Below are 57,671 nucleotides of genomic sequence, written 5' to 3' on the forward strand. Positions count from 1 at the left end.
ATGGCAAAAGAAAAGTTTGAACGCGTAAAACCGCACGTAAACGTTGGTACAATCGGCCACGTTGACCACGGTAAAACTACACTAACTGCAGCAATCACTAACGTACTTGCAAAAGTATACGGCGGTGTTGCTAAAGATTTCGCATCAATCGATAACGCTCCAGAAGAGCGCGAACGTGGTATCACTATTTCAACGTCTCACGTTGAATACGATACACCTACACGTCACTACGCACACGTAGATTGTCCTGGTCACGCCGATTATGTTAAAAACATGATCACTGGTGCTGCTCAAATGGACGGCGCGATCTTAGTAGTTGCTGCGACAGATGGCCCTATGCCACAAACGCGTGAGCACATCCTTCTTTCTCGTCAAGTTGGCGTTCCTTACATCATCGTGTTCATGAACAAATGTGACATGGTAGATGACGAAGAACTACTTGAACTAGTAGAAATGGAAGTTCGTGAACTTCTTTCAGAATACGATTTCCCAGGTGATGACTTACCTCTAATCGCTGGTTCTGCGCTTAAAGCGTTAGAAGGCGAGAAAGAGTGGGAAGATAAGATTGTTGAGCTTGCAAACGCACTTGATTCTTACATCCCAGAGCCAGAGCGTGACATCGATAAGCCATTCATCATGCCTATCGAAGACGTTTTCTCAATCCAGGGTCGTGGTACAGTTGTAACTGGTCGTGTTGAAGCTGGTATCATCCGCATCAATGACGAAGTAGAAATTGTTGGTATCAATGATACAACTCGTTCTACTTGTACTGGTGTTGAAATGTTCCGTAAGCTTCTAGACGAAGGTCGTGCTGGCGAAAACATCGGCGCACTTCTACGTGGTACTAAACGTGAAGACGTTGAACGTGGTCAAGTACTAGCTAAGCCTGGTTCAATCAACCCACATACTACATTCACTTCAGAAGTATACGTACTTTCGAAAGATGAAGGTGGTCGTCATACTCCATTCTTCAAAGGTTACCGTCCACAGTTCTACTTCCGTACAACTGACGTAACGGGTGACGTACAGTTACCAGAAGGCGTAGAAATGGTAATGCCTGGTGATAACATCAAGATGACAGTAACTCTAATCGCACCAATCGCGATGGATGAAGGTCTTCGTTTTGCTATCCGTGAAGGTGGCCGTACTGTAGGTGCTGGTGTTGTAGCAACTATCGTAGCGTAATAATTAACGTTAAAGTTAATTGTTAGAAAAAGGTCACTTAGGTGGCCTTTTTTAATGCCTATAGAAAAGTGATTAGCTTTGAGTTATAACTTTCTTGTCGTAGCTTGGGTTGAGTTTTACGAAACCCGAGGGAAAATTCTTTGTGGTATTATTTGCCAAATAAGGTGGCTTTCGACATCCTAAATAAGCTTTTAGAGTAAAGCTGTGGCAATAAAATGAAAAGGAATTAATTTGGACCCTTTTTTTAACTACCTTGAAAAAATAGATAAGAGATATCCTGGCTGGGACTTATCACTGTTTTTTATATTAATTTATTTACCAATATTACAGAGGGTTTATATGGAATTAAGTATTGCTGATCTTCTTACATTAATTATAGCTGGAATTACTGCTGTTATTGCTTTTGTAACGTATAAAGTCGCAGTTAAGTCACATGAAGCATCTAAACAGGCTGTTAAGCTTTCTAAGTTGCAGCTAACTACTGAGCTTTGCTTAAAGCTTTATGAATTGAAGGATTACATAGACATTAAAACAAATAATTCTGGACTCCTCCTTTTAGATTTCTATAGTCCAATAATCGACTGTAGTGAATATAAACAGAAGTATAGCTGCCTCCTATCATCAATAAAAGATAAAGCAAGAGTATCAATATTAAATGAAAGACTATCTGAAGAACTAGTTAATGTATGTGGCTTTATTTCGAAAGACTCAGATTCAAAACTAGAACTAACAATTAATGAAAAAGTTGAGGGCTTTTCACCTCAAGCATTATTTAGGGTTAACACAGATAGTGATAACCCTGATATTTACTTTCAAGCTTTGCATAAAAATATTAACGAAACAGTTTTAAAAGCCATAAAAGAACTTAAGCACTAAAGGAAATTCAATAAGCACTAAAAGATTTGCTATTTAACTTTCACGATTAATGCTTTTTAGCATATTCTTCAGCTTGTTTTAAAACTCTTAATAAATTACCGCTAAGAATTTTTTTAATATCAGCATCGCTGTAATCTCTGTCCATTAAACCTTGAACAAGATTCGGGTAGCTAGATACATCTTTTAAGCCGATAGGTAATGAATCGCCCACACCATCATAATCAGAGCCAATACCTACATAATCAATACCAATTAGCTCAACTACGTGATCAATATGATCAAGCACCTGCTCAAGGCTTGCAAATGGATAAGGATTTTTAGCACGGTACGCAGCATCAAAATCGTTGCTTAACTTAGTGCCGTCTTTTTTAGCAGACTCTTTTGTGCTTTTTAATTGCTTGCCCCAACTGCCTGCTTTAGCAGTAACAAAGCTTGAGCCAAAGTTGATTTGAATAACGCCGCCATTTTCTTTAAGTGCCAATAGCATATCGTCATTCATATTACGCTCAAAGCCTGGCGTGTATTTACGAAGTGATGAATGTGAAGCTATTACTGGTGTTTTAGATAGATCCATAACCTGATAAAACGCATCATCAGAGATGTGTGATACATCGATTAACATACCAATATTATTCATTTCAGTGACAAGCTTTTTACCAAATGGGCTTAAGCCTTTCCATTTACGGCGTATATCGTAAGACGAGTCCGAAATATGGTTGCTTTGCGAGTGCGCTAGCGTGATGTAGCGAATGCCACGCTCGTAAAAATGCTGAAGATTCTTCATATCCCCTTCGATTGGAGAGCCATTTTCCATACCCATTGCGATAGAGAGCTTACCTTGTTTAAATTGCTCCTCTATACCACTGCTTGAGCTAGCAATAGCAAACTTATCGGGCGCGCGCTGGGCTATGGCTTCCATACTATCAATCATTTGATTGGCTAGCTGATAGCTTTTACCTTTACCTTCAAACTCCAAATGCGCAGGAATATAAATCGACATAAACGGTGCGTTTAAACCGCCTTTTACAGCGCGAGGGTAGTCAAAGTCGCCATCAGTTGTCGCTTTAGTTACATCAACCCAGTTTTTATGAATTCGGTAAGGTACGTCGATATGGGTATCAATTAAAATAGTGTCTTTAGCGAGCTTAATTGCCTTTTCAGATGCTGTTATTGTTTGTTCTGCTTGGGCTTGGCTAGTTAATGCTAGTGATATGGCTACCACTAGAGTGCTGAGTTTTATCATGTTTTGGCTCTTTGGGTAAAAAGCCATTGTGTACGCTCAACTCAAAAGTTACAAGTACTACGCCTTAATCAAACGACTGTGCTTGATGCTCTTCACTTTGCAGCGCTTTAAATTCGCCCTTCGAAATAATAGTTACAGACTCATGAAGTTCTGAAAAAAACACCATGGCTTCGCCATTTTTAAGCTGTAGCTTAACTTGGTTAACTTTAGATTCAATGCTTGCTTCTACTTCGCCATAATCGGTGCCTTCACGTAAAACATAGCTTTCTATTAGGTTGTAAAGGGTGTCTTTATCGAGTTGTTCAAAAGGAATAATCATAATTGCTCTTTGTTTGCATTGCCTAAAACATGTTGCCCAAAATAGCATGGCACGGCTTTCTCTAACCAAAATATAGGCTTAAACGGATTTTTACCGCTAATAAAACCAACGTGTCCGCCCTTGTCAGAGATGCGCAGCGTAACATGCTCACTTACATCTTGCCTACTCGGTACGGCCTTAATTGAGAGCATCGGGTCGTCTTTGGCATGAATAATAAGTGTGGGTATAGCGATATCTTTTAAGTACGGCATAGCACTGGCTTTACGATAGTAATCGTGGGCATTTTCAAAGCCATGTAACGGCGCTGTAAGTTGGTTATCGAACTCTAATAAATCATCAATATTCATTAATTGATCGGTAGTTATAGGAATTTGCTGCTTAATTTGCGGTAATTTACGTTGCATCGACTTTTTCATGCGATCGAGCAAATACTTTTGATAAATTTTACCTAAGCTTTTACGAATAACATCACTTGATGATGACAAGTCATAAGGCGCCGATACCACTGCAGCTGCATTGAGTGGGCAGTTTGTATTCTCTTCGCCTAAGTACTTAGCAAGCACATTACCACCAAGCGAAAAGCCCACGGCAACCATCGCTCTATCTGGGTATTGTTGCTTAAGATGATTTATAAAAAAGGCTAAATCGGCGGTGTCACCGCTGTGATAAGCACGTGGAAGGCGGTTTACTTCAGTTGAGCAGTTTCTAAAGTGCATAAGCACAACTGCATAACCTTGTTTTTTTAAAGCCTTCATCATGCCTTTGGCATAAAAGCTATTTATATTGCCTTCAAGGCCATGCAAAACAACGGCAAGTGGTGCGGTTTCATTATGTGGAAGTGACCATGCGAGCTCAATAAAGTCACCATCGGGCGTATCAAGTTGCTCAAGTTCGTAGCGAGTGTGGTGAAATGGGCGGAAAAAACGCGGCATTATGGTTTGAACGTGACGATTGGTCATCCACCATGCTGGTTTGAACTGAGAGATCATGTTTGTACTACGCACTTTGTATTAAACGAAAAGCTAGTGTACCAAATTTTTCGCTTCAGAAAATAAAAAGCGCCTAACTAGTAAACTAATAAGGCGCTTTAGTGCGTCGTGCTTAATTTTGTTCGGGAATTTCTGCATCATGTATTTTTTTCAAAAAGAAAAAAGCAAAAAAGATACACAAAGAAACAACGATGGTTAAAAACCCAAAAGACATAAATAAAACTGGATCTGTAAAAAAGTCTCTAAAAAATACGTTCATGAGTTGTTCCCCTCGTTGTTGATGGGTTAATCATAGGCGGTGTTTGCTGGTTGCAACGTGATCGAGATCAAGTTATTTACATAAGCAGATGTAGGAGCGAAGCTAAGTTGATTTAGATCATGCTTTAAGGGTTACTAAGTTATTACCACAGAGAGCTAAGAGAGTTTTTTGCTTGAAATAGTGAGCTGATCTTAATTCATGCTTTTCCACTTCCCCTAAAGCGCAGCGCTTTTGACTTTTTTGAGCAAACCACTTAAAGATTTTTTGCACAAAGAGAAAAGAATGAGAAGTAAATGAGGGTAGAGCAACAAACTGCTCAATATTTATATCTAAGTAATTTAGTTTGTTTTCCTCTAAAAGCGAAGCGCCTCTTAACCTCTTTGTGAGTAAATTACTTAAAGGTCTTTGCGCAAAAAAAAGAAAAAGAGAAGAAGATTAGGACAGGGTAATAAACTCCTCAGCTAAACAACCGCTCAATATTTATATCTAAGTAATTTAGTTTATTTTCCTCTAAAAGCGAAGCGCATCTTAAGCTCTTTGTGAATAAATCACTTAAAGGTTTTTTGCACAAAGAAAAGAGAATGAGCAGTGGAAGAGGGCACAAAAAGTAGCAGCCTAAGTGGCTTTCACATATAGCTCAATATTGTTTGGCTCTGTATGTTTGACTAATTCAAACTCATTTACTGCTTCAATCAACATATGTTGCTGTTGTTTTTCAAGCTTCAGCTCAGCGCTTAGCAACTCTTCGCGTATTGTGGCGTAATCACTTAACGTATTCTGATTAGCTTTTAAATAGCTGCGTGCGGCGCGCAGAGGCTGTAATGCGTGAGTATCAAACTCACTAGTTACATTTATTAACTCATTTAACTGTTGGGCATTAACACTTAAATTTAATGAATCTAAATAAAGCAGTAATAAGCATAAATTAACATTTTTTCCTTGCTGGTTTTGTAGTGCCAGCAAGGTTTTTTGTTGCTCAGGCTTTGCGTACAAGGTGCACGCAAACTGCCAAAAATGGTCGCTATTGAGCAAGTTCATCGGCGAATGCCTGCTCTTTTTCTTCCATTTCTTCAAGTGCCATAAGTAGCTCTTCTTCAATGTCGTTAAGTTTAGGTGTAAGCGTTGCTTGCTTAGCTAATAACTCTTTAAGCTTGGCTTTGTTATCATCGTTGTAGAGTTCGTTGTCGCCAAGGGCTACTTCAACTTCGCTAAGCTCTGCAGTAAATTTATCGAGTTGCTTTTCCAGCTTTTCAATTTGCTTTTTAAGTGGCTGAGTGGCTTTTCTAAATTCAGCTTCTAAGCGCTTTTGCTCTTTACGGTTAACACCTGGGTTTGCTTTAGGCTCGTCGTTTTGCTGCGCTTTAACCGCTTCTTTATTGGCATTCAGTAACCACTGATAATACGCATCTAAGTCGTAACCAAACTGGGTTACTTTGCCGTCATCTACTAAGTAAAACTCGTCGGCGGTGTTTTTAAGCATATGGCGATCATGCGATACGGTAACCATAGCGCCTTCAAAGCCTTGTAGTGCCATAACAAGTGCATGGCGCATTTCTAAATCAAGGTGGTTAGTTGGCTCATCGAGTAGTAATAAGTTTGGTTTTTGATATACCAACATAGCAAGTACTAAACGTGCTTTTTCGCCGCCCGAAAATGGGGCTACAGGCTCAAGGGCTTTATCGCCAATAAAGGCAAAACCACCTAAAAAGTCACGTAGTGATTGCTCAGTAGCTTTAGGATCGAGTCGTTGTATATGCGTTATTGCACTGGCTTTTAAATCAAGAGATTCAAGCTGATGCTGCGCAAAGTAACCAATATTTAAACCGTGATGCTGAATAACTTCGCCAGCTTGCGGCTCTAAATCACCAGAAAGGAGTTTAATTAGCGTTGATTTACCCGCACCATTTCTACCAAGTAAAGCAATTCGGCTACCTGGTACAAGGTTTAGCTCTATATTATTTAAAATAGTGACGTCACCATAACCCGCTTTGGCTTTATCTATTGTCATTAGTGGGTTTGGTAATGCTTTTGGCTCTGCAAACTCAAAGTTAAATGGCGAGTCGGCATGTGCCGGCGCTAGTTTTTCCATGCGTTCAAGTGCTTTTACACGGCTTTGTGCTTGTTTAGCTTTACTGGCTTTTGCTTTAAAACGCGTTATAAACTGCTCAAGGTGCGCAATTTGATCTTGTTGCTTATCAAACATTGCTTGTTGTTGTAGTAAGCGCTCAGCTTTTTGGCGTTCAAACTGCGAGTAGTTACCTTTGTACACGTTGATAAGTTGCTTATCTACATGCCAAATTTGATCAACCACCGCATCTAAAAACTCACGGTCATGCGATATAAGTACAAGGGTGCCAGTGTAAGCACGTAAAAAACGCTCAAGCCAATAAACAGCATCTAAATCAAGGTGGTTTGTTGGCTCATCGAGTAATAGTAAATCGGCGTCGCGTATTAATGCTTGGGCAAGGTTTAAACGCATGCGCCAACCACCCGAAAACGAGCTAACAGGGTTTTCTATAAGGTTATTGGCAAAGCCTAAGCCGTGTAATAGCTCACCGGCGGTTGATTCAATGCTGTAGCCTTTAATGTTTTCAAGCTGAATATGTACTTTGGCTTGTGTGTCGCCATCGTTGTTTTTCTCGGCCTCACGCAGTGCTATACGCATTGCGTAGTATTCTGGGTGGCCTTGAAGTACATAATCAATTGCGCTTATTTCAAGGGCGGGGGTTTCTTGTTTTACTGAGGCAATAGACCAATCTTTGGGAATACTGCAATTACCTGCATCGAGTTGCAATTCAGATTTTAGTAAACCAAATAACGTTGATTTTCCACAGCCATTAGCGCCAACAAGGCCTACTTTATGTTCTGGGAATAACGTAGCTGATGCATTTTTTAATAAGGCTTTACCGCCACGAAGTAGTTCTATTTCTGAGATTTGGATCATGAATGCGTTACTTTGCTGTGCCCTTGTTAAGTTGGCGCTATCATAACATAGAACTTAATGCTCTTATCAAGCGTATCAACAAGTGAAGTTATACGATAAAATAGCAGTAGTTCAAACCACAGGAAAAATGTTGTGAGACAAAAGAAGCGATTTATTGCTGGTGCATCGTGCCCTGACTGCAAAGCCATGGATACAATGATGCTATACAGAGAACATGATGTTGAAAAAGTAGAGTGTGTTGAGTGTGGTCATAAAATGGCGCAACCCGATAACGCTGTTCAGGCGTCTACTCGCCAATTTGAACAAGTAATTGGTGTATTTAAACCGGGCGACTAACCCGGTTTTTTATTGCCTAATTTTTACCGGTCTTAGTAATGCGGTGGAGGCGGCTCAGGTGCTTCAGACATCATAGACGATGATGACTGCGATTCTTTAATTTTTTCTGCTAGCAGCTCAGTTTGGCGTTTCATTTTTGCTAACAGTTGCTGGTGCACTTTTATTTCATCATTTAAGACTTCAATTGTTTCGTCTTGAAAAGCCACTTTGGCTTCAAGTTCCATTAAGCGATGTTCAATTGTGTTCATTATTCTCTCGTATAATAAATCGCTCTGCGATACCGCTGGAGCTTTCGGTTAACAACGACTTACCGTTATCTGTAAATGTCACATCTAGCACCACCGCCGATTTAGGCTTGCTGCCTTCGCGCGGGGTAACCTGCCAAGTTTGAATTTTTTCACCGCTTGGTATTTGCCATAAATCTACGCGCTTATTTGGCGAGCCAGTTGCAAGCAAAGTGCCTTGTTCGTTAAAACGCACAGCAGTAAAAATTTTCTGACGCGCAATATACTTCAGTTTACTCACAAGATCACCTGTAGTCAGCTTCCATACATTTGCTTGTGCCATACTATCGGCCGTAAACGCATAGCGACCTTGTGGATCGAGCGTTACTTGGGTAACACGCGTTGGGTGATTAAAACGATGAATTACTTGCCCTGTACGTGTATCCCAAAAGTAAGCAACATAATCGTTAGAGCCACTCAAAGCAAAGCGTCCGTTAGGTGACAGGTCAACAGTGTTAACTTTATCTTGATGACCTAAAAACTCAATACGACGTCCGGTTTCTAGGTTTACAAATACGACAACGCCGTCGCTACGGCCGTATAAAACACTACGGCCTTGATTGCTAATGGCAATATCGCGAATACTGGCTTTTTGTATTTTGTAATAACCTCTATTTTTGCCTGTGGCTATATCCCACACAGCAAACGTGGTTTTTTCGGCGGTAACAGCCACGCTGTTATCAAAAGCAATAGCAACGGCGTATACCAAACTGTCTTGATCTTGCTGCTGAAACCATTGGTATTTTAGTACCTGCTGTTGATTATCCCACAGGGCGACCCCATGGTTGATAGAGGAGATCAAACTGTATTTACCATCGTTTGACAGTGTTGATGAAAACGCACCTTGTGCAGCATGTTCGTAACTTGCTACAGCGTGTTGTTTTTTATCGGTACAGGCGATGGCTAAAAAACAGCTAAATACGATTAAAAAAGTACGAAATATCGACATATTACAGGTATTTCCCCTTAACTCTTAGTGACTGAGAGGTTAGACTAGGACGCGTTAAATGCCTAGGTTGTTTGTCTAATCACTGGATATGTTTTTAGTTTAGCTAACAATGTGGAATTTAGTCATTAAACAAGCAGCCTATCATGTGGGCCGTTAATCTTTAACTAGTAATAATACATTAAAATGACAACTGCAAAGTGTGTCGGAGATTTAAAATGAAAAAGACGATTAGATTGTCATTGATTGCAGCGTCAGTTTTAGCGCTTACAGCTTGTAATCAAGAAGCAAAAAAAGAACAAGCTGAAGTTAAATTAGACACTGTTGAACAGCAACAAGCATACGGTATTGGTGCATCTGTAGGTAACTTTTTAAATAAAGACCTAGCAGACAAAACAGAAATTGGTATTGAACTAGACCAAGCACTTTTAATCCGTGGTTTTGAAGATGCACTTGCTGGCAATGCAAAGCTTGACGAAGAAAAAATTCGTGAAGTATTAACTGAATTAGATACATCAGTACGTACTAAGCAAGAAGAAAAAGCAAAAGTAGAGTCTGAAAAAAGCAAAGAAGCGGGTGTTAAATACCTAGCTGACAACGCTAAAAAAGAAGGCGTTACAGTAACTGAGTCTGGCCTACAGTACGAAGTACTTAGCGAAGGCGATGGCGAAAAGCCAGTAGCAACTGATGTAGTTAAAGTACACTACAAAGGTACTTTATTAGACGGTACTGAGTTTGATAGCTCATATGCACGTAACGAACCTACAACTTTCCCTCTTAACCGCGTAATTGCGGGTTGGACTGAAGGTTTACAACTTATGTCAGTGGGTTCTAAGTACAAGTTCACTATTCCTTCAGAACTTGCTTACGGCGACCGTGACTTAGGTAAGATTCCAGCTAATTCAACACTTGTATTTGAAGTTGAATTACTTGAAATTCAAAATGAAGAAGCACCAGCACAATAATAAGCTTATTGTGTAAATGCAAAAAGGGACCTTAGGTCCCTTTTTTAATGTGCGTAAATAACATATTAGTTTGCGTGATTAGAAAACAAGTTATCAATAAGCTCATCTTCAAGTGCAAAGCGTGCTTCTAATGCTTCGCCAATAACAGATAAGTCATCATCAAAGCCCTTTAACAAGTCTTCTTTGTCTACTTCAGCGTACTTATCATTAAAATCAAGCGCTATGTCGGTTGTACTAGAAATACGCGGGTAAATAGAGTTTGCTAATTCTTGGCTTTGTAAGCCCTTTTTTTCACATGCTTTTGCTATATCGTCATACACTTCAAAATGGCCTGCAGATAGGTAATCCATTAAAAGTTGGCAAAATGATTCAATTAGCTTTGGCTCTGGTAATGCCTGATCTTGTTTTTCGTACGGCGTAAAGCCTGCAATTTTGCAATAAAGTACAATAAGGTCTTGGCGTTCGTTTAGCCATTTGTCAATTACTGTGTGGCTACCACCCCATTTCTGTTGAGCTTTTTCTACACGCGTCAGCATAATTATTCTCCTAGGCTGGGTTGGTTTTTAATTAAAAATATAATAACTCACTGTACATCAAGATATATTTAATTTGAGCGTATATCAACAAGTAAAGTAACCCAGTTGTGAGTTGTATCTTTTTATATTAATTAAGATGGGGGAGTTTTATTGCAGGCAAGAAAAAACCACCAGTTACGGTGGTCTAATTTCTTTCAGTGACTTGTTATAACAAGTTTTCTTATTTTTATGAGATGATTTTTATTGTTATTATTTTAAAACTTTTATTTTTATTGTTTTAAGATTTTTATTGTTGTTTTTGTTAACGCGGGACAAACAATAACAAGGTTTTTAGTATGTTGCAAACATATTAATAAAAAGTTTTAAATGTTATTCTTTTTTGCTTGTTTTATAGTCAAAATGGATTAAAACACTCCATTATATTGATCTGCCTCTAGCTAAAGCTGTTTTCGTCCCTAAGCAATAGAGGGTCGGGGAATATGGTGGTACAATCTTGCACAATTTATACAAGTCTTAGGATCATTTACGCCATGAGCGAATTAAAAAACGACCGTTATTTACGTGCACTTGCAAAACAACCTGTTGATGTAACTCCGGTATGGATGATGCGCCAAGCAGGACGCTATTTACCAGAGTACCGTGCAACACGTGCACAAGCGGGCGATTTTATGAGCCTGTGCCGTAATGCAGAACTTGCATGTGAAGTAACACTGCAACCATTACGTCGCTACCCGTTAGATGCTGCTATATTATTTAGTGATATTTTAACGATTCCAGATGCGATGGGTTTAGGTCTCTACTTTGAAACTGGTGAAGGCCCTAAGTTTGAACGTCCTATTTCATCACTTGCTGATGTTAAAAAAATTCCAAAGTTAGACCCTACAGACGAGCTTGGCTACGTTATGAACGCAGTAAGCACTATTCGTCGTGAACTTAAGGGTGAAGTACCACTTATTGGTTTTTCTGGTTCACCTTGGACACTAGCAACTTATATGGTTGAAGGCGGTAGCAGCAAAGTATTTGGTAAAATAAAAAAAATGGCGTTTGCAGAGCCGCAAACACTTCATTTATTACTAGATAAGTTAGCAGATTCAGTTATCGATTACTTAAATGCTCAAATTAAAGCTGGCGCGCAATCGCTAATGGTATTTGACTCATGGGGTGGTGTATTAAGCCCGCGCGATTACAACGAATTTTCACTGCAATACATGCATAAAATTGTTGATGGCTTAATTCGTGAATACGATGGTCGTAAAGTACCGGTTACTTTGTTCACTAAAAATGGTGGTCAATGGATTGAAGCTATTGCAGCAACAGGTTGTGATGCAATAGGCCTTGATTGGACTATTAATATTAGCGACGCTAAGCGCCGTGTTGGTGATAAAGTTGCTCTACAAGGTAATATGGACCCATCTATGTTACACGGTACACCAGAGCGTATTCGTCAAGAAGTAGGCACTATTTTAGAAGATTTTGGTACGGGCAATGGCCACGTGTTTAACTTAGGCCACGGTATTACACCAGATGTAGACCCTGAAAATGCCGGTGTATTTATTAATGCGGTACATGAGCTAAGTGCTAAGTACCATAAGTAATAATGGTTTAAAAACTGTTTAAAAGTAAAAAGCCCGCTAATTAGCGGGCTTTTTGTTATCTATTTATAAAGGGCTTTAAAAAAACCTTACTTAATAACCTACTTAAATAAGCGATTTAAACCATTTAATGCCGCAACACGGTAGGCTTCAGCCATGGTTGGGTAGTTAAATGTGGTATTTACAAAGTAGTCGATATTATTGCCACCATTTTTTTGTTCCATAATGGCTTGGCCAATGTGAACAATTTCAGATGCACGCTCGCCAAAACAATGTACGCCAAGTACTTCTTTGGTTTCAGTGTGGAATAATATTTTTAAACTACCTACTTCAGTACCAGCAATTTGCGCGCGAGCCAAATGCTTAAACTGAGCACGGCCAACTTCATACGGTACTTTAGCGGCTGTAAGTTCTTGCTCTGTTTTACCTACTGAGCTCATTTCTGGAATGGTATAAATACCGGCCGGAATATCAACAATCAGGCGGTCGTCACAGTTACCACATGCAATTGCATCAGCAGCTATACGACCTTGGTCAAACGCAGCACTAGCAAGGCTTGGGTAGCCAATTACATCACCTACAGCGTAAACGTTATCAACTTCTGTTTGATATGTTTCGTTAACTTTTAATTGGCCACGGCTATCGGCTTTTAAACCAATGGCTTCAAGGTTTAATGTATCTGTATTACCAGTACGGCCATTAGCAAATAAAATACAGTCAGCTTTTACGCGTTTGCCTGATTTTAAATGCATAATAACGCAGTCGTCACGGGTCTCTATTCGGTCAAACTCTTCGTTATGACGAATAACAATACCGCTGTTCCAAAAGTGATAGCTAAGCGCGTCAGATATTTCAGCATCCATAAAAGCAAGTAGTCGGTCGCGTGTATTAACTAAATCAACTTTAGCGCCTAAACCTTTAAATATAGAAGCATACTCACAACCAATTACACCAGCGCCGTATATAAGTACGCGGTGAGGGTCGTGTTTAAGGCCAAGTATTGTATCACTTTCGTAAATACGAGAATGTGTAAAATCGACTTCTGGTGGGCGATAAGGGCGTGAACCCGTTGCTATAACAATCGTTTTAGCCGTTAGTCGCTCGGTTGAGCCGTCATTTCTTTTTACTTCAATCGTGTGCTTATCTACAAAGCTCGCATCACCTTGAAACATATGAATGCGGTTACGGTCGTAAAAGCTACTACGTAAATTAGATTGCTTAGAAATAACCGAACTGGCGTGACGTAAAATATCAGGAAAAGTTAAGCGGCTAGGGCGCTCACCAATATTAAATAACGGGTTTGCTTTGTATTCAATATAGCGGCTAACAGAATGGCGAAGCGCTTTTGAAGGGATAGTTCCCCAATGTACACAACCGCCACCAACAGCTTCTTGGCGTTCAATAACTGCTACTTTTTTGTCGTTTTTTGAAAGGTTCATGGCGGTACCTTCACCGCCAGGACCCGTGCCAATAATTATTGCATCATATTGGTATGTCACGGGTACTTTTTTTTGTTCTGGTTGTTTGGCCACAGCCACTCCTAAATTAATTAAAAGAGGCTTTTAATAACCTCGCATTAAGTGCTAGCCATGCCTGTTTTTGATTTTCCCAGGCGGCTTCCAACTCATGGTATTGTGCCATTAATGCTGAGCGTTCACACTGCTTTGCCATGTTATTTTTTTTAACTTCTAACACTTGTTTTTGTAGTGAACAATAATTTTGCAGTTTTTTCAGCAGTAAATCGTACTCTTGTTGTAATAATGTAATCTTATCTTGTGCTAAAGGCAATTTTGCAAGACGCGTTTGCGTTTTGCTCATTAGCGTTTCGGCCTTTGCTTTTTCGATACGTTCAACAGGTGTACGCTTCAATTTATTAGCTAAACCAACAGCTGCTAAAGAGCGAATCATCCATTTTGTTGGATCGTAATGAAACCATTTAATACCGTTACGGTAGTCGCTTGCAAAAATATGGTGAAAGTTGTGATACCCCTCACCGTATGTAAATAACGCTAAAAAGCCGTTGTCACGTGCCGTATTTTTTTCGGTGTATGGGCGAGAGCCCCAAATATGTGCAACCGAATTTATAAAAAAGGTAAAGTGTTGGCTTAGTACTAAGCGTAGTAAACCTGCAAGGATTAACATACCCCACACATCACCAACCAATAAACCAAGTGCTAGAGGCAAACCTACGTTCATAGCAATAGCTAGTTTTAAGTAGTGCTTATGTTGCCACATAACGACTTTATTTCGTTGTAAATCACGACAATTACTATAGTCGTTGTAGCTATCGCCTTGGTAGTCACGTAACATCCAGCCGATATGGCTATACCAAAAACCATTGGTAGCCGCGTAAGGGTCTTTTATTGGGTCGTCAACTTGACCATGATGTATACGGTGATCGCTACTCCAATGCAAAGCACTGTTTTGTAGTGCAAAAGCACCGCCTAGCGCAAAAATAAATTCAACTGCAGGGTGTGCGTTATAGGTTTTATGTGCCCATAATCGATGGTAGCCGGCAGTAATTGATAAGCCCGCATAAAACATGCAGCCTACAAAAGCAATCCAATGCGCGCTGGTAAATCCGTAGCTAATAGCGTACCAAGGTACAAGTGTGGCAGCCGCCAAAAAGGTTAGGCTAAAAAATAGGACGTTTGTCCAAATAATCGGTGGTTTATTCATAATTCTCAATCTCAGCGTACAACTGTAAGCTAAAATAGTATTTCAAACTCTCGTCGTCAAGTATTAGACTGTACAATTGAGCTAATATCACTAAATATTCATATAAAATAATTCAGGGAGCTGTTGATGTCGGGTGTTAGAGCGCAACAGAAACAAAAAACACGACAGGCGTTAATTCAAGCGGCATTTAATCAGCTGAGTGCTGATCATAGTTTTTCGAATTTAAGTTTACGCGAAGTAGCACGAGAAGCCGGTATTGCCCCAACTTCTTTTTATCGTCATTTTAAAGACATGGATGAGCTAGGTTTAACCATGGTAGACGAAGCCGGTTTAACCCTTCGTCAACTAATGCGTCAAGCACGCAGACGAATAGCTAACGATGGCGGCAGTGTTATAAATACCTCAGTGGTTACTTTTATGGAGTTTATTGATAACTCAAGTAACCAATTTAGGTTGTTGCTGCGAGAACGCTCTGGGACTTCTAAAGCATTTAGAGCCGCTGTAGCCCGCGAAGTAAAACATTTTATTTTAGAGCTGGCTCATTATTTAGAAAGTGAAACTAAGTGTAATGCCATGCATGCCTATATTCAGGCAGAATCTATGGTAACGCTCGTATTTAATGCGGGTGCAGAAGCGCTCGATATAGAAGGATTGCAACGCGACGAATTAATTGAGCGTGTTATTTGGCAGCTGCGTTATATTACTCGTGGAGCCGGGCATTACGTAAGAGAAACGAATAAAGAAGCATAGCTTAAAAAAATTGTAAAAAGTTAATATAAGCACGGTATATTGCAGTGCTTATTAATTTAAGCGTCGCTAGTTACGTATTTGTTGTTTTAATTCCCAATATAGACCTATGTTGAATTAAAAAACCCAATTGAATCGTTTTTAAATCTATTGTGTAGAATATTTATGCTTGCTTGGTGCGGCTATGAATGTTAAAAATAGGCTTCACTGAACACACACATAAGAAAACAAGATGCATATTATTCGTTTAATTACACTAAAACTTAACCTCTTACTGCTATGGCAAGTAAGCGGGGATTAGTGTGTTTGCATCGAGTTGAACACTAAAAAACCCCGCAATTGCGGGGTTTTTTTTATCTCGCGGCTGGGATTAATTGAAATTTGGGTAACATAGGAATGAGGGGCAGTTATGCAAGAGCAAGATAAAGTATGGATTTTTGATACCACCTTACGTGATGGCGAACAGGCGCTTAAAGCAAGCCTTACTGAAGATGATAAAATTCAATTAGCACATACAATTAGCCGCTTGAATGTGGATGTGATGGAAGTGGGTTTTCCGGTTTCGAGCCCTGCTGATTTTCGCTCGGTGCAACGTATTGCAACCGAAGTAAAAGGCCCGATTATTTGTGGTTTGGCACGCTCAGTTGCTAAAGACATTGAAGCCTGTGGCGAAGCACTTCGCACAGCTCAGCAAAGCCGTATTCATACTTTTATCGCTACAAGCCCTTTGCACCTTGAACATAAATTACGTATGAGCTTAGACGATGCAACGGCAATGGCTGTTAAATCAATTAAATTGGCACGTAACTATACTGATGATGTTGAGTTTTCGTGTGAAGATGCTGGTCGTACGCCACATTGGGATTTATGTAAAATTGTTGAGCAAGCAATTAATGCCGGAGCTTCAACTATTAACTTGCCAGATACCGTTGGTTTTGTAACGCCTGACGAATACGCCGCGATGATCCGCCATTTAATGAATAACGTGCCAAACATCGATAAAGCGCGCTTAAGCGTGCATTGCCACAATGATTTAGGTTTAGCAGTAGCAAACTCGGTAGCCGCAGTGCAAGCCGGTGCGCGCCAAATTGAGTGTACTATTAATGGCATTGGTGAGCGTGCTGGTAACTGCTCGCTTGAAGAAGTGGCGATGATCATGAAAATGCGCCACGACCACTTAAAAGTATACACCGATATTAAAAGTGAAGAAATTTACCGCGCTTCTCGCCAAGTGGCTAAAATTTGTAATATGCCAGTACAGCCAAATAAAGCGATTGTTGGCGAAAACGCCTTTGCACATAGTTCTGGCATTCACCAAGACGGTGTATTAAAAGCGCAAAATACTTATGAGATTATGTCGCCAGAAAGCGTTGGTGTGCCAAGCAACCAATTAAATATGACTTCTCGTTCGGGTCGTCATGTTATTGAGCATCGCTTAGAAGAGTTAGGCTATCAAGAATCTGATTACGATATGGATGGCTTATACAAAAGCTTCATTGAATTGGCTGACCAAAAAGGCACTGTATACGATTACGACCTTGAGGCGATGATTTACTTTAATCAAATTAACGGCAAAGATGAAAAATACCAATTAGAATTTGTTAACTCAGCCTCTAACTCACAATCGGTAGCAAGCTCTACGATTGGAATGCGAATTGATGGCGAAGCTAAACAAGAAGCCGCGACAGGTAATGGCCCAGTTGAAGCTTCGTTTGCAGCTATTGAGCGTTTAACCGGTATGAGCGTTGAAATGATTGAATATAACTTAGAAGCAACAGGCCAAGGCGCAAGCTCATTAGGGCAAGTAAATATTATAGCTAAATACGATGGCCGACCTTACCACGGTGCGGGCATTGCAGCGGATGTGGTTGAAGCGTCGGTACGCGCCATGATCCGTGTTTATAACTTAATTTATCGTGCACAGAAAGTGTCTGATTTAAAACAACAAAGGAAAGCAGGATGAGTAAAACAAACTACAGCGTTGCAGTATTAGCTGGCGACGGTATTGGTCCAGAAGTTATGGCAGCAGCAGAGCAAGTACTTGATGCTGTAAGCAATAAGTTTGGTTTTACATTAAACCGTCAGCATCATGCTATTGGTGGCGCAGCCATTGATGAATTTGGTGAAGCATTACCACCAAAAACACTTAGTGCCTGTGAAAGTGCCGATGCTATTTTATTTGGTTCGGTAGGTGGTCCTAAATGGGAAAACTTACCACCAAACGAGCAGCCTGAGCGCGCATCGTTATTGCCGCTTCGTAAGCACTTTGGTTTGTTTTGTAATTTACGCCCTGCACAGTTATTACCTGCATTGAGTGCAGCGTCGCCACTTCGCGCTGATATTAGCGAAAAAGGGTTTGATATTTTATGTGTGCGCGAACTAACTGGCGGCATTTATTTTGGTGAAAAAGGCCGCAGTGGTGAAGGCGCTGAAGAGTTTGCATTTGATACGCAAACATACTCACGAAAAGAAATTGAGCGTATTGCACGCTTTGCTTTTGAAGCAGCAAAACTACGTAGTAACCATGTTACCTCTGTTGATAAAGCCAATGTATTAGCATCAAGCGTATTATGGCGCGAAGTAGTCACCGAAGTAAGCAAAGACTACCCAGAAGTAAGCTTAGATTACATTTACGTAGATAACGCCGCTATGCAGTTAGTTAAGCAGCCTAGCCAATTTGATGTATTACTTTGTGATAACTTATTTGGCGATATTTTGTCAGATGAGTGCGCCATGATCACAGGCTCAATGGGCTTATTACCATCGGCAAGCTTGAATCAATCGGGTTTTGGATTGTATGAGCCAGCAGGCGGTTCAGCACCAGATATTGCAGGTAAAGGCGTTGCAAACCCAATAGCACAAATTTTAAGTGCCGCATTAATGCTACGTTACTCGCTAGGGCAAGACGAAGCTGCGCGTACGATTGAAAAAGCAGTAGCAGAAGCCGTAGAAGCAGGCGTTGGCACTCCAGATATATATCCAAATGCAGGTTACAGCACAAGCGATGTAGCAGCAGCCATCGTTTCACGCATTTAATAACATAGTAAAGTTGCAGCACCGTTATGCTGCAACTCAAACAGATTAGGGAATTAGCAAGTGGCCCAAACGTTATACGAAAAAATTTGGCAAGCACATACCGTTGCCAGCATAAACGAGCAAACCGACTTACTTTATATTGACCGCCATTTAGTGCACGAGGTGACATCTCCGCAGGCTTTTGCAGGTCTACGTGAAAAAAACCGTACTGTACGTTGCCCAGAAAAAACTTTTGCAACGATGGATCATAACGTATCGACTAAAAGCCGATCGCTTGATGCGGCAAGCGAAGTATCTAAAAACCAATTAATGGCGCTTGATAAAAACTGTAAAGAGTTTGGTATTGTACTTTACGATTTAAACTCAATTAACCAAGGCATTGTGCATGTAATGGGCCCAGAGCAAGGTATTACTTTGCCAGGCACAACGATTGTATGTGGCGATAGCCATACCTCTACGCATGGTGCGTTTGGCGCATTAGCGCATGGTATTGGTACGTCTGAGGTTGAGCACGTATTAGCAACGCAAACGCTACAGCAAAAAAAGGCGAAATCGTTAAAAATTCAAATTAACGGTGTATTGCGTCCAACGGTTACGGCTAAAGATTTAATTATGGCGGTAATTGGTAAGTTAGGTACCGCTGGTGGCACAGGTTATGTAGCAGAGTTTTGTGGTGCAGGCATTGAAGCGCTTTCGATGGAAGCCCGTATGACGCTATGTAATATGAGCATAGAAATGGGTGCAAAAGCGGGTTTAATTGCTTCTGACCAAATTACTTATGATTACTTAAAAGGTCGTCCGTTTGCACCAAAAGGCGCAGATTTTGATGCAGCCGTTGAATATTGGGAAACCTTAAAAACAGACGAAGGTGCACACTTTGATTTAGTTGTTGAGCTAAATGCTGACGACATTCAACCGCAAATTACCTGGGGCACAAGCCCAGAGCAAGTAATTGGTGTTGATGAGTGCATACCTGATCCAGACCAAGAGCCCGATTTAATTAAAGCCGACGCTATACGCAGCGCGCTTAAATACATGGACTTAAAAGCAGGCGATAAATTATCAAGCGCAAAAGTAGACACGGTATTTATTGGCTCGTGTACAAATAGCCGCATTGAAGACTTACGCGCTGCTGCAAAAATTGTTGAAGGCAAACAGGTTGTAGCCGGCATAGAAGCATTAATTGTACCGGGCTCAGGCTTAGTTAAAAAACAAGCTGAAGACGAAGGCTTAGCTGATATTTTTAAAGCCGCTGGCTTTGAATGGCGCGAACCGGGTTGCTCAATGTGCTTAGCGATGAACGATGACCGCCTAGAAGCAGGAAAACGTTGTGCATCTACTTCTAACCGTAATTTTGAAGGTCGCCAAGGTCGTGGCGGGNGGCTGCAGCCGCTGCAATACATGGTCACTTTGTTGATATTAGAGGAGAAGCCTAATGAGCGTATTTTTTAGTGGTTTAATGGCCCCACTTGATAAAAACAATGTAGATACTGACCAAATTATTCCTAAGCAATTTTTAACATCAACTAGCCGCGAAGGTTTTGATGCGGCATTGTTTTATGATTGGCGTTACCTAGATAACGACGAGCCAAACCCTGACTTTATTTTAAATCGCCCATGCTACCAAGGCGCGCAAATATTATTAACGCGTGATAACTTTGGTTGTGGCTCATCTCGCGAGCACGCGCCATGGGCGCTTAAGCAATATGGTTTTGAAGTGATTTTGGCTGAAAGCTTTGCAGATATTTTCTTTAATAACTGTGGTAACAACCAAATGTTAGCCATAGCGTTACCTGCCGACACGCTTGAGCAATTGTTTGTACTTAGCGAGCAGCACGACGATATTAACATTGAAATCGATCTTGAAAATCAAACCCTAACAAGCAGTAAGTTTGCACCAATTAACTTTGATATTAGTAAAGAAGTAAAAGAGCGTTTGTTAAGTGGCTTAGACTTTATTGGGGTAACCGAAACGCTAAACCCACAGATTGATGCGTTTGAAAAACAACTCGCTGCTGAGCGTTCTTGGCAGTAATTACTTAACCTGTATATAGTGAAATTACGTATTGAAAAGCACGGCAATTGCCGTGCTCTTCTATGAGTAAATATTAGGATCTGTACCTAGGGCTTAATGCCTAAAGTCAGCCATTAACGCAGGTATACCAGGTAACATGCCTACAATTGCCATTACAGTGGTAAGTAGCACAAACATAATAAGTGGAATCACCCAGCGGCTCATTTTAGTTAGCTCAGCGCTGCGCTCTTTGCAGCCAATAAGCCCTAAGTTATCAAGTAGCATAGTAAGCGACCAACCAAAAGCCGGATTAACCAAGGTTGAGGCAAACACCACAATAGCGGCTGATTGCGTTGTTTTGCCTTCGCGTGTCATTTCCATGCCAGCTTCAAGTAGCGGAATAAACACACCCACAATAAGCGCTACGCAGAGTACAGGCTGCCAAATGGCTAAATCCATAGGGTAACCCCATAAACCAGCAATAATACAAAATAATGCAGTTAAAATGGCGCCAGCCGGAATAGGGCGCTTAGCAATAGCAGCAGGCACAATATAAGTACCCCAAGACGAGGCAAAGTTAGCACCACCGGCAAGTGAGCCAAATGTTTGTCTAACCGATGCGCTTAGCATGGTATCGTCGATATTCATTTGTACTTTTTCAGTACGTTGCGGGTAGCTTATTTTTTGAAATACTTGATGACCTAAAAAATCAGGTGACCACATAGCAACAGCGAGCACTGCAAACGGGAGTACAACAACAAAGCTTTCAAGCGTTGGCAGGCCAAGCATCCAACCTGTGTTTTCGCCCCACCAGTATGCTGGGTTCATATTTGGTAAACCCGGTGCAGTATGAAACTCAAACGGTGCACCTAAAGCAAAAGCAACCACGCCACCAATAAGGCAGCTTAACGGCACGGCTAACCAACGCTTTTTAAAGTGCTCTAACAGTGCATACAATAAAATGGTGGCTAAAATAACAATAAACGCAATATGCGCCATATCAATGGCTTCAGCCCAAGCAAACAGCTTTTTAACTTGCGAAATAGTACCAATAAAGCCTAAATAAATGAGCAACCCGCCACACACACCTTTACTGGTTAGGCGCGCGAGCATACTTCCTCCCTTGGTTATGGCCAAAATAAAACCAAAGGCACCAATGAGTAAACCAAACGCCATAGGGTGACCGCCAGCAGCAACAACAATAGGAATTAACGGAATAAGCGGGCCGTGAGTACCAGCCAAGTTGGCTGTTGGTAAAATAAAGCCTGAGAATAAGATGATAAAAATAGAAACAATGAGTAATTCGTAGCGCACGTTTTCTAAAACAAATGCATCGCTTAAACCAAGAGGCGCTGCAAATGTAGCTGCAATAGCCCCCACCATAACGACTTTACCAATAGTACCCGCCATTGCTGGAATGGTGTCTTCAAATTCAAATCGGTAATCTCTAAACGGTAAATTAGGACGCCAGCGTTTAGGCTGCATAATTTGTAATTCATGTTCGAGATACTCGTCGCGAGTATTAAACTCAGAGCTGGGTTTATGAAGCTGCTCGTAGCTTTGAGCATCCTTGTGCGTGTTTGATGGTGCATCACCGGGTGGTGTAGTTTGCATGCGTTCTCCTGCAACATTGTTGCTTAATCAAATAAATACGGCTTTTGTTAAAGCAAATGAATATTGAACATGCAGGGTAGATCAGCTTTTAGGCTGCTATGTATAGGCAAAAGGTCGTGCATGGTTGTTTTTAATACAGTTAATTTAAAAACTGCTTTACGTTAAAAATTATGAAATTACAGAAGGTGATTAAAAGTTGTTATAAATCAAAATCTTGAATGTGATATTAAGGAGGCGGAGAACTATTTACCGAATTGTATCGTGTTAATGGCAGGTTATTATCCTTTAGTCTTAGTGGTTGTTAAAGCCGTTTTATTTCAAGCTATTTGTTTGCAGGAGCCGCTAATTTCGTTTTATTTGTGGTGAAATAATACTTCTGTTACTTTCTGATTGTTAATATCAACAATAAAGAATAGAGATGCAACTCAACTCCCCTAAATCAATTGGTATTTTACTTGGTACGCTTTACGGCATATTTATGCGGCTATTTGTAGAGCTAGTCAATGCTTATAATTTAGGTAGCTTAGTCTCTATATCATTTATGTTTTTAGTGCCTGTTGCTATTGGCTATATTCGTATTCACTTTGAGTACAATGAATCAAAAGCATTAACTAAAAGGCAAATGGTGACGATTGCTTGGCAGCCTATTTTTGTTTTTTTATTTGTAAGTGTAATTACTTTACTTGAAGGCAGTATTTGTGTGGCTATGGCTTTGCCTGCTTTTATGTTTTTTGCCAGCATTGGTGGATTACTTGCGGGTTTTGTTAGAAAGCGTGAAATAAAAAAAGCGAATAGTTCTTTATTATCAATCGCGTTGTTACCTATATTGCTCTCACCTATTGAAGTTAATTTTTTAAATTTATCAAAAACATACGAAGTAACAAATTCAATAACTATTAACGCGCCCATCAATGCTGTGTGGCAACAGTTAGCTAATGTGAGTGATATAAAACCACAGGAAGTGCCTTTTTCACTCACTCAATTAATTGGTGTACCAAAGCCATTAAAGGCAAGTATGAATGCAAGCGGTATAGGCGCTGTTCGCACAAGTACTTGGCAAAAAGGCGTTGTTTTTAAAGAAGTTATTACGGATTGGCAACCAAATAAACAGATGCTTTATAGATTTGACATAGACCCTGATGCTATCCCCGATGACGCACTCGATAAACACGTGAAACTTGGCGGTGAATACTTTTCTCCACTTTATGGAGGCTATCAGCTAAGTGAAGATAAAAGCGGCAATACAATTCTAACGTTAACAACTACCGTTCAAGATAATACAAACTTTGGTATTTATTCACGAATATGGGGAGAGGTGATATTTCAAGATTTTCATCATTCACTTTTAACGTTGATGAAAAATAGAGCTGAAAAGTCACTTATCGCAGTTGTTTCTTATAACTAGCTTAAACCATCATATCTCTAAAAATACTACACGCTAAAAGGTAAAGCCTTTGCAATTGCAAAGGCTTTTGTTTTAACTGCTAACTTTTACCAAATCATTTCTACAAATTCAGGGTGGTCGATATACGGGTTACGATTACCTTGAAACTCAAACGCTGCTTGGTTGCGGTCAAGTTCCATTTGGCTTACAGGATCGCTGTTATGCCAGTTAAGCAGCATGGCTACAACCCAGCTTTCAAACACTTGATTGCTTGAACCATTAAGTACAGCATTACTTGAGGTCGTTTTGGTTTGCCAAGCGCCTATTACATTTTCGTAGCGCGTTGCCATGTAAAAATAAGCGCGAGCAAAGTCACCTTTAAATTCGTCAATTGGCTCAAATACAGTACCTGAGTAATTTAATGAACTTGCGGCAGAACCTAATTTACTTCCGTTAGTTGATGTAAATGAAGCGCTTGCTACTTCACCAAATGGGAAATTACTACGTTTTGAGTTTACATAACCATCGGTTGCGTAAATATGATGCACATCTGAGTTCATTGGCTCAATAGTGCCGCCAAACCAGCTTTTAGGGAACGAATGCTCACGGTTGTAACAGCCGCCTTCTCCACTATAGTTACCACATTGATCGCTCACAGCAGTATAATTGTAGCTATCTGAACCGTTTGGTTTTTCGCTATACATATCTAAAATGCTGTTATCGTTTTCAAAGTATTGATCACGTGCTGATGAGTCGTAAAAATTCCAAATAGCCGAGTAACCCTGTGCATTATGATCTTTAATAATATTATAAAGCTCAGTTTTTAGTGTATAACCCGATAACCCTTGAACAGTAACATAGTAGCCTGTGGGTGTTGGATTAGTCCCGCCGCCATCACCAGAGCCACCGCCTAAAGTAAATGCTGTACTGTCGGTGTTACTAAAACTTGCACCACTTGCAAGTGTGGTAGAGCCTTGCTTAAGTGCATAACTGCCACTACCTGTTGAACAACACATGCCATCGCCGTAGCTGTCGCTAATAACTAGTACGTATGTACCATCAGTTAGGCATATTTGTTCATCATATTGTGTGTTTGATGCGTAACCACTGCCGTTAGCGATTGCGCTACCATGATTGTTATTTACGGCCCAGCTAGTTTCGCTACCGTAATTATCGGTATTAAGCGTTAGGGTAAGGCTATTGTCGGTACAACTTGTTGATGCGCTGCCACCAACGTTTGGTAAAAAGTTATCTACGTATACGGTTTCGCTGCCATCAAATCCACTTACATCGTAAAACCTAAGTCCAACACTAATTGTTTTATCACTGCTTGCTGTATAGCTATGGCTAATTGTTTGCCATTGGTTAGTTTGTGCCTGATTTGAATAGCCTTGGTAGCCGTCCACATATAAGCGCGCCTTAATTTTACCTTCGGTATGGTAAACATCAGCCGAAAAGTTATAGGTTTTACCTGCTTCTACAGTAACTTGTTGTAATAAATCGGTGTTACTTTGCGACCCTGTAGTTACATTTACAGCAGCAGAGCTACTGCCACTTTTAACTGTGCTGGTGGATTGTGAAAGGCTAATTCCGCCATCTATTGTTGTCCATGCATCAGGTGTATTACCTGACCATTGCTCAAAGCCGCCATTAGTTACATTGGCCATTACAGGTAATGAGCCCAGTAACAAAGCGGTACTAATTAATTTGTTTTTATATTTCCCGTGTAACATGATTGTTCCTATTTTTACTTTGAAAGTAAAATATACCCTACATTAGTTTGGTTACAAAATTGTTAATTTAAAATGCAGTAAAAGGCAATAATTACTCTTTAAACTGTTTTTGAAGGTATTTTTATAAATTAATAACTAAATGGAATATCAAAGCAGATTCTATTCTTTTTTTATCTATGCTTAGCCCGTTATCCTGCATACTTAGAAAACCTCAACAGATACACTCTGGATGAGGTAAAACTCATTTTTAACAATACACAAAGTGTGTTGTGTTTAATTTTCAGGGTTATGGGGAATCGATTCATGTTGTTAGGTCAACTAAATGCTGCGGCAAGCCCGCTATCGCAAGATCAAGTACAAAAGCTGCAAGGTTTAGTGGCTGAGCTTAATCCAATTCAACAAGCATGGGTAAGTGGTTACTTAGCCGCTAATGCTAACTCAGCTGCATTAGGTGCTCCTACTGCTGGCGTACCGGCTGCAGGAGATGCTGCAGCGCTAACTATTTTATATGGTTCGCAAACGGGTAACGCAAAAGGCGTAGCAAGCAAAATGAAAGAGCAGGCTGAGTCGCGCGGCTTAGCGGTTAAATTGGTTAGCATGTCAGATTACAAACCAACAGCCCTGAAAAAAGAAAAGTTTTTAACCATCGTTGTATCTACTTACGGTGAAGGTGAGCCACCAGAAGACGCAGAAACACTCTATGAATTTTTAGCAACTAAAAAAGCACCAAAACTAGACGATGTAAAAATAGCCGTTATTGGTTTGGGTGATTCTAGCTATGAGTTTTTCTGCCAAACAGCAAAAGACTTTGAAGAGCGTTTAAATAAACTAGGTGCACAGACCATATATCAACGTGCTGATTTAGACGTAGATTATGAAGAAGAAGCTGCAACATGGATTGCGGGCGCAATTGACGCATTCGAACCTGATTTAAAAGCGCAACAAGATGCTGCTGGTGGTCAAGTTGTATCAATGCCATTTGGCGCTCCAACTTCTGCAGCAAGCCAATATACAAAACAAAATCCATTTGAAGCAGAGCTATTAACTGTTCAAAAAATTACCGGTCGCGACTCAACTAAAGATGTACGCCATGTTGAAATTTCGCTTGAAGGTTCTGACATTACTTACACGCCAGGTGATTCATTAGGTGTGTACTTTTTAAATGACGATGTATTAGTTGATGAAGTACTTACACTTACTCAAATAGATGCAACAAGCATTGTAAAAGTAGGTGATGAAGAGCTAAGCGTACGCGATGCACTTATTGAAAAACTAGAGCTGACTCAGTCATACCCTGGTTTTGTAGAAAAATATGCAACTGCTACGGGCACGCCAGAGCTGCTTAAACTAGTTGAAGATAAAACTGCAATGCGCGCATACATTGAACCTCGTCAAATATATGATGTGATTCGCCAAAACCCAGCAAAGCTTGATGCACAAACATTAGTAGATTGCTTACGTAAACTACAAGCTCGTTTGTACTCAATTGCATCTAGCCAAAGCGAAGTTGAAGACGAAGTACATTTAACACTAGGTCTAGTGCAGTTTGATGCATTTGATAGCGAGCATTTAGGTGGCTGTACTGGTTACTTAACTCGTCGTGCTGAAGAAGGTTGTAAAGTTAAAGTATTTAGCGAACACAACGATAATTTCCGCCTACCTACTAACGATGATACACCTGTGATCATGGTTGGCCCAGGTACCGGTATTGCGCCGTTCCGTGCATTTTTACAAGAGCGTGATTCGCGTGAAGCACAAGGCAAAAACTGGTTGTTTTTTGGTAACCCACATTTTACTCAAGATTTTTTATACCAAGTAGAAATACAGGGTTATTTAAAATCGGGTTTACTCAACAAAGTAGATGTAGCATTTAGCCGCGACCAAGCCGAAAAAGTATACGTACAAGACAAATTACGCAGTAACAGTAAAGACGTGTTTGAATGGTTAGAAGCTGGCGCTCACTTTTATATTTGTGGCGATGCAAATCGTATGGCAAAAGATGTACACAACGCCTTGCTTGATATCGTTAAAGAAAACACAGGTAAGAGTAACGAAGACGCAGAGCAATACTTAAAAGATTTGCGTAGCGCAAACCGCTATCAGAAAGACGTGTATTAATCACGTTTCTTATTTTATTTAACAGCTAACAGCCGTCACTGTAACAAATTTAGGATTTAAAATGAGCGAACAAGATAAAAACGTAAAACTTTCTGATAACGAACGTTTGAAAAGAGAAAGTAACTTTTTACGTGGCACCATAGAAAAAGATTTAAAAGATGAAATTACTGGTGGTTTTACTGCCGACAACTTTCAGCTAATTCGTTTTCATGGCATGTACCAACAAGATGACCGCGATATACGTGGTGAGCGTGCTAAGCAAAAGCTAGAGCCGCTACATAATGTAATGTTACGTGCACGTATGCCTGGCGGTATTATTAAGCCAGAGCAGTGGCTAGCAATCGATAAGTTTGCAGATGACAAAACAAGCTACGGCAGTATTCGTTTAACAACGCGTCAAACGTTTCAGTTTCATGGTGTGCTAAAGCCTAATATTAAAGGCATGCACCAAATGCTTGATAGCGTAGGTATAGACTCTATTGCTACAGCGGGTGACGTTAACCGTAATGTGCTTTGTACTACTAACCCAGTTGAGTCTGAGTTACATCAAGAAGCTTACGACTGGGCTGCAAAAATTTCTGAGCATTTATTACCAAAAACGAAAGCGTATGCCGAAATTTGGTTAAATGGCGAAAAAGCAGAAACCACAGAAGAGCCAATTTTAGGGTCTAATTACTTACCGCGTAAATTTAAAACAACGGTAACTATTCCACCTAACAACGAAGTTGATGTGCATGCGAATGACTTAAACTTTGTGGCAATTGCTGATAACGGCAAGCTTGTTGGTTTTAACGTATTAGTGGGCGGTGGCCTTGCCATGACGCACGGCGATACAGCAACTTATCCGCGTAAGGCTGATGACTTTGGCTTTATTACGCTAGAAGATACCTTAAAAATTGCAGAGCATGTTGTATCTGTGCAGCGTGATTGGGGTAATCGTTCAAACCGTAAAAATGCAAAAACTAAATATACACTAGACCGTGTAGGTGTTGATGTATTTAAAGCAGAAGTAGAAAAACGCTCAGGCGTTACGTTTGCACCAAGCCGTCCGTTTGAGTTTACTCATCGAGGGGATCGCATTGGTTGGGTTGAAGGCATTGATGGTAAGCACCACTTAACGCTATTTATTCAAAGTGGTCGTATTTTAGACTACCCAGGCAAACCGCTTAAAACAGGGTGTCGTAAAATTGCAGAAGTTCACCAAGGTGACATGCGTATGACGGCAAACCAAAACTTAATTATTGCGGGTGTACCTGCAGATCAAAAAGCCGTGATTGAAGAAATTGCACGTAGCCATGGCTTAATTGACGACACAGATTCGCAGCAACGTAAAAACTCTATGGCGTGTGTTTCACTGCCAACGTGCCCACTTGCAATGGCCGAAGCAGAGCGTTACCTACCAAGCCTAGTAGAAAAAACTGAAGCATTACTTGCTAAGCACGGTATACCAGATGACAGCATTATTATGCGCGTTGTAGGTTGCCCGAACGGTTGTGGCCGCGCAATGCTTGCAGAAGCTGGTTTAGTGGGTAAAGGCCCAGGTAAGTATAACGTTTACCTAGGTGGTAATTTAGAAGGCACACGTATTCCTAAATTGTACCTTGAGAACGTAGGTGAAGACGTTTACCTAGAAGCATTCGATAAGCTAATTGGCCAATGGGCAAGCGAGCGCAATGACGGTGAGTGTTTTGGTGACTTTGTTATACGCAAAGGCATTGTTGCTGAAGTAAAAGTATCAGTAACCGATTTTCACGCTTAATTAAATACCAGCGCTTTGGCGCTGGTGAGGTTTGGAATTTACCATGAGTGAATTTAAAAACATTTTACAGCTAGATAAACAAAGCCAAACGGCTATGTTAGCTGATGCTAATGGTTTACTAGCGAATATGAGCGCAGAACAGCGCGTTGCATGGGCGCTTGATAACTTGCCTAATACGGCTTTTTTATCATCTAGCTTTGGTATTCAAGCGGCAGTAATGCTGCATTTAATGACCTCACAACGTCCAGATATTCCCGTTGTATTAACCGATACAGGCTATTTGTTTCCTGAAACGTATCAGTTTATTGAGCAAATGAGTGAGCGTTTATCACTTAACTTAAAGGTGTATAGAGCGCCGCTTAGCCCAGCATGGCAAGAGGCTAAATTTGGTAAACTATGGGAGCAAGGCGAAGACGGCATTAAGCAATATAATCAGCTTAATAAAGTAGAGCCGATGACCCGTGCGTTAAAAGAAATAGAAGCAGGCACGTGGTTTAGTGGTCTGCGCCGCGATCAATCATCTACACGTGCTGATAAACAGTTTGTAGAAATTAGCCGTGGTACCGTTAAAGTGTACCCGATTATTGAATGGTCTAACCGCGACGTGTATCAGTATCTTACTAAGCACGATTTACCTTACCACCCATTATGGGAGCAAGGTTATGTGTCGATGGGTGACGTACATACAACACGTAAGTTAGAACCAGGAATGACTGAGGAAGAAACCCGCTTTTTTGGTTTAAACCGAGAATGTGGACTACACATGGATGGTGATGGTATTTAACGCCACTACAGTGTAGTTAAATTGCAAATAAAAACGCAGCTTCGGCTGCGTTTTTATTTTTTTATTAGGGTACAAAAAATTGCCTAATTAAGTATTTTTTATTAGACTCAAGGCATTAAAGGATTAATTAAAGCAGGAACGCTATGAAATACTTTACCTACTTAGCTATATCAATCATGGCTATTGCAGTCATCTCTTTGTTTTATATAAAAAAGCCCGATGGTCAAACATGGCTTTCTGCATCATCAATTAGCAGTGAATCTCAGCAAATTAAAGAAAAAATGGTCGCGCTATCTAGCAATACTTTGGACCAAGCAGTGCAGGGCGTTAAGCAAGCTGGCGATAAAATTGCGAGCAGTATTTCTGATGAACCAATGCCTGAAAGTACCACCTCAAGCAGCAAAATTTTTAAGTGGCAAGATGAAACAGGCCAATGGCACTTTTCTGATACACCTAACCCGCATGCAAAAAGTATTGAAGTAAAACTCGATCCTAAAGACATTACTGTTATTGCTGCAGAAGACACGTCTATTTTAAATACCTCTCCAAGTACAAATACAATGTCGGCTGCACCAGAGGGGATCAGTATTTTGAACCCAGACTCTGTTAAAAAGCTATTTAATGACGCCGAAAATGTAAAAGACAAACTAGAAAAACGTAATAAAGAAATTAATAATTTAAGTGCACTCTAATTATTTAGAGTGCGTGCTTTTATGGTTTTTTAAATAACGTTTTTCGGCTTCCATCAATAATACGGTTAAATATATTTTAGTGGGAAGTGACAGCAGCACGCCTATAGCAATACATGCCGCGGCTAAAATTATTCCTTTAATACCATGATTAACAGTGAAATAACTCGACACAATTAAAGTGTGGCCAGTAACAATAAGGCACAACCCAAGCACTATTGATGTTTTAAGTAGCCTAATTATCATTGTTTGCGACATAGTTACCTCACTAAGAGTAGCCCTAGGGCCTGTTTATCTTTCGAGGTTAAATTTGCAGCAGTGTGTTTGGTATTTAGGCAAGGCAGAGCCTATGTAGTGTGGTTATTCCCCATGAATAGGCGATAACGTGGAATAAATGCCAAACATGCGCTGCCCGAAGGGTTCTGCCTAGGGGCAATTTACTCTTTGTTGCTCGGTTTTTACTTAGCCCACTAGGTTACAAACCTCACGCCGCGATTAAATAGCCCCTAGGTTGAACAAATTTTAATCCTGAAAGGTCAACAGGCCCTAGTGTAGGCAAGCTTTAAAGGCTTAGCATTGATTTAAGACAACAAACAGCACACATAAAAAAGCCCAGCTTATTACTAAACTGGGCTTTTAAATGTATTAACTACTGTCTTTGTTAGTCGAGCATATTACGCAGTACATATTGTAAAATACCGCCGTGTTTGTAGTAATCCCACTCTTTAGGGGTATCAATACGTACATCTGCACTTAAGGTGACTTTTTTACCTTCGGCATTTGTAGCAATAACGGTTACTTCATCGGTTTTATCGTACAGGCCATCAATATCAAATTGTTCTTGCCCTGTTAACCCATGTGACTCGTAGCTTTCACCTTCTTTAAATTGCAGAGGTAATACACCCATACCAATTAAGTTAGAGCGATGAATTCGCTCATAGCTTTGTGCTACAACCGCTTTAACGCCTAGTAAAAGTGAGCCTTTGGCCGCCCAGTCACGAGATGAACCCGTACCGTATTCTTTACCCGCTAAAATAATGAGAGGCGTATTATTTTTTTGATACTCCATAGCTGCATCGTAAATGCTTGCTAAATCATTTTCTGGTTGTGTACGTGTTACACCGCCCTCAGTACCCGGGGCAAGTAAGTTTTTAAGACGTACATTGGCAAACGTGCCGCGCATCATTACTTCGTGATTACCACGGCGTGAGCCATACGAGTTAAATTGCGATTTTTCTACACCTTTCTCTTGCAAGTATAAACCTGCTGGCGCTTCTGCTTTAATAGCACCTGCTGGAGAAATATGGTCAGTAGTTACTGAATCCCCAAGCTTAGCTAAACAACGTGCGCCCTCAATCGTTGGAATACCCGGAGGTTCTACTTTCATACCATCAAAAAATGGTGCTTTTTTAATGTAGGTAGATGCGTCATCCCAATCATAAAGTTTGCCATCAGGTATTTGAATTTGCTGCCAGCGGCTATCGCCTTCGTAAACGTTAGCGTAGCTTTTTTCAAACATTTCTTTAGTTACTGTTTCTTTAACTAGGTCGCTCACTTCTTTAACGCTTGGCCAGATGTTTTTAAGGTAAATATCGTTACCATTAGCATCTTGCGCAAGGGGTTCGTTGTATACGTCAATGTCGGTTCTGCCGGCAATGGCATAGGCTACAACAAGTGGAGGTGAGGCTAAAAAGTTCATTTTCACATCTTGGTGAATACGCCCTTCAAAGTTACGGTTACCCGATAAAATAGAGCTAACCACTAATTTATGCTTTTGAATCGCATCTGATATTTCAGTCGCTAGTGGACCTGAGTTGCCAATACACGTAGTACAGCCATAGCCTACCAAGTTAAATCCTAGGCTTTCTAGGTCGTCCATCAAGCCTGCTTTTTCTAGGTAGTCGGTAACTACTTTAGAGCCTGGTGCAAGGGATGTTTTAACCCAAGGTTTTACATTAATGCCTAATTGCTTCGCTTTTTTAGCGACTAAGCCTGCGGCTAAAATAACACTTGGATTAGAGGTATTGGTACAGCTGGTAATTGCGGCAATAACACAAGCGCCATCATTTAGCTCAAACTCTTGGCCTTTAAATTTAACTTTAGCGGCACCCATAAACTGTGCTTCGTCTACTGGCTCATCTGGATTTGTTGTTGGGCCTTCACTTTCAATACGAGCTTGCTCTTCATCGCTTTTATCGCGACGAGCCATACGCTCATCTTGAAAGCCTTTTAAATGCTCGCCAATTACTTCACCCGCTTTATTTAGGGCAATTCTATCTTGTGGACGTTTAGGGCCTGCAAGGCTTGGTACAACATCGTCTAATTTAAGTTCGAGTGTATCGGTGTAGCTTGCTTCGTCGCCATCATTACGCCATAAACCTTGGTGTTTAGCATAATCTTCAATTACCTTTAGGTGTTTTTCGTCGCGGTTTGTTAAGCGAAGGTAGTTAATGGTTTCATCATCAATCGGGAAAATACCACACGTAGCGCCGTATTCTGGTGCCATATTCGCTATGGTTGCTCTATCGGCAAGTGGTAGGTCGGCAAGGCCGTCACCATAAAACTCTACAAATTTACCCACTACACCATGGTTACGCAGTATTTCGGTTACTGTTAATACTAAATCGGTTGCGGTTGTCCCTTCAGGTAATCTGCCGCTTAGCTTCATACCGACTACTTGTGGAATCAATAAACTAATTGGCTGACCAAGCATAGCCGCTTCGGCTTCAATACCGCCTACGCCCCAACCAAGTACACCTAAGCCATTAATCATGGTTGTATGAGAGTCGGTACCTACGAGAGTGTCTGGGTAAGCGAATTTTTTGCCATCGCGCTCTTCATTAAAAACAACACGGGCTAAATACTCTAAATTCACTTGGTGAACAATACCGGTTGCTGGTGGCACTACTTTTAAATTATCAAAAGCGGTTTGTCCCCAGCGTAAAAATTCGTAACGTTCTTTATTTCGGTCATATTCAAGCTTGGCATTTAAATCAAATGCACCATCATTACCATAACCATCTACTTGTACCGAATGGTCAATAACAAGTTCAGCTGGCGATAACGGGTTTATTTTTGCAGGATCGCCACCTAGTTTTTCCATTGCGTCACGCATCGCGGCTAAATCAACAATAGCGGGTACACCGGTGAAATCTTGCATAACTACGCGAGCTGGAGTAAAGGCAACTTCAGATGCAGGTTTTGCTTGAGGATCCCAATTAAGGAGGGCTTGAATGTCTTGTTCTTTAATATTTGCGCCGTCTTCGTTTCGAAGAAGGTTTTCAAGTAATACTTTTAAGGAGAAGGGCAATCGTTTCGCTTTGTCGCCAAGTCCTTTTAGAGAATGAATATGATATTGCTCACCGTTTATTGTGAGCTGATGTTGGGTATCGAAACTATTATTCATTATTTGCCCCTTTATGAATTATAAAAATATTTTGAAGAGTGACCTCTGTAGTACTTGAGTTGCAAAGTGCATACCAATGTAAAAAGCCGTCTTTAGAGAACGAATTTTATACAGTTATTATAGTAGAGATGATGCTGAAAAATTTAATTTCAAGAGATGATTTGAGAGACGAGGTAAGGTCAAAAGTTATTTTGACCTTTATTAATTACTGTAACCAACCTTGTTGCTTAGCTTTAATACTTAAATAAAGTAGAGCAATGGCAATTATGATTACAAAAACAGGCATAAATACAGCACTTGCGCCAAGCAGCTCAATACTGTTTATAACTACAAAGTTATAGTACTGCTGTAGTAAAATAGCACCGAGCGACAGTGCAAAAGTAGGTATTGCAAGAGAGTTTTTAGTAAGTAGAAACAGACAACCCAAAGTGCTTCCAAATACAGCTATAGCAAAGGCAATAGTTGACCAAATAGGAACGTTAGAGTAGGCAGCTTGTTGATCTAGCGGTAGTTTACCTATCATTTCGGGTGTCATCATCATGTGCATAGCAAATGCAATAACGCCAAGTAAGTTCCATACAAGTGCCGCCCATACAGCGGGTTTAAACCAGGTGGCTGGTGTGTTTTGTGACATATTATTACCTTGTTTTTATTATTATTAGCTAGGTAATTAAAGAGCAAAAAGGCCAACTATACAAGGTGGCCTTTTTATATAAAAAGAGGTTTTTTAAATACTTAACCAAATGAAATAGGACGACGACCTGTTTTATCGTCAACTTTTGGCTTTTTAGTGCGCTTGCGCTTAGCTTTAGCTGGCTGATTTGTTGGTTGTGGTGCAGCTTGCTTTGATTCTGCTTGAGTTTGTGCCGCAGGTTTTTCTGCAGGAACTGCATCTTCACTTAACGCAAGTTGAAAAAACTCACCATCGAATTCTAGTACATCGCCACTGTATAATTTTTTCCGCTTTATTGTACAAATTTCATGGTTAACACCCACATAGCCTTCAGTGATTAGGTTTTTAGCTTGGCCGCCACCTTCAACTAAGTTTAATACTTTTAATAATTTACAAAGCTCAATCGGCTCTTCTTCTAACTCTATTTCTATATATTCTTCGTTCATATTTGCTCTCGGTGGGGTAACGCACAGGCTTTAGTATAAAGGCTTACAGCGACTTTTGCACCAAAGCAAGTAACTTTAGATAGCTGTAATACACAATTAGTTATGAAAGTTTTTAGGTATTTTATCTGTCTTTAAAAAAACTGAAGCAATTAAAAGTTAAGCTTCGTTGCAATCTTTTTTACGTATGGCTCGCTAATTGCTAAAACTCTGGCGGATTAATCAATGTGTAATGAATACATATAAAACGGAGTAGAAAATGGGCGTAAGATTAGCAATGAAAAAAGAGCTAATGGGCTTAGATAATTCAGATATGTTGACCGCAGATGATGTTAGGTCACATCTTACTAATCAAGTAAAAGAGCAAAAGGAAAATGCTGAACGTGGTTTTTCTGTGATTTCAAAATTTAACGATCACCATAGTCGTTTAGTGAGTGGCGATATGAAAAAAAAATCGGTACTTGAATTTCAACGCCATCGTTTATTTAGAGAAGTTTTATACACCCGTAAAAGTGTTGATGCGTGGTTAAATAGCCAAACAAATTAAATTACTATAAATAGTTACCTTTAATAGACTACAATTGTAATTTAAAAGGGTAACTATGAAAAATGGAATTTTAATATGTGTGTTGGCATTACTATTAGCTGCGTGCCAACAACCTACCGTGTATGTATTTAGTGAAAACTTGCAAGATGAACAGCGCAACCAGCTCGATGCTGCGCTAAAAGCACAATCGCTCCCTTATGAATATGTAGAGCTGGCAATCCCACCTGACTTTGGTGAAGCCACATTACTCTTATCAAGTGATAAGATTTATCCTAAAGAAACTGAGCAACTTGCGGCTATAATGCAGGGGCTAGGTTACGAGCCACAAGTTAACTATACAACGCGTTCAAATCATTTTTATGGTGATGGCAACATAGGCTTTTATTTAAAAAATGTAGTGGCGGGTACAACCTTTGTTATGCCTAAAAAGTTACGAACAACTCAATGCAGCGAAGACAAGTACAATGATTTACTTGCCACATTTACAGATAAATATGCTGACTTTACCTTACCCGGTGGCGCTGTTGTAAGGTTAGGTTGGGAGTTTTTATACGGTTACGTTGTCATTTATTACAAAAATTATTCGCAAACATACAGTCACTCGCAGCCACTTGTAAATACCCCCTTTGGTGCCAAGCCTTCAGATACTTACACTTTTACTGCGCACGTTAATAAGCCCAGTTGGCTTGATTGCTCATTACAAATTGTTTATATGGATTGAGTGATAAAATTAACCGTGAGTTTCTATATGCTCACTGAGCTTTGCAATACGCAAGCTCATACCTTCTATAATTCGGTCTTTAATTTTTTCACGGATGACATTAGGTAAGCGGGTGAGTGCTTCAGGGGTAATAGCAAGAACTATGCTGTCGGTTTTGGCACGTGCGCTAGTGCTGCGTTCTCGGTTATTTATAAAAGCGCCTTCACCTATAAATTCACCGGGCTCTATAGTACCAAGTTCTAGCAAATGATTATGTTTAAATACTAATAGCGCGCCGCTAAGTACAATATATAAGCGCTTGTCGTTATCGTATTGCTTAAATAAAAACTGATGCTGGCTTACTAAATATAACAGGCCGAACGACTCTAATAAGACTTGGCGCTCGCTGAGCGTAAATTCCTTAAAAAAGTGCAGCCTGTTTATAATTTCCATTTGTTTGAATAATGGAATATGTTCGATTAGCTTCATCAATAACCAAATGTGTTAAAAGCGTTTAATCAGCTAATATTGCGCTCTTTTAATTTTCGGGTCAACGTGTTGCGTCCCCAACCAATTTTTATAGCAGCATCTTGCTTATGACCAGAGCAATTAGCCAGTGCTGTTTTAATTAAACGAGTTTCTAGTTGGGCTTGAATGTCAGGCCAAATATTTTCTTTGCCTTGTTTAAGCTCTTGATTAAGCCATTGCTGAAACGCATCTAGCCAATCACCTTCTTCTTGGGTCGGCGAAGCATCCAGAATCTCCGGCGGTAAGTCTTGCTCGCTTACAAGCTCACCGGGTGCCATAACTGTAAGCCAGCGACACGTGTTTTCTAATTGGCGCACATTGCCTGGCCAATTAAATAAACGTAATTGCTCAGTCGCTTTAGGGCTCAGCACTTTGCTTTCTACTTGTAGTTCTTTAGCACTTTTATGTAAAAAGTGCTGCGATAAGCTTTCTATATCTTCAGTGCGCTCTCGAAGAGCTGGTAAACGTAGGCGCACAACATTAAGACGATGAAATAAATCATCCCTAAACTTGCCCTGTTTAACTAAATCTTCAAGGTTTTGGTGAGTAGCCGCAATAATACGGACATCTACTTTTATACTTTGATGGCCACCAACGCGATAAAACTCACCATCGGCAAGAACGCGTAATAAACGTGTTTGCACATCAAGTGGCATATCACCAATTTCATCTAAAAACAGTGTGCCGCCATTGGCTTGCTCAAAACGACCTTTGCGTACGCTATCGGCGCCCGTAAATGCGCCTTTTTCGTGGCCAAATAACTCTGACTCAACAAGCTCTTTTGGAATGGCTGCCATGTTAAGTGCAATAAATTGATTTTCTTTACGTGGACTATGATTGTGCAGCGCACTGGCGACAAGTTCTTTACCGGTACCCGATTCGCCATTTATTAATACGCTCATGCTAGAAGCCGACAGTTTACCTATCGCTCTAAACACTTCTTGCATTGCGGGCGCTTCACCAATTATGTGAGCACTTTTTGGTGGGGCTTGCTTGCGCTTAGTTTTTTTAGTGGAGTTTGCTCTGCATGCGCTTTCGACGAGGGCCACTGCTTCGTTTAAATCAAACGGCTTAGCTAGGTATTCAAAAGCACCTTTTTGGAATGCATTAACTGCTGAGTCTAAATCAGAATGGGCGGTCATTATAATAACCGGCAACCCAGGGTTTTGCTCTGCAATAAGTTCAAGCAACGCCATACCATCCATGCCTGGCATTCTAACGTCAGAAACTAAAACAGTAGGTTGGCTAAACTTTAGTGCGCTTAGTACATCTTGCGCATTAGCAAAGCTCTCCGTGTTAAACCCTGAACGGGTTAGTGCCTTTTCAAGTACAAAGCGAATTGAGGCATCATCATCTACAAGCCAAACTGTTTTCATGCAAACTCCAAACATTAATCTGCAAAGGGCAGATAGATATTAAATTCAGTATGTCCAGGCCAGCTATCGCATTCTATATAGCCATCATGTTGATCTATCAGCGTTTGCGCTATTGAGAGTCCTAATCCAGAGCCACCTTCTTTATTGGTGATCATAGGGTAGAACAGTGTTTCGCGTACACTGGGATCAATTCCTGGTCCGTTATCAGATATTTGGATCAACAAGGCTTTTTTAGGTGCTTTACCTGGGCGACGATGCTGATGATTAATGCGGGTTTTTATTGTTATTTCACCGCCATCTACAAGCGCCTGTTGGGCATTTCGAACAATGTTTAATACTACTTGCTGAACTTTGCCTTGATCAATGTATACATCAGGAATACTTGGGTCGTAATCTTTAACCAAGCTAATGTTAGAACAATTATCTAACGTACTTAGCCTTGCAACTGATTCAAGTGATTGATGTATGTTGCCATACGATTTTTGTGGAAGTTGATTGGGCCCCAAAAGCCTATCTACTAATTCACGTAATCGGTCGGCTTGCTCAATGATGAGCTCAGCACATTGATCTCTTTCTTGTTGATCAACCTCATACTGCAATAACTGCGCCGCTCCGCGAATCCCACCTAAAGGATTTTTAATTTCGTGCGCTAAGCCTCTAATTAAGTTTCGGGCAGCTTGGTATTGATGCATTTGATTAGACGCTTGGTCGTGCTTAATTTCGTCATCGGTTTGGCGCCACTCAAATAAAATATAAAGCGAGCCANCGGCTACTTTCGCATGGCGAGAATCGCTAAAAACCACGTCAGCTCTATGCTGCTGGCAATCTACACCTTCAACTAGTGAGTATTGTTTTATACGCTCTAAATCGATTGAATGGTAGTTAAAAAGGCTATCAAAAGGTTGATCTAATAGGCGTTTATTACCAAGGCCAAGCAGTTCACTGGTACTGTTATTGGCATATATTACAATAAAGTTTTTATCAAGTAATATGATAGCGGTTGTTTGATTTTGCCAAATGGCATCGAGTAGCTCAGGGCTAAAGTTTTTATTATCAATCATAGCTGCACCATTTTAGTGCGTTGATGTTTGCAAGCAAGTTATACGGTAAAATACACTGCTGCACGATTAGTAATACCCCAATTTAGTTACTTAGGCTTAGCCCTTTTCGGTGCATAAAAAATATACAGGGCTCGCTTGTAGCAATAACTTGGTTTTTACTATTAAAAAGCTTTAATTGTAGTGTGTGCTGACCACGTTCTACATCCCTTATTGCAAAGGTTGAGCTGTCACTGGCAGGGCCGTGTGCTTTACCATCAATAAAAAGTTGTATAGTAAAACCAGTTTCAAAGCGTGGTTTTATTCGGCTAGTAACATAAACAGTGCCGGTATTTTCACGAATAGTCTGGTTATGATCAGGTGAGGAAATGGCAATACTAAAGGCCGCTTGTTGAGGCTGGGGTTGCTCGTCAAAAATGTCAGTATTTGTTGCAGGCATATTAAGATCTTGGCTGGTAAGCTTTACCTCTTGAGCCCCTTTATGAGGGGTGTCTGAGAACACTAATACGCCATTTTTATCTTTCCAAGCGTATATTTTTGTTTCACCGGCATAACTATAATTACTTAATCCTAAAGTAATTAATAGTAATAAAATCTTGTTATTCACTCTGCAGCCCTGCATTTTTATCGGTAACTTAACTTTAGTGGAGATTGACTAATTTTACCATTAAAAAAGCCCGCAAAGCGGGCTTGAGAACACACATATTTTTTACAGCTTAATTAACAGCTGTAGTACATTTCAAACTCAACTGGGTGAGTTGTCATGTTAAGCTTTTCAACTTCTTTAGACTTAAGTTCGATGTAAGCATCGATTAAGTCGTCAGTGAATACGCCACCTTGAGTTAAGAATTCACGGTCTGCGCTAAGTGCAGATAGTGCTTCGTCAAGTGATGCTGCAACAGTTGGAATTTCTGCTGCTTCTTCAGCTGGTAAGTCGTATAAATCTTTATCCATAGCATCGCCAGGGTGGATCTTGTTTTTGATACCATCAAGGCCAGCCATAAGCATTGCTGAGAAAGCAAGGTATGGGTTAGCTGTTGGATCCGGGAAGCGTACTTCAATACGACGACCTTTTTCAGATGGAACCACTGGGATACGGATTGATGCAGAACGGTTACGTGCAGAGTATGCAAGCATAACTGGTGCTTCAAAACCTGGTACTAAACGTTTGTACGAGTTAGTAGATGCGTTTGCAAAAGCGTTAATTGCTTTAGCATGCTTAATGATACCGCCAATGTAGTAAAGTGCATCTTCAGAAAGACCGCCGTACTTATCGCCAGCAAAAAGGTTAACACCGTCTTTAGCTAAAGACTGGTGACAATGCATACCAGAACCGTTATCACCAACAACTGGCTTAGGCATAAACGTTGCTGTTTTACCATATAAGTGAGCCATGTTATGGATAACATATTTCATTTCTTGGATTTCATCCGCTTTTAATACCATTGTATTAAAGCGAGTAGCGATTTCGTTTTGACCTGCTGTTGCTACTTCGTGGTGATGTGCTTCTACTACTTGGCCCATTTCTTCTAGAACTAGACACGTAGCTGAACGCCAATCTTGGAAGTCATCAACAGGAGCAACTGGGAAGTAACCGCCTTTAACACCTGGACGGTGACCAGTGTTGCCATCTGCATATTCTTTATCTGAGTTCCAAGCAGCTTGCTTAGAATCAATTTTGTACATAGAACCAGACATATCTGATTTGTATTTAACATCGTCAAATACGAAGAACTCTGGCTCAGGGCCAAATAAAACAGTGTCTGCAATGCCTGTAGAACGCATGTAATCTTCAGCGCGCTTAGCAACAGAACGCGGGTCGCGCTCATAACCTTGTAATGTAGAAGGCTCTACTACGTCACAACGTAAAATTAATGTAGCTTCTTCAGTGAAAGGGTCTAATTTGATTGACTCAGGAACTGGCATTAATACCATGTCTGATTCGTTTATGCCTTTCCAGCCTGCAATTGAAGAGCCGTCGAACATTTTACCGTCTTCAAAAAAGTCTTCATCAACTTGGTGATGAGGAATAGAAACATGCTGTTCTTTACCCTTAGTGTCAGTAAAGCGTAAATCAATGAACTTAACGTCATTTTCTTTAATAAAATCTAAAACCGATTGTGACATGTGTCCTCCAACTATTGGGTTTTGTTATTGCTGCATAATTGCTTTGATATTTACTAAGCTGTTTTTGTGCCATTATTGTAACTGGCTGTTTATAAATTAAAAAAATATCATTGCATCAAAATGGAATATATAAATGCACTGTTTTGGTGCGTAAATATTCCATTTCGGTGCAAAATTTACAGAGCGTAATTTGTTGTTAATTTAATCAGCTGGAATTAGCATAACCTAAATGCAAAAGAGTAACAAAAAGATCGGAAAAATAGTCAAAAAGAGGGTTTTTTGAAAAATAATTGAAATTTAATTCATATAATTGTCATATAAAAAACAGATACTTAGTAAAAGTATTGAGAAAGTTTTAAAATATGTATTGGATAAACTTTCATCCATGTCATTAATGAGGGATAATATGCGCCCTTTTAAATCCTATGCTGGGACATCTCGCGAAAGCGTGGATGAGTGCGTAGATCTTGCAGGATCATTGAGAATTTAATTTCTCTGAGTAAATATATGAGCATCGAAAAGTTAAGAAATATAGCGATTATCGCGCACGTTGACCACGGTAAAACAACTCTGGTTGACAAACTACTTGAGCAATCAGGTACATTAGAAACACGCGGCGGTAACGAAGAGCGCGTGATGGACTCAAACGACATTGAGAAAGAACGTGGTATTACCATTTTGGCTAAAAACACAGCCATTTCTTGGAACGACTACCATATCAATATCGTAGATACCCCGGGACACGCCGATTTCGGTGGTGAAGTTGAACGCGTACTTTCGATGGCTGACTCAGTATTATTACTTGTTGATGCTCAAGAAGGTCCAATGCCACAAACGCGTTTCGTTACGCAAAAGGCATTCGCGCAAGGCTTAAAGCCAATCGTAGTTATCAATAAAATTGATAAGCCAGGTTCACGTCCTGATTGGGTTATGGATCAAATCTTTGATTTATTCGATAATCTTGGCGCAACTGACGAACAGTTAGACTTTAAAGTAATCTACGCTTCAGCTATCAACGGCTGGGCAACGCTAGATTTAGACGAGCCATCTGAAAACATGGAACCTATGTTCAAGATGATCGTTGAAGAAGTATCACCACCGGATGCAGATCCTGAAGGTGACTTCCAAATGCAAATTTCTCAACTAGATTACAACTCTTATGTTGGTGTAGTTGGTATTGGTCGTATTAAACGTGGTTCTGTTGCTCCTAACCAACAAGTTACTATTATCAGTGCTGATGGCACTACACGTAATGGTAAAATTGGCGCAGTACAAAGCTACCTAGGTCTTGAACGTATCGAAACTGATAGAGCTTACGCTGGTAACATCGTAACTGTAACAGGTATTGGTGAGCTTAAGATTTCTGACACAGTTTGTTTCCCAGGAAACGTTGAAGCATTACCACCACTAAGTGTTGATGAGCCAACTGTAACAATGACATTCTCTGTAAATAACTCACCTTTCTGTGGTAAAGAAGGTAAGTTTGTAACGTCACGTAACATCCGTGAGCGTTTAGACAAAGAATTAGTACACAACGTAGCACTTCGCGTTGAAGATACTGCTAGCCCAGATAGCTTCCGTGTTTCTGGTCGTGGTGAATTACACCTAGGTATCTTAATCGAAAACATGCGTCGTGAAGGTTACGAGCTTTCAGTTTCTCGTCCAGAAGTTATCTTACGTACTGTTGATGGCGTTCTAGAAGAACCGTTTGAAACAGTAACTATTGACTGTCAAGACGAGCACCAGGGTTCTGTTATGGAACAAGTTGGCCTACGTAAAGGTGAACTTACTAACATGACTCCAGATGGCAAAGGCCGTATGCGTTTAGATTTCATGATCCCTAGCCGTGGTTTAATTGGTTTCCAAACTGATTTCATGACGCTTACTTCGGGTTCTGGTCTTATGTACCATACGTTCGATCATTACGGTCCTCACAAAGGTGGCGACATCGGTGTTCGTAAGAACGGCGTAATGATTGCAAACGCAACGGGTAAAGCACTTACTAACGCATTATTCAACTTACAAGAACGCGGCCGTTTATTCATCGGTCACGGTGTTGAAGTATACGAAGGTATGGTTATCGGTATTCATAACCGTGATAACGACCTTACAGTTAACGCCCTTAAAGGCAAGCAGTTAACTAACGTACGTGCATCTGGTACTGATGAAGCGCAAACGCTTTCTCCACACCTTAACTACTCACTTGAGCAAGCGCTTGAGTTCATCGATGATGACGAGCTAGTTGAAGTTACTCCACTAAACATTCGTATCCGTAAGCGCCACCTTACTGAAAACGAACGTAAACGTGCGGGTCGTGCACCTAAGTCATAATCTATTAATTTAGAATAATGATTTTAAAAGCCGCTGTATTGAAAAATACAGCGGCTTTTTTGTGTTTTGGGGTTGGTAAATTTTGGTTTCGAAAATCTTTGGCAATTATATAATGAATGTCGATAACTCTTTTTATTAGGTAGATGATTTTTTTAGTAACATGCGTACTATTTCACTGGAGCAAGTGTGATGAGTTCAATTAATGTAAAGTTTGAATCACGTTCAGCCAAAGATAATTTTAGAGTCGCTACTACTAGCTATGAGTTAGCTAGGCGAGCAAGTGAAGAATGGGAAATCGAGCATCACTGTATAACAGGAATCGTGTTCACCGCATTTTCAATCGAAGCAATGCTTAATCATTTTGGAAGAATTTTATTCAATGACTGGGATGCTAATAAATTAAATAGAAATGCATCACACAAAAAATTATTTCGAGAAGTAAATCTACCAAATTATCTAGGAACAAAAGTATATCAAACTGCCAATAATTGTTTTGTACTTAGAGACTTGCTAGCTCACGGAAAAACAATTGAAGAAACTATCATTATTGATGTTCCCAATGATATTGGCAGAGATAAAGTTGTTCATAAAGTAACTTCAATACGAAGTAAGGCACATAGAAATACTAATTGCGAAGTATTAGAAACATTCATCGAAACTGCAAAAAACATAGAAAAAGATATTCAAGACAATGGGTTTTATCCGAACCAGACGCATTTACCAAAAAAAGATAGAGAGAAACTATTAGAATGCCCTTTAAGTGTAAGTGGAATACATACGTGGTGACACAGCAAGCAACCGGAATATTGTTACTAAACCAATTTCTTATCATGTGTATTGTTTCGCTTTTTCTTCTCCTTTTCCTCTAAAAGCGCAGCGCCTCTTAGCCTCTTTGTGAATAATTTACTTAAAGATTTTTTGCACAAGGAGAAGGGAATGAGCAGTGAAAGAGAGAGCTGAAACAGCCGATAATGCAAAGTACCAGTATTTGTTGGTGGGATTTTTTTGCGTTGGGTTTCGCTTCGCTCAGCCCAACACACGTGTTCAATTATTTTATTGGTAGTTACTTACTTTTTAGGGAGTAGAGTGATTTTGCCAAATACATCTGCATCTATAAAGCCACGATTTCTGTCGCCGTTTACTGGCTGTACTTCGTGTGAGCCCATAAAGTGTTCGCGCACGTCGCTGCCATCGTTATCGCAATACGCTAGCATAAAGCCGATTACTTGCTTTTCGCTAAGTGTAATTGGGGTATTTTTAGCACCTTCTTTATAATCATTCGGGTAGAGTTTTATTGCTACTTCCCACGTGATGTTAAAAGGTGCGGTGGTGTTGCGCTTCCAGTTACTGATTAGGTGGTCGGTATATAAATGGGCTTTTTTATCAGGGCCGTAATCGGCAGCTTGGTTATCAAGGCCAATATGATACGCCAAAGCGGTGTGATTAAATTGGTGGTTTCCGCCTGATGCATCGCTATCAATAAATACCTCTAATGCATCGTCATCCCAATATTTATAGGTTGGATCTGCGTGTGTATCTATTAAAACATCATCCACAATATCGGCTTGTAGGTATAAGTAGTTTTGATCCCACAGTAAGCGATAACGCCCTTTAAAATCGGCATCGTTTGATGGCAGTGTGCCATCCATTAAATAAGGCATATCGTGCCAAGTGGCTTTATCCCACGCACTTTCTGATACGCCATCAATAGTAATTGGAGTTGATGTATGTTCAACATCAATGGCCATTGCAGGCGTGCTTAATAAAAAGCTTAAGGCGAGTGCTAATTTTTTCATTAATTTCTCAATTTTATTGTGGATTTGTCTTAATGTAATAACAATCTTAAAACAGCTAAGTAAATAGTTACAGTGAAATACTTTCGCCTTCGTTTAAAATATACAGCGGTGTTTTAGCATCCATTTTTTTAACCATGTGTAATAAACGTAGCAAAGCAGAGTGGCTAGAGTGGTCGCCCATTTTCCAACTTGAGTTACCGTATCCCCACGGTATCATTACTTTGCAGTTAAGCTCTTGTGCTGCGTTAAGCGCGTCTTCTGGTGTAGTGTGAACGTAGCGATAAAATTTGCCACTTTCTTTACTGTAGTAAGATGCGATTGGTATTAAGCACACATCTATATCGCCATATTTTTGCTGTATATCTTTAAAGTGCTTTGAGTAGCCCGTATCGCCTGCAAAAAATAAGGTACTGCCGTTTTGTTCAAGCAGCCAGCCATTCCATAAGTCTTTATTGTTATCTTCGTAAATAAAGGGCACCAATACTCGAGCGCTAAAATGATGAGCTGGCACGGCATTAATAACTAAGCCGTCAATGTTGGTTGTTGAGTACCATGGCATTTCGCTAATATTAAAACCGCCGGTGGGGAAGTTGTCGGCCATACCGAGTGGCGTTAAATAGCGAGGTTTATTGCCAATGCTTTGTATGTCGGCTTTATTAAAGTGATCGTAATGAATATGCGAATACATTACCGCATCAATATTTTCCAGTTCTTGTTCACTAGGCCAAGCGCCTGCTTTACGATAAATACCACCGCCGAGTTTAAAGCCAAGTGCGACTGGAGAATCAAACTGATTTTTTACCGGATCAAACAGCACACTTTGACCATTTGGGGTGTTAATTACAAAACTAGCGTGACCAAGCCAGCGCACAGTATAGCCGGTGCTAAGTTGTGGTTTAGTTTGCTGGCCTTGATACTGGCAGTTTTCGCTGCCGGTTTTGCATAGTAAGTCTGGGTGGGTTGGGTAGCAGTTTTCAGTACAGGTGGTGGGATATGTTTTTTCACCTGTGTATAAATTTTTATAACGACCGTTTTTATCGTTAATAACTATAACTGAGTTGGGGTTGGTTATACGATTAATATTATTAGGTGCACCGCAGGCCGTTAGTATACATAAGAGCATTGTTGCGATTAAAAAGCTTTTCATTGTAAATCCCTTTTAGCATTCCCTTTAACATAAAAAAGCCTGCAATTAAGCAGGCTTGTTAAAGTAACAAATGATTAGCCAGCGCTATTCATTTGTTCAATAAATTTGTTTGAATCGGCAATCGATTTGTTCATGTCGTTCATCAACAATTGAATATCGCGCTTAAGGTTAGTGAATTCACCTTTAATAGCCGATACCGCTTGTGCATTTAAGTTATGCTTTAAGTATAAAACGTTATCATGAAGCGAAGTTAATACTGGCTCCATTTTACTCTCTGCGCTGCGCATTGAGCGTAATAGCTGATCAAATTGACGCTTAGTCGCGGCTAGCTTTTTGCTGCTTTCACGTTTAAGTGATGCGCTTTTGTATTGCTCCAACTCATCGCCCCACTCATCAAACAGCGCTTCTGCCACGTCTTCTACTTTATTGATGTTAGTTGAGACTTCGTTAGCGGCATTTAAGCTCGACTCGTAATCGTCGTTTAACTGATTATAAGTGTCTTGTAATTCGCCACCATTAAAATCGATTAGAGTCGTTAAGCGCTCTAGTGCCGATTTAAATTCTTCTTGTGACTCTTCTTGAGAGTCTTTGGTTTCTTCTACGCGGTCAATAAGAATATCGCGTTTATGAACACCCACTTTTTCCATTGCAGAGTAATAAGCTGATTGGCAGCCAGTTAAAGTAAGTGTTACTACAAGCATTGAAACACTGAGTAATGTTTGTTTTTTCATTTGAATTCCTGTTTACGTGCGTTAGTGCTGTAAATTATGGCGCTGATTGTTATTATAATCAAAACTATATAAGCACAAGTCAATTGTATGAATGATAAGCTCTCACATTACAAACAGCAAGTTAAGTCCTTTATACGCCAGCAACCTGGTTGGTGGATGCAGTATTTTAATCGTTGTATAGACGATCAAATAACGGTTAATGCAGGTTACCTTGCTTACGTGACACTTCTGTCGTTAGTGCCATTAATTGCGGTGGGTGTTGCTATATTTTCGGCTTTTCCGGGCTTTGAATCTACTCGCATGGAAATTGAGAGCTTTTTGTTTACCAACTTTGTCCCTACTTCTACCGATGTTATTAGAGAGCACATTAGCTCCTTTGCGGGCAATGCCAACCAAATGACGGCAGTAGGTATTGGCTTTTTAGCTGCAATAGCCTTACTGTTAATACGCAATGTAGATGCCACATTAAACCGAATTTGGCGAATTAAGAAAAAACGCCCAATGATGATCTCATTTGCTGTGTACTGGATGGTTTTGAGCTTAGGGCCTATGTTGCTCGGTGCCAGTATTGGTGTTACCTCTTACATTGTATCTTTGGTATCGTTTGCAGATCAGGGAATTCCTGGGTTTAGCGGATTTTTGTTAAAGTTATTGCCGTACGGGATTTCGATGGTGGGCTTTATTATGCTCTACACCTTAGTGCCTAATACGCGCGTGTCGTTTAGAGCGGCAATACCTGGCGCTTTTTTTGCGGCACTTTTATTTGAGCTGACTAAAAAAGGATTTGCACTTTATATTAGCCATTTTCCATCATATGAAGTTATTTATGGTGCAGTAGCTACCATTCCTATTTTGTTTGTATGGGTGTATTTGTCGTGGGTAGTTGTTTTGCTTGGCGCTGAATTTACAGCGTGCATTAGCCCAAATGATATTCCAGAAACACCTGAGCTTGAACTAGAAGATGATGAACCAGCAATAAAGGACACAGTTTAAATGCAAGGTTTAATACAGCGTGTAAAGCATGCCAAAGTAGAAATTAATAACCAAGTAGTAGGCGAAATTGGCAATGGTATATTGTTGCTATTAGGTGTTGAAAAACACGACGACAAGCAAACGTCCGACAAGCTTTTACACAAAGTAAGTAATTATCGTATTTTTACTGACGAAAACGACAAAATGAACTTAAGCCTTAAAGATATTAAAGGTGAGTTACTTGTTGTTTCGCAATTTACGCTAGCGGCTGATACAAAAAAGGGTATGCGCCCTAGTTTTTCATCTGCGGCAACGCCAAGCCAAGCTAATGAGCTTTACGAGTACTTTGTTGCTCAAGCTAAAGAGTTGGGGCTTACAATAGCCACAGGTGAGTTTGGTGCCGATATGCAAGTAAGCTTGTGTAACGATGGGCCCGTTACGTTTAACTTATCTGTTTAAGTTTTTGGTTACCACGACAATATGATTTACATAGCCCGTAATTTTTTGCGGGCTGACGTTACAACCAAATACATCGAGTAACAGCTGCTGAAGTTGCTTTAGTTGCGACTCATGCTGCGATAAAAAGTTAATAAATAGCACGCCGTTGTTATTTAAAGCCGAGTAGATTTTTTTATAAAATGCCTCTTCAAATAAAAATCGAGGCGCATCTATTTGGCTAAATAAATCTAGAATAACCCAATCAACATTTAGCGCACTTTTTAAAACCTGTTGCGCATCGGCGCAAAGCAATTGCTCATTTTTATTTGACGAAAAAAACTGGGTATAGCAATCAATAATATCGGCGTTTTTTTCAACCGATGTTATTTGTGCTTTAGGGTATTTGTGTTGTAAATAATTACGAATTGCACCGCCGCCAAGACCAAGTTCTAACACTTTTTGTGGCGGCTTAAGAGCTTGCCAATGCTTATCTAAGTACAATAAATGCGGAAAAAGTAATAAGCTCGGATTATTTAAATCAATAACAGATTGAAGGGTGTCGTTAATAAGTAACCAGCGTAACTGCTCGTGCTCACGTACTTGAATGTGATCACCACTGCATTTATGCCAATATATTAACTGACCAATGCTGTGGCTATTTTCAATAAATTGATCGCTTAGCAAACCCGTCAGTGAATTTATATAATTGATTTTTTCAGTCATATTCTCAGCATAAACTAGCAACGTTAAAGCGCAATGCCCTTTGCTATTATTTTTTACGTTATTTTGCAGGCATCACCAAAATCGTATTTGCAGTTTTTTTAGGATGGAGTATGGTATTTGCCATAATAATACCAATCAATTTAATTATTTTATTTTTTTAGCTTGGTAGATAACCAATACGATTAGTATAACGCCGTAGCCTTTTTTGACTTTTATTTGCGGCTTATATAACAACAGGAGTATGTATGTTTCAGGTAAGCACCCCACAAAGTAGCGAAGATTGGCAAGCGTATTATCAATTGCGTTGGCAGGTATTACGCGCGCCTTGGGGCGAGCCTCGTGGCTCTGAACAAGACGATATGGAACAAGATTCTGAGCATCGCTTTATAAAAAATAAAGAAGGTGAAGTGCTAGGCGTAGCACGTTTGCACTTTAACAATCATGAGCAAGCACAAGTGCGCTATATGGCAGTTGCTGAGGGTAATCGTAACCAGCATATTGGTAGTCGTTTGCTTCATGAGCTTGAAAAAATTGCATGGGTTCAAAATGCCGATGAACTTGTATTGTTTGCACGCGAACGAGCACTTGAGTTTTATAAGCGCCACGGTTATGAACTAAAAGAAAAAGCGCATTTAGCATATGGCGATGTTCAACACTTTAAAATGGTAAAGCAAAAGCCATGTGAACCAGGTTGGTTCCGCCACCCTAATTGGACGCAAGTACTACAAAATATATGGCGTGAGTCTATTCCAATTAGTGACGCGATGGGCATTAAGGTAGAAAGCTATACCGATTGGCAATTTACAACCAGTGCCGACCTTGACGCTAACTTAAACCTACATAACACGATGTTTGCAGGGTCTATTTATAGCTTGGCCACGCTAACAGGTTGGGGCGCTACGTACTTAGCACTTAAAGAAGCTGGGCTTGAAGGTAATATTGTATTGGCCGATGCTAACATTAAGTACTTAAAACCGCTTACTACAGACCCACGTGGTTGTGTTGATATACAAACATGTAAGGGCAAGTTAAGCGATTTAGAAACCGACGGTAAAGCAACCTATATTGTGCCTGTTACTATTTATGATGGTGACAATGTAGTTGCAGAGTTTGAAGGTGTGTTTGCGGTTAAAAAATAATTGTTTAATGTCGAAAAACAAAAAGCCAAGCAATGCTTGGCTTTTTTGTGAGCTCGTTTTATAACAAGTCAGTTAATAATATACCTACACCAATACGTTCTACATCCGCGTTGTAATCAATTAAGCTTTCGCCATAACCGTTAAAGTATTGTGCATAACCACGAACGCGACCCCATAACGGAAATGACCAGTCGAGTTGAATTGCACCACGGTTTTCTGAATTTAAGTTGTTACGCGTCATGAAGCTAAATTCATGATCGTTAAGACGGTATGCACCACTAAATTCAAAATAGCCCATGTATTTGTATATGTCTGGATTATCGTCGCCTTTAGCTTCTAAAACGTTGTCTTTTTCGTCCTCAGCTATGCGGTACCAAGGTTTAAAGCTAAAAACAAAGCCTCTGTTTTCCCAAATAAAGTCTGCATAAATACGGTTCCACGAACGCGAGTTTGGCTGGCTGCGACCATTTGATTGATGCGAAATACCTAGTGAAATTGCCATTTCGTCGCCCCATAATACGTTTTCTGGGTCGAGGTAGTTTATCCAAAATATTTCTGGTTCGTAGTTGGTTTCACGAAATGGAGAAGAGATTTCTGAGTTATAAAGCTGCCAGTAAGATTGCAGAGTAAAGCCAAAAAATATGGCTTGGTCTTCATCAGAAAAGTCATCATATAGAGGCACTTTGATTGAAAGCTGGTATTTTGCTTCTAGGTTGTCTAGTGGCTCACCATCGTTATCATCTGTTAATTCGTCAAAACCATCAAAAGGGCGATCGTTTGGGTGTGATACGTACGAAAGCGGTAAAATATAGTTACGCTTATGTGGCGTAATTACGTTTCTATTTTTTTTACCGACTTCTTCTCGAGCTTGGCGTTTATCAAGCGCGGTAAGTTGTTTGTTTTCTTCAAGAGCTGAACACTTTTTACGAAGATCGTCTAATGTCTGTTTACCGTCTCCGCCAATTACTTCATTTAAAATACACTGCTTTACAAGTTCGATGTCGTTATCTTGCTCGTTTGTAGCAACTTCTTCTTGTGCGAAGGTCGCTGTACTTATTAAGGCAGAAAGTGTGATCCAGTGGCGCCAGCTCATTGTAATTCCTTGTGAGTTCGGGTTGTTGTATGCGTTAATTTAATTATAACGTCTTTTTACATATGTAACGGTGAACTTTTACTGAATTTGTATTCACAGCAACCAGTATACGTATATAAAGTAAATATAGATCAGAAAAAAAGCGACCTAGGCCGCTTTTTTAATGCAGATTAATTATTTTAGTTAATCTGCTCTCACGCAATGAGAAGGGTGAGCTAAAGCTCAAATATGTTAGTAAAAAACTTATAAAGCTCGGTGCCTTGGTTAACACTCGCTGAGGCAAAGTGCAAAATGGCAATTGCATCGCAATCTAGAGTAAGTGTCTGCAGTGGTTGCTCGCTTAAGTAGCGTTCCATCCGTAAAATATTAGCAATAGGCTCACCAGCTTTAATGTGCCCGCCAAGTGGTGCTATGTATTCAACCATACCGCCAATGGGGGCGTAGTAAGCAAAATAGTCATCTAAATTACACGCATAACGAGTAATATCAGCAGGGGTATTCGTTGCGTTTTGCAGTACGCGCTTATGATTTAAGTAACTTAAAATACTGTTTGCATCGTGTAGTGCTTCTTTTAAGTCTATTTTTTCTTGGCTGCCTAGCTCTACAGTAAATGCTTCTACGGGAATGGTTAATTCACGGCCTTGCTCGCAAAGTGCATCACTTAAATGCCACCATGGGCAAAAGTTAGCTTCGTCCATAGCGCCGTCAAAATCACTCGGAATAAGCAGTACATGTTCAATATTAAAATAGCGCGCGCTGTCGGTTGCATAAGTTGGGCAATACAAGTGTTTGCTTGAAATAGGCCCCGTGTGTAAATCGAGTACTATATCAGCCTGATGAGCGAGCTTTTGTAAGTTAAGCGCAATGCGTTTACCCGTATTAAGTAAATAAGCAGGGCCGTTGAGTTTGCTGTCTACTTCGTCAATAAGCGCCTGTTTAAAGTTACTTTTTAATGTAGCGTCATCATACTGAGTATGATTTTGTGCAAACTGCGTCACTAAATTTTTATTGTAGTGGTACATGCGATTCCAATTAGTACCCGTAATCGGGTCGAACCTACCAAGGGTAAACTCGCCAGATTTTTGATTGCAACCAATTGGGTTGGCATAGGGTACTAATGTAATATCGCCATTAAGATTAAGGTGTTTTAATTGCTCAAGTAGCTGAAAAATAACCGCGTTACCTTGCACTTCAGCGCCATGCATATTGGCCTGAATATAAACACTAGGTCCTGTGCCATCGCCTTTTAAGCGATAAACAGGAATTGTAAGTGGTAAGCCGTTTGCAACTTCCCCTACTACAATGTCCTCTTGGCTGATGTGGGTTGTATTACTCATAGTTATTACCTTAAATAATGACTGGCATTTTCAGCTTGGCGAACACAGGTAAGCTCACCGTTTTGCAAGGTATACTCGGCAGCTAGCTCGTGGCATAAAAAATACGGCATACTTTCGGTAAAGCCGTAAGCACCGCATTGGCTAAACACTAGCCAGTCGTGCTCATTTAAATCGCTTGGTAGGTTATGCTCACCCAAGCAATCAAGCGCGGTACAAAGCGGCCCGTATAAAGTGACCGCTTGAGTTTTTGCACTGGACTCGCGCAGTAATGCAGCAGGGAAATCTTGGCTGGTAACAGCGGGGCGCAATAGGTGATTTATACCGCCGCTTAAAATGACTTGTTCTTGATTGTAGTTTTGTTTGCGTTCGACTACTGGGTTGGCGTAATGACCGCATTCGCCAACGGCATAGCGACCAAGCTCCATCCACAACTCTTCTACACCCGCATCATTTTTAATTTTAGCGAGCGCCTTTATTAAGTCATCCCAATCAAGTGTTGTTTCGCTTTGTGTATAGGGAATACCTAAACCACCACCTAAATCGAGAATTTTAAGGCTAATATTTAAATCGCCGGCAAGTTGGCTAAGTGGTGCAATCATTTGTGACCACAATTCGCTTAGCTTTTGCGTGCTAAGCATGTTGCCCCACTGAAAAATATGTAAGCCGTCAAACTTAAGTGCAGGGTAGTCGGCTACATTAAGTGCTTGCCATTCATTACAACCCAAACCAAATGGGGTAAGGCTGTCGCCACCCAATGGGTTTTTTTCACCTTCAGGCCAGCGCAACTGTACACGTAAAAGTACTTGTAACTGCGTGTTTTGTAGTTGTGCTTGTTGGTTTAACCAACGGACTTGATTGAGGCTTTCGGCTACAAATATACGTACGCCGCGCTCAATAAAGTGTTTAATTTGTTTGGGGCTTTTTGCAGGCCCCGTGTTGAGCACGCGCTGTGAGCTAATACCTTGTGCTAATACTTGCTCAAGCTCACCTTTACTTGCTACGTCAAAATTAAAACCGGCGTTGTCTAAGCTTTGAATAATTTTAGACAGTGGGTTTGCTTTTACCGCGTACCACAGTTTTACATCGGTTTGCGCAACTAAACGCGCAAGATGCGTGTTTAGTTGATCTAGGTCGTAAACAAAAAAAGGTGTATCAAGTTGTTGTGTAATAGTATTTACAGCAGTTTTGATAGGCGTGCTCAAAAAGCTCATTATCGTAAAACCTCTTCAAGTAATAATGATGCATCGCTTTGTTCGTCGCGGTATTTGACAATTAACGCACACGACATACTTAAGCCTTGCTTGCGTGCCCATTCGTTTGACGCAGGACGAGAGCCCGGTATTACAATGGCATATTCAGGAATAGGCTCGCCTTTATCTAGTTGGCGCTCGTTTACGCAGTCGTAAACTGGAATAGTCGCAGATAAACGCACGCCTGGTGCAAGCACTGCACCTTTTTTAATGACTACCCCTTCAACAATAACGCAGCCTGCGCCAATAAATGCATCGTCTTCGACAACTACTGGGCTTGCACCAATTGGCTCAAGTACACCACCAAGCTGCACTGCTGCACTTAAATGTACGTTTTTACCTACTTGTGCACACGAGCCAACTAATGCGTGGCTATCTACCATTGTGCCTTCGTCGATATATGCACCGATGTTTACATACGCTGGTGGCATAATAATAGTGCCTTTAGCAACATAAGCACCACGGCGAACACTAGATCCACCCGGCACCATACGTACGCCATCATCAGTACTAAACTCTTGTGGAGCTAAGTTGTGTTTATCAACAAAACCGCCTGCAAACTCAGTATTAGTGCCATTTTTAAAAGCTTCTAAAATGCCTTTTTTTACTTCTACGTTAGCTTGCCATTGGCCGCTTTCGTTTTGTGATGCTGCGCGTACTGCGCCCGATTCTAAATTATTTAATAGTTCTAACCAGCTCATTATAAAAACCTGTATTTAATGCCAAGATAAAATGGTGTTGTTTGCAGTTGTGATGCAATCGGTTTGAGTTAACTCAAGGTGTGTTAAAGGTGGACGAAGTTGCGGGCTGCTTAAGCGGCCTTGCAAATGCATCAATACCTTTACGGGAATGGGGTTTGCGACAGCAAATAGGCTATTAATGGCACTAGTCCACTGAGCAAATAAATTAGGATGTTGACCACTTAAACTGCGTTTAACAAACTCGTGAGTTTGTGCGGGCCATGCGTTTGCAGCTACCGACACTAAGCCTTTTGCACCTGCTTGTGCAAAATAAGGCATTAGCGCATCGTCGCCACTAAAAATAGCTAAATTAGGCGCAGCTTGGCGGTAAGCTTCAAACTGAGCAATGCTGCCGCTCGCTTCTTTTAACGCCCATAAATTTTTATTATTTTGTAAGTTTTGAATTGTTGCCGTTGGGATGCTAACAGCACTACGCCCCGGTACGTTATAAAGCATACACGGGTGAGCACTTGCATTAAGTAGGCTTTCAAACCAATGAGTTTGGCCTATAGCGCCGGGCTTTGCATAAAGGGGTGAGCCAAGTAAAAAGCTATGAATGGGTAGTGTATTACAATAGTTAACCCACTCAATTTGTTGCTTTAAGTTACTACCGCCCACAGCAACCATTAATGGTACCGCTGGTTTTAGCTGGCATACGTATTCAACAATGGCTTGCTGCTCTTCTTGCGTTAGCGCCAAGCCTTCGCCCGTACTACCAAGTAGTAGAATACCGTTATGTGCCGCTTCTTGCTCGCTAACCAGCTTAGTTAACGTGTTGTAGTCAACATCGCCGTGTTGATCAAATGGCGTAACAAGCGCGGTCCACAATGAGTAGTCGTTTAAATTGAAGTTGTTGATCATCTCTCACGAACTTATAAGTTATTCGAAGAGTTAAAAAGCTTTATGGAAGGAGCCGCATTAACGTCGTTCGAACTAATAATTCGAAGAGCGAATGGGCTTAAAATAATAGGGCGCACGGCCTTAATATTTAAGACCAGAAGCTCTCCACCAAACTAATAAGCTGCTTGTTATAAACAGCTATTGGTGACAGTCGCTAGGGTTCAACCTAGTCGCCCGAAATAAACACTTCGCAAAAGTGATTACTTCTCGGCGTTAATTCCCCTCACGTATGCTCACTGGAGTTTGCGCTCCTAACATACACTACCTGAATAACGCACCTCTTCTAGCCCTTTGCACCTGTTTGTAGAGTAAAAACTTACAAACCGCTGCAATTTAAATAGGGTAATTACGGCGATTAAAGCATTTTAGCCGTCTAGGTGTCAAGCTACTAAATACATATTCATTCATCCATAATGGGAGTGGTTACGTATTGGGTGCTTTTCTCGTACACTAGCAATATAAGTAGTGAGGTATTTAATTAGTATGGAAAAATTTAGCGATATTTATAAGCGAGCGGTAGAGCGAAAAGGCTCTGAAAAGATGCTTAAGTTATTACTTGCAAAACCGCTATCTAAAAAACAACTAAGCACGTTAAGTGACGACGATTGGCTTGAAGAATTTACTCGAAAAGTATTTCAAAGCGGCTTTTATTGGTCAGTAATTAATAATAAGTGGCCGGGCTTTAGAGAGGTTTTTTGGGATTTTAGTGTTGATAAATTATTAATGATGCCACCCGATATGCTGGAACAAAAAGCAACGGATGAGCGAATTGTTCGTAACTATAAAAAAGTAAAAACAATTACCGAAAATGCTTACATGATCCACGAAATAGCACAAGAACATGGCAGTTTTAGCCAGTTTGTCGCTAATTGGCCAACAGACGATATTATTGGTTTATGGGCGTATTTAAAAAAGCATGGTTCGCGTTTAGGCGGAAATACAGGACCTTATGCGCTACGAGCACTTGGTAAAGATACTTTTTTACTATCACGCGATGTAGAGAATTATTTGCGTGCTCATAAAATTATAGACGGCGGCTTACAAACCAAAAAATCACTGAGTGCAGCCCAAGCCTTTTTTAATGAAATGCAAAAGCAAAGTGGTTTAAGTATGCAAGAGCTAAGCTTAATTGTGGCCTATGGTGTAGGTGATAACCGCGTGGGTATAAGTCAGCAATAATAGGAA

At 40.4% G+C, this 57,671-nt stretch carries 53 protein-coding genes, 1 pseudogene and 1 riboswitch; of the genes and pseudogenes, 23 read left to right on the forward strand and 31 right to left on the reverse strand.

The window, feature by feature from the left end; all coding sequences use genetic code 11:
* Together tuf and L656_RS0116310 are read left to right on the forward strand one after the other, a co-directional pair.
* The gene (gene tuf / locus L656_RS0116305; protein WP_024596766.1) at positions 1–1,185 is read left to right on the forward strand and encodes an elongation factor Tu; all 1,185 of its coding nucleotides are present in this window, start codon (positions 1–3) and stop codon (positions 1,183–1,185) included.
* Positions 1,186–1,416: 231 nt separating this feature from the next.
* Positions 1,417–2,061 (forward strand): hypothetical protein, encoded by a 645-nt coding sequence (locus L656_RS0116310; RefSeq protein ID WP_139016069.1) that lies wholly within the window; start codon positions 1,417–1,419, stop codon positions 2,059–2,061.
* 46 nt (positions 2,062–2,107) lie between these two features.
* Here L656_RS0116310 and L656_RS0116315 read toward each other — a convergent pair whose 3' ends face one another.
* The 6 genes from L656_RS0116315 to L656_RS0116340 all read right to left on the reverse strand — a co-directional run bounded on the left by L656_RS0116315 (position 2,108) and on the right by L656_RS0116340 (position 7,815).
* The gene (locus L656_RS0116315) at positions 2,108–3,304 is read right to left on the reverse strand and encodes a dipeptidase (protein ID WP_024600005.1); all 1,197 of its coding nucleotides are present in this window, start codon (positions 3,302–3,304) and stop codon (positions 2,108–2,110) included.
* Between the two features lie 64 nt (positions 3,305–3,368).
* Positions 3,369–3,623, reverse strand: coding sequence for a YheU family protein (locus L656_RS0116320; protein ID WP_007378894.1), 255 nt, complete (start codon positions 3,621–3,623; stop codon positions 3,369–3,371).
* Positions 3,620–4,612, reverse strand: a complete 993-nt coding sequence (locus L656_RS0116325) for a hydrolase (protein WP_024595257.1) — start codon at positions 4,610–4,612, stop codon at positions 3,620–3,622. Before L656_RS0116325 ends, L656_RS0116320 begins: the two co-directional genes overlap by 4 nt.
* A 112-nt stretch (positions 4,613–4,724) precedes the next feature.
* Positions 4,725–4,871, reverse strand: coding sequence for a hypothetical protein (locus L656_RS1000000123300; protein ID WP_004335931.1), 147 nt, complete (start codon positions 4,869–4,871; stop codon positions 4,725–4,727).
* A gap of 615 nt (positions 4,872–5,486) precedes the next feature.
* Entirely contained in the window at positions 5,487–5,909 is a 423-nt protein-coding gene (locus tag L656_RS0116335; protein ID WP_024600006.1) for a TIGR02444 family protein, read from the reverse strand.
* Entirely contained in the window at positions 5,893–7,815 is a 1,923-nt protein-coding gene (locus L656_RS0116340) for an ATP-binding cassette domain-containing protein (RefSeq protein WP_024600007.1), read from the reverse strand. The genes L656_RS0116335 and L656_RS0116340 overlap by 17 nt, the downstream gene beginning before the upstream one ends.
* Positions 7,816–7,947: 132 nt before the next feature.
* Here L656_RS0116340 and L656_RS0116345 point away from each other — a divergent pair, with 132 nt between their 5' ends.
* Complete coding sequence (locus tag L656_RS0116345; RefSeq protein ID WP_007378899.1) at positions 7,948–8,151, forward strand: YheV family putative zinc ribbon protein; 204 nt, start codon at positions 7,948–7,950, stop codon at positions 8,149–8,151.
* A gap of 32 nt (positions 8,152–8,183) precedes the next feature.
* Here L656_RS0116345 and L656_RS0116350 read toward each other — a convergent pair whose 3' ends face one another.
* Together L656_RS0116350 and L656_RS0116355 are read right to left on the reverse strand one after the other, a co-directional pair.
* Entirely contained in the window at positions 8,184–8,399 is a 216-nt protein-coding gene (locus L656_RS0116350; protein WP_007378900.1) for a SlyX family protein, read from the reverse strand.
* Entirely contained in the window at positions 8,386–9,384 is a 999-nt protein-coding gene (locus tag L656_RS0116355) for a WD40 repeat domain-containing protein (protein WP_024595254.1), read from the reverse strand. Before L656_RS0116355 ends, L656_RS0116350 begins: the two co-directional genes overlap by 14 nt.
* A 215-nt stretch (positions 9,385–9,599) precedes the next feature.
* Between L656_RS0116355 and fkpA the strand changes: the two genes are divergently transcribed.
* Positions 9,600–10,346: an FKBP-type peptidyl-prolyl cis-trans isomerase gene (fkpA, locus tag L656_RS0116360; RefSeq protein WP_024595253.1), complete on the forward strand. Its 747-nt coding sequence runs from the start codon at positions 9,600–9,602 to the stop codon at positions 10,344–10,346.
* A gap of 65 nt (positions 10,347–10,411) precedes the next feature.
* Here the strand turns inward: fkpA and L656_RS0116365 are convergent, their stop codons facing one another.
* Positions 10,412–10,882 carry an Rsd/AlgQ family anti-sigma factor gene (locus L656_RS0116365; RefSeq protein ID WP_007582240.1) on the reverse strand — a complete coding sequence of 157 codons (471 nt, stop codon included), beginning with the start codon at positions 10,880–10,882 and terminating at the stop codon, positions 10,412–10,414.
* Positions 10,883–11,412: 530 nt separating this feature from the next.
* Here L656_RS0116365 and hemE point away from each other — a divergent pair.
* A complete protein-coding gene (gene hemE, locus L656_RS0116370) occupies positions 11,413–12,477 on the forward strand; it encodes a uroporphyrinogen decarboxylase (RefSeq protein WP_002961084.1) in 1,065 nt (354 codons plus the stop codon).
* Between the two features lie 98 nt (positions 12,478–12,575).
* On the opposite strand, the gene sthA is transcribed toward hemE, so the two are convergent.
* Entirely contained in the window at positions 12,576–14,006 is a 1,431-nt protein-coding gene (gene sthA / locus L656_RS0116375) for a Si-specific NAD(P)(+) transhydrogenase (protein ID WP_024600008.1), read from the reverse strand.
* 13 nt (positions 14,007–14,019) lie between these two features.
* Positions 14,020–15,153, reverse strand: a complete 1,134-nt coding sequence (locus L656_RS0116380) for an acyl-CoA desaturase (RefSeq protein WP_024589509.1) — start codon at positions 15,151–15,153, stop codon at positions 14,020–14,022.
* 126 nt (positions 15,154–15,279) lie between these two features.
* Between L656_RS0116380 and fabR the strand changes: the two genes are divergently transcribed.
* From fabR to leuD, 5 genes and pseudogenes are all read left to right on the forward strand, one after another.
* Positions 15,280–15,903 carry an HTH-type transcriptional repressor FabR gene (gene fabR / locus L656_RS0116385; protein ID WP_010555448.1) on the forward strand — a complete coding sequence of 208 codons (624 nt, stop codon included), beginning with the start codon at positions 15,280–15,282 and terminating at the stop codon, positions 15,901–15,903.
* Between the two features lie 406 nt (positions 15,904–16,309).
* The gene (gene leuA / locus L656_RS0116390) at positions 16,310–17,863 is read left to right on the forward strand and encodes a 2-isopropylmalate synthase (protein ID WP_024600009.1); all 1,554 of its coding nucleotides are present in this window, start codon (positions 16,310–16,312) and stop codon (positions 17,861–17,863) included.
* Positions 17,860–18,936 carry a 3-isopropylmalate dehydrogenase gene (gene leuB, locus L656_RS0116395; protein WP_024600010.1) on the forward strand — a complete coding sequence of 359 codons (1,077 nt, stop codon included), beginning with the start codon at positions 17,860–17,862 and terminating at the stop codon, positions 18,934–18,936. The genes leuA and leuB overlap by 4 nt, the downstream gene beginning before the upstream one ends.
* Positions 18,937–18,996: 60 nt before the next feature.
* Positions 18,997–20,372, forward strand: a pseudogene (gene leuC / locus L656_RS01000000122370) (3-isopropylmalate dehydratase large subunit).
* The gene (gene leuD / locus L656_RS0116405) at positions 20,372–20,971 is read left to right on the forward strand and encodes a 3-isopropylmalate dehydratase small subunit (RefSeq protein WP_024600011.1); all 600 of its coding nucleotides are present in this window, start codon (positions 20,372–20,374) and stop codon (positions 20,969–20,971) included. The pseudogene leuC and the gene leuD overlap by 1 nt, the downstream one beginning before the upstream one ends.
* A gap of 93 nt (positions 20,972–21,064) precedes the next feature.
* On the opposite strand, the gene L656_RS0116410 is transcribed toward leuD, so the two are convergent.
* On the reverse strand, positions 21,065–22,564 hold the full coding sequence (locus L656_RS0116410) for a DUF3360 family protein (protein ID WP_007582201.1): 1,500 nt from the start codon (positions 22,562–22,564) through the stop codon (positions 21,065–21,067).
* Positions 22,565–22,982: 418 nt separating this feature from the next.
* Between L656_RS0116410 and L656_RS0116415 the strand changes: the two genes are divergently transcribed.
* Positions 22,983–23,969, forward strand: coding sequence for a hypothetical protein (locus tag L656_RS0116415; RefSeq protein WP_024600012.1), 987 nt, complete (start codon positions 22,983–22,985; stop codon positions 23,967–23,969).
* 86 nt (positions 23,970–24,055) lie between these two features.
* Here the strand turns inward: L656_RS0116415 and L656_RS0116420 are convergent, their stop codons facing one another.
* Entirely contained in the window at positions 24,056–25,681 is a 1,626-nt protein-coding gene (locus tag L656_RS0116420) for an endonuclease (RefSeq protein WP_024600013.1), read from the reverse strand.
* Between the two features lie 303 nt (positions 25,682–25,984).
* Between L656_RS0116420 and L656_RS0116425 the strand changes: the two genes are divergently transcribed.
* From L656_RS0116425 to L656_RS0116440, 4 genes are all read left to right on the forward strand, one after another.
* On the forward strand, positions 25,985–27,799 hold the full coding sequence (locus L656_RS0116425; protein WP_024600014.1) for an assimilatory sulfite reductase (NADPH) flavoprotein subunit: 1,815 nt from the start codon (positions 25,985–25,987) through the stop codon (positions 27,797–27,799).
* A 61-nt stretch (positions 27,800–27,860) separates the two neighbouring features.
* The gene (gene cysI, locus L656_RS0116430; protein WP_024594733.1) at positions 27,861–29,558 is read left to right on the forward strand and encodes an assimilatory sulfite reductase (NADPH) hemoprotein subunit; all 1,698 of its coding nucleotides are present in this window, start codon (positions 27,861–27,863) and stop codon (positions 29,556–29,558) included.
* A gap of 43 nt (positions 29,559–29,601) precedes the next feature.
* The gene (locus L656_RS0116435; RefSeq protein WP_024594734.1) at positions 29,602–30,342 is read left to right on the forward strand and encodes a phosphoadenylyl-sulfate reductase; all 741 of its coding nucleotides are present in this window, start codon (positions 29,602–29,604) and stop codon (positions 30,340–30,342) included.
* A gap of 143 nt (positions 30,343–30,485) precedes the next feature.
* Positions 30,486–31,034 carry a DUF4124 domain-containing protein gene (locus tag L656_RS0116440; RefSeq protein WP_024594735.1) on the forward strand — a complete coding sequence of 183 codons (549 nt, stop codon included), beginning with the start codon at positions 30,486–30,488 and terminating at the stop codon, positions 31,032–31,034.
* Here L656_RS0116440 and L656_RS0116445 read toward each other — a convergent pair whose 3' ends face one another.
* The 4 genes from L656_RS0116445 to L656_RS0116460 all read right to left on the reverse strand — a co-directional run bounded on the left by L656_RS0116445 (position 31,035) and on the right by L656_RS0116460 (position 35,556).
* Positions 31,035–31,289, reverse strand: coding sequence for a hypothetical protein (locus tag L656_RS0116445; protein WP_024600015.1), 255 nt, complete (start codon positions 31,287–31,289; stop codon positions 31,035–31,037).
* A gap of 403 nt (positions 31,290–31,692) precedes the next feature.
* Positions 31,693–34,437 (reverse strand): aconitate hydratase AcnA, encoded by a 2,745-nt coding sequence (gene acnA / locus L656_RS0116450; RefSeq protein WP_024600016.1) that lies wholly within the window; start codon positions 34,435–34,437, stop codon positions 31,693–31,695.
* Positions 34,438–34,642: 205 nt separating this feature from the next.
* Entirely contained in the window at positions 34,643–35,071 is a 429-nt protein-coding gene (locus L656_RS0116455; protein WP_024596965.1) for a hypothetical protein, read from the reverse strand.
* 101 nt (positions 35,072–35,172) lie between these two features.
* Positions 35,173–35,556 (reverse strand): RNA-binding S4 domain-containing protein, encoded by a 384-nt coding sequence (locus L656_RS0116460; RefSeq protein WP_024596966.1) that lies wholly within the window; start codon positions 35,554–35,556, stop codon positions 35,173–35,175.
* 256 nt (positions 35,557–35,812) lie between these two features.
* Between L656_RS0116460 and L656_RS0116465 the strand changes: the two genes are divergently transcribed.
* Positions 35,813–36,100: a hypothetical protein gene (locus tag L656_RS0116465; RefSeq protein WP_024600017.1), complete on the forward strand. Its 288-nt coding sequence runs from the start codon at positions 35,813–35,815 to the stop codon at positions 36,098–36,100.
* Positions 36,101–36,155: 55 nt separating this feature from the next.
* A complete protein-coding gene (locus L656_RS0116470) occupies positions 36,156–36,821 on the forward strand; it encodes a hypothetical protein (RefSeq protein WP_024600018.1) in 666 nt (221 codons plus the stop codon).
* A gap of 9 nt (positions 36,822–36,830) precedes the next feature.
* Here the strand turns inward: L656_RS0116470 and L656_RS0116475 are convergent, their stop codons facing one another.
* From L656_RS0116475 to glnA, 5 genes are all read right to left on the reverse strand, one after another.
* Complete coding sequence (locus L656_RS0116475; protein WP_010554789.1) at positions 36,831–37,289, reverse strand: cyclic nucleotide-binding domain-containing protein; 459 nt, start codon at positions 37,287–37,289, stop codon at positions 36,831–36,833.
* Positions 37,290–37,318: 29 nt separating this feature from the next.
* Positions 37,319–38,704, reverse strand: coding sequence for a nitrogen regulation protein NR(I) (ntrC, locus tag L656_RS0116480; protein ID WP_024596969.1), 1,386 nt, complete (start codon positions 38,702–38,704; stop codon positions 37,319–37,321).
* 14 nt (positions 38,705–38,718) lie between these two features.
* On the reverse strand, positions 38,719–39,765 hold the full coding sequence (glnL, locus tag L656_RS0116485) for a nitrogen regulation protein NR(II) (protein WP_024600019.1): 1,047 nt from the start codon (positions 39,763–39,765) through the stop codon (positions 38,719–38,721).
* A gap of 82 nt (positions 39,766–39,847) precedes the next feature.
* Entirely contained in the window at positions 39,848–40,369 is a 522-nt protein-coding gene (locus L656_RS0116490) for a DUF4124 domain-containing protein (RefSeq protein WP_024600020.1), read from the reverse strand.
* A 113-nt stretch (positions 40,370–40,482) separates the two neighbouring features.
* Positions 40,483–41,889, reverse strand: a complete 1,407-nt coding sequence (gene glnA, locus L656_RS0116495; protein WP_010554792.1) for a glutamate--ammonia ligase — start codon at positions 41,887–41,889, stop codon at positions 40,483–40,485.
* Between the two features lie 507 nt (positions 41,890–42,396).
* On the opposite strand from glnA, the gene typA reads away from it, so the two are divergent.
* The gene (typA, locus tag L656_RS0116500; RefSeq protein ID WP_024596972.1) at positions 42,397–44,220 is read left to right on the forward strand and encodes a translational GTPase TypA; all 1,824 of its coding nucleotides are present in this window, start codon (positions 42,397–42,399) and stop codon (positions 44,218–44,220) included.
* Positions 44,221–44,409: 189 nt separating this feature from the next.
* Positions 44,410–45,006, forward strand: a complete 597-nt coding sequence (locus L656_RS1000000122635) for a hypothetical protein (RefSeq protein ID WP_024596973.1) — start codon at positions 44,410–44,412, stop codon at positions 45,004–45,006.
* 281 nt (positions 45,007–45,287) lie between these two features.
* Here L656_RS1000000122635 and L656_RS0116510 read toward each other — a convergent pair whose 3' ends face one another.
* The 3 genes from L656_RS0116510 to L656_RS0116520 form a co-directional block, all read right to left on the reverse strand.
* A complete protein-coding gene (locus L656_RS0116510; protein ID WP_024600021.1) occupies positions 45,288–46,016 on the reverse strand; it encodes a CBM9 family sugar-binding protein in 729 nt (242 codons plus the stop codon).
* Positions 46,017–46,083: 67 nt separating this feature from the next.
* The gene (locus tag L656_RS0116515) at positions 46,084–47,163 is read right to left on the reverse strand and encodes an MBL fold metallo-hydrolase (RefSeq protein ID WP_024600022.1); all 1,080 of its coding nucleotides are present in this window, start codon (positions 47,161–47,163) and stop codon (positions 46,084–46,086) included.
* Between the two features lie 74 nt (positions 47,164–47,237).
* Positions 47,238–47,894 carry a DUF2959 domain-containing protein gene (locus L656_RS0116520; protein WP_024597208.1) on the reverse strand — a complete coding sequence of 219 codons (657 nt, stop codon included), beginning with the start codon at positions 47,892–47,894 and terminating at the stop codon, positions 47,238–47,240.
* A gap of 87 nt (positions 47,895–47,981) precedes the next feature.
* Here L656_RS0116520 and L656_RS0116525 point away from each other — a divergent pair, with 87 nt between their 5' ends.
* Together L656_RS0116525 and dtd are read left to right on the forward strand one after the other, a co-directional pair.
* On the forward strand, positions 47,982–48,887 hold the full coding sequence (locus tag L656_RS0116525; RefSeq protein WP_024600023.1) for a virulence factor BrkB family protein: 906 nt from the start codon (positions 47,982–47,984) through the stop codon (positions 48,885–48,887).
* Positions 48,888–49,325, forward strand: a complete 438-nt coding sequence (gene dtd / locus L656_RS0116530; protein WP_024600024.1) for a D-aminoacyl-tRNA deacylase — start codon at positions 48,888–48,890, stop codon at positions 49,323–49,325.
* Here dtd and L656_RS0116535 read toward each other — a convergent pair.
* Positions 49,314–50,027 (reverse strand): spermidine synthase, encoded by a 714-nt coding sequence (locus L656_RS0116535; protein ID WP_024600025.1) that lies wholly within the window; start codon positions 50,025–50,027, stop codon positions 49,314–49,316. The two genes, dtd and L656_RS0116535, sit on opposite strands and share 12 nt — an antisense overlap.
* A gap of 245 nt (positions 50,028–50,272) precedes the next feature.
* Between L656_RS0116535 and L656_RS0116540 the strand changes: the two genes are divergently transcribed.
* Entirely contained in the window at positions 50,273–51,166 is an 894-nt protein-coding gene (locus tag L656_RS0116540) for a bifunctional GNAT family N-acetyltransferase/hotdog fold thioesterase (RefSeq protein ID WP_024600026.1), read from the forward strand.
* 58 nt (positions 51,167–51,224) lie between these two features.
* On the opposite strand, the gene L656_RS0116545 is transcribed toward L656_RS0116540, so the two are convergent.
* From L656_RS0116545 to dapA, 5 genes are all read right to left on the reverse strand, one after another.
* Positions 51,225–52,259 (reverse strand): phospholipase A, encoded by a 1,035-nt coding sequence (locus L656_RS0116545; protein ID WP_024600027.1) that lies wholly within the window; start codon positions 52,257–52,259, stop codon positions 51,225–51,227.
* Between the two features lie 215 nt (positions 52,260–52,474).
* Positions 52,475–53,596: a succinylglutamate desuccinylase/aspartoacylase family protein gene (locus L656_RS0116550; protein WP_024600028.1), complete on the reverse strand. Its 1,122-nt coding sequence runs from the start codon at positions 53,594–53,596 to the stop codon at positions 52,475–52,477.
* Between the two features lie 5 nt (positions 53,597–53,601).
* Positions 53,602–54,807 carry a PLP-dependent decarboxylase gene (locus tag L656_RS0116555; RefSeq protein WP_024600029.1) on the reverse strand — a complete coding sequence of 402 codons (1,206 nt, stop codon included), beginning with the start codon at positions 54,805–54,807 and terminating at the stop codon, positions 53,602–53,604.
* Entirely contained in the window at positions 54,807–55,547 is a 741-nt protein-coding gene (locus L656_RS0116560; RefSeq protein ID WP_024600030.1) for a 2,3,4,5-tetrahydropyridine-2,6-dicarboxylate N-succinyltransferase, read from the reverse strand. The genes L656_RS0116555 and L656_RS0116560 overlap by 1 nt, the downstream gene beginning before the upstream one ends.
* Before the next feature lie 15 nt (positions 55,548–55,562).
* Positions 55,563–56,447, reverse strand: coding sequence for a 4-hydroxy-tetrahydrodipicolinate synthase (gene dapA / locus L656_RS0116565; RefSeq protein WP_024600031.1), 885 nt, complete (start codon positions 56,445–56,447; stop codon positions 55,563–55,565).
* Between the two features lie 129 nt (positions 56,448–56,576).
* Positions 56,577–56,777: riboswitch (Lysine riboswitch) on the reverse strand.
* Between the two features lie 192 nt (positions 56,778–56,969).
* On the opposite strand from dapA, the gene L656_RS0116570 reads away from it, so the two are divergent.
* A complete protein-coding gene (locus tag L656_RS0116570) occupies positions 56,970–57,665 on the forward strand; it encodes a DNA-3-methyladenine glycosylase I (RefSeq protein WP_024600032.1) in 696 nt (231 codons plus the stop codon).
* Positions 57,666–57,671: the final 6 nt, after the last annotated feature.

This window comes from Pseudoalteromonas sp. TAE56, assembly GCF_000497955.1.
In the GTDB taxonomy this organism is placed as follows: Bacteria; Pseudomonadota; Gammaproteobacteria; order Enterobacterales; family Alteromonadaceae; genus Pseudoalteromonas.

What these genes read in the sequence shown, in the direction of transcription:
- tuf (WP_024596766.1), top strand. Translation starts at nt 1, where the DNA reads ATGGCAAAAGAAAAGTTTGAACGCGTAAAACCGCACGTAAACGTTGGT.
- L656_RS0116315 (WP_024600005.1), bottom strand. Translation starts at nt 3,304, where the DNA reads ATGATAAAACTCAGCACTCTAGTGGTAGCCATATCACTAGCATTAACT.
- L656_RS0116320 (WP_007378894.1), bottom strand. Translation starts at nt 3,623, where the DNA reads ATGATTATTCCTTTTGAACAACTCGATAAAGACACCCTTTACAACCTA.
- L656_RS0116325 (WP_024595257.1), bottom strand. Translation starts at nt 4,612, where the DNA reads ATGATCTCTCAGTTCAAACCAGCATGGTGGATGACCAATCGTCACGTT.
- L656_RS1000000123300 (WP_004335931.1), bottom strand. Translation starts at nt 4,871, where the DNA reads ATGAACGTATTTTTTAGAGACTTTTTTACAGATCCAGTTTTATTTATG.
- L656_RS0116335 (WP_024600006.1), bottom strand. Translation starts at nt 5,909, where the DNA reads ATGAACTTGCTCAATAGCGACCATTTTTGGCAGTTTGCGTGCACCTTG.
- L656_RS0116340 (WP_024600007.1), bottom strand. Translation starts at nt 7,815, where the DNA reads ATGATCCAAATCTCAGAAATAGAACTACTTCGTGGCGGTAAAGCCTTA.
- L656_RS0116350 (WP_007378900.1), bottom strand. Translation starts at nt 8,399, where the DNA reads ATGAACACAATTGAACATCGCTTAATGGAACTTGAAGCCAAAGTGGCT.
- L656_RS0116355 (WP_024595254.1), bottom strand. Translation starts at nt 9,384, where the DNA reads ATGTCGATATTTCGTACTTTTTTAATCGTATTTAGCTGTTTTTTAGCC.
- fkpA (WP_024595253.1), top strand. Translation starts at nt 9,600, where the DNA reads ATGAAAAAGACGATTAGATTGTCATTGATTGCAGCGTCAGTTTTAGCG.
- L656_RS0116365 (WP_007582240.1), bottom strand. Translation starts at nt 10,882, where the DNA reads ATGCTGACGCGTGTAGAAAAAGCTCAACAGAAATGGGGTGGTAGCCAC.
- hemE (WP_002961084.1), top strand. Translation starts at nt 11,413, where the DNA reads ATGAGCGAATTAAAAAACGACCGTTATTTACGTGCACTTGCAAAACAA.
- L656_RS0116380 (WP_024589509.1), bottom strand. Translation starts at nt 15,153, where the DNA reads ATGAATAAACCACCGATTATTTGGACAAACGTCCTATTTTTTAGCCTA.
- fabR (WP_010555448.1), top strand. Translation starts at nt 15,280, where the DNA reads ATGTCGGGTGTTAGAGCGCAACAGAAACAAAAAACACGACAGGCGTTA.
- leuA (WP_024600009.1), top strand. Translation starts at nt 16,310, where the DNA reads ATGCAAGAGCAAGATAAAGTATGGATTTTTGATACCACCTTACGTGAT.
- leuB (WP_024600010.1), top strand. Translation starts at nt 17,860, where the DNA reads ATGAGTAAAACAAACTACAGCGTTGCAGTATTAGCTGGCGACGGTATT.
- leuD (WP_024600011.1), top strand. Translation starts at nt 20,372, where the DNA reads ATGAGCGTATTTTTTAGTGGTTTAATGGCCCCACTTGATAAAAACAAT.
- L656_RS0116410 (WP_007582201.1), bottom strand. Translation starts at nt 22,564, where the DNA reads ATGCAAACTACACCACCCGGTGATGCACCATCAAACACGCACAAGGAT.
- L656_RS0116415 (WP_024600012.1), top strand. Translation starts at nt 22,983, where the DNA reads ATGCAACTCAACTCCCCTAAATCAATTGGTATTTTACTTGGTACGCTT.
- L656_RS0116420 (WP_024600013.1), bottom strand. Translation starts at nt 25,681, where the DNA reads ATGTTACACGGGAAATATAAAAACAAATTAATTAGTACCGCTTTGTTA.
- L656_RS0116425 (WP_024600014.1), top strand. Translation starts at nt 25,985, where the DNA reads ATGTTGTTAGGTCAACTAAATGCTGCGGCAAGCCCGCTATCGCAAGAT.
- cysI (WP_024594733.1), top strand. Translation starts at nt 27,861, where the DNA reads ATGAGCGAACAAGATAAAAACGTAAAACTTTCTGATAACGAACGTTTG.
- L656_RS0116435 (WP_024594734.1), top strand. Translation starts at nt 29,602, where the DNA reads ATGAGTGAATTTAAAAACATTTTACAGCTAGATAAACAAAGCCAAACG.
- L656_RS0116440 (WP_024594735.1), top strand. Translation starts at nt 30,486, where the DNA reads ATGAAATACTTTACCTACTTAGCTATATCAATCATGGCTATTGCAGTC.
- L656_RS0116445 (WP_024600015.1), bottom strand. Translation starts at nt 31,289, where the DNA reads ATGTCGCAAACAATGATAATTAGGCTACTTAAAACATCAATAGTGCTT.
- acnA (WP_024600016.1), bottom strand. Translation starts at nt 34,437, where the DNA reads ATGAATAATAGTTTCGATACCCAACATCAGCTCACAATAAACGGTGAG.
- L656_RS0116455 (WP_024596965.1), bottom strand. Translation starts at nt 35,071, where the DNA reads ATGTCACAAAACACACCAGCCACCTGGTTTAAACCCGCTGTATGGGCG.
- L656_RS0116460 (WP_024596966.1), bottom strand. Translation starts at nt 35,556, where the DNA reads ATGAACGAAGAATATATAGAAATAGAGTTAGAAGAAGAGCCGATTGAG.
- L656_RS0116465 (WP_024600017.1), top strand. Translation starts at nt 35,813, where the DNA reads ATGGGCGTAAGATTAGCAATGAAAAAAGAGCTAATGGGCTTAGATAAT.
- L656_RS0116470 (WP_024600018.1), top strand. Translation starts at nt 36,156, where the DNA reads ATGAAAAATGGAATTTTAATATGTGTGTTGGCATTACTATTAGCTGCG.
- L656_RS0116475 (WP_010554789.1), bottom strand. Translation starts at nt 37,289, where the DNA reads ATGAAGCTAATCGAACATATTCCATTATTCAAACAAATGGAAATTATA.
- ntrC (WP_024596969.1), bottom strand. Translation starts at nt 38,704, where the DNA reads ATGAAAACAGTTTGGCTTGTAGATGATGATGCCTCAATTCGCTTTGTA.
- glnA (WP_010554792.1), bottom strand. Translation starts at nt 41,889, where the DNA reads ATGTCACAATCGGTTTTAGATTTTATTAAAGAAAATGACGTTAAGTTC.
- typA (WP_024596972.1), top strand. Translation starts at nt 42,397, where the DNA reads ATGAGCATCGAAAAGTTAAGAAATATAGCGATTATCGCGCACGTTGAC.
- L656_RS1000000122635 (WP_024596973.1), top strand. Translation starts at nt 44,410, where the DNA reads ATGAGTTCAATTAATGTAAAGTTTGAATCACGTTCAGCCAAAGATAAT.
- L656_RS0116510 (WP_024600021.1), bottom strand. Translation starts at nt 46,016, where the DNA reads ATGAAAAAATTAGCACTCGCCTTAAGCTTTTTATTAAGCACGCCTGCA.
- L656_RS0116515 (WP_024600022.1), bottom strand. Translation starts at nt 47,163, where the DNA reads ATGAAAAGCTTTTTAATCGCAACAATGCTCTTATGTATACTAACGGCC.
- L656_RS0116520 (WP_024597208.1), bottom strand. Translation starts at nt 47,894, where the DNA reads ATGAAAAAACAAACATTACTCAGTGTTTCAATGCTTGTAGTAACACTT.
- L656_RS0116525 (WP_024600023.1), top strand. Translation starts at nt 47,982, where the DNA reads ATGAATGATAAGCTCTCACATTACAAACAGCAAGTTAAGTCCTTTATA.
- dtd (WP_024600024.1), top strand. Translation starts at nt 48,888, where the DNA reads ATGCAAGGTTTAATACAGCGTGTAAAGCATGCCAAAGTAGAAATTAAT.
- L656_RS0116535 (WP_024600025.1), bottom strand. Translation starts at nt 50,027, where the DNA reads ATGACTGAAAAAATCAATTATATAAATTCACTGACGGGTTTGCTAAGC.
- L656_RS0116540 (WP_024600026.1), top strand. Translation starts at nt 50,273, where the DNA reads ATGTTTCAGGTAAGCACCCCACAAAGTAGCGAAGATTGGCAAGCGTAT.
- L656_RS0116545 (WP_024600027.1), bottom strand. Translation starts at nt 52,259, where the DNA reads ATGAGCTGGCGCCACTGGATCACACTTTCTGCCTTAATAAGTACAGCG.
- L656_RS0116550 (WP_024600028.1), bottom strand. Translation starts at nt 53,596, where the DNA reads ATGAGTAATACAACCCACATCAGCCAAGAGGACATTGTAGTAGGGGAA.
- L656_RS0116555 (WP_024600029.1), bottom strand. Translation starts at nt 54,807, where the DNA reads ATGAGCTTTTTGAGCACGCCTATCAAAACTGCTGTAAATACTATTACA.
- L656_RS0116560 (WP_024600030.1), bottom strand. Translation starts at nt 55,547, where the DNA reads ATGAGCTGGTTAGAACTATTAAATAATTTAGAATCGGGCGCAGTACGC.
- dapA (WP_024600031.1), bottom strand. Translation starts at nt 56,447, where the DNA reads ATGATCAACAACTTCAATTTAAACGACTACTCATTGTGGACCGCGCTT.
- L656_RS0116570 (WP_024600032.1), top strand. Translation starts at nt 56,970, where the DNA reads ATGGAAAAATTTAGCGATATTTATAAGCGAGCGGTAGAGCGAAAAGGC.